Source organism: Pseudoalteromonas atlantica (assembly GCA_007988745.1).
GTDB lineage: Bacteria > Pseudomonadota > Gammaproteobacteria > Enterobacterales > Alteromonadaceae > Pseudoalteromonas > Pseudoalteromonas atlantica.
In genome coordinates this window covers 1-50,007 of the sequence record BJUT01000032.1, presented here as the reverse complement: position 1 = coordinate 50,007, position 50,007 = coordinate 1, and the positions used below count along the sequence as shown (strand labels likewise).

Genomic DNA, 50,007 nt, shown 5'->3' with positions numbered 1-50,007 from the left:
AGCATTACCATACGCTACAAAGAGCTAAATAGTTCTTTTAGCCGTAGGGCGTTTACCTTGTTATATAAAAACAAGGTAAACGCATTATTTGCTATGCTGCGGTTACTAACGGTTTTATTGCTCAGGCTCAAGGCGTTTAATTCCTTGTCCGTCAATGCCTAAGTAAATATAGCCATCACTGCCTTGTGCTAAGCTGCGGACGCGGCCTATTCCTTCTAAAATTTTATATTGCTTTGAAACACCTTTGTTAGATATTTCCAGTGCACTTAAAAACGAAAATTTCATAGACGATAGCAAAAGCTTGCCTTTTAATTGCGGGTACTTATCGCTGCTAACCAATAACATGTCAGAAGGGGCTATGGAGGGGGTCCAATGCAGTACGGGCGATTGCATGCCGTCTTTTTCTTGTATGTCGGTAAACGAAGTACCGCTGTAATTAATCCCATAACTAACCACAGGCCAGCCATAATTAGCGCCCGCTTTAATTATGTTTAGCTCATCGCCGCCACGTGGGCCGTGCTCATGAGACCATAACGTTTGTGTTGTTTTATCAAACCACATGCCTTGCGGGTTACGGTGTCCGTATGACCATATAGCGTGTTTAGCGCTGTTTTGATTTACAAACGGGTTATCTTTAGGAATATGGCCATCAGTGTGTAAGCGATAAATTTTACCGCCATCACGGGTTAAGTCTTGCGGGTTTTTATCGCGCGAGCCGCGATCGCCAATCGAAAAGTAAACATACCCTTGGTTATCAAACACAATACGGCTTCCGTAGTGCTGGCCTTTTGTGCTGTTATGCTCACCTTTGTATAGTAATTGTGTGTTTAAAAGCTCAGTGCGATCGTCACTAAGCTTGGCGCGCATTAGGGCTGTATTACTGCCACTTTTAGCGCCTTGGGTACTTGAGTAAGTTATGTAAAGCCATTGATTATTGTTTGCGTCGCTATGTAGGGCTAAATCTAGTAAACCGCCTTGCCCATTAGCATCAATTTGTGGCAAACCCGAGAGCTTAGTTAAGTTAGCTGAGTTTTTAGGCAGTAAATAAAGTGTGCCGCTTCGCTCGGTTATAAGTAAATCACCGTTACTTAACGGCTCAATAGCCCAGGGGATAGTTACCCCTTTAGCCACACTGACGGCCTTTACATTGAGCGGTAACACATCAAGGGTTTTGTAATCTACAGCTGCCACCGGCGTTGAAACGAGTACAGCTATAAACGCCGTTGATAATGTTTTAGCAATCGTTTTTATAGGTAAAAACACAGTTGTTGTCCTGTCCAATAAATAAGCAAGTAATACCTACATTAGCATGCTGTTGATGATTTTGCTAAATGTAGCGCTTTAATAAAAACCATATATATTTCAATCATAAAGAGTTTACCCGCAGTGCTGTATGGCTGTTTTTAATATTTTAAACAGCTATTTATTACACCTTAATTGAGGCTTTAGTACAGCGCTTTAAATTAGAGGGATGCGTAAAAATTGCGCTAAAAAACTGAATATTTACTCTAATACTATTGAAATTAATTTTTTTGGGCGTACACTTGTGCGCTGAAGTTTGAGCGTACACATGTAAGTTCAAATTCAATATTTAATATCCAAGAGATTAATAGTGATGATTACTAAAGTATTAGACCAATTTTCGAAGTGGTTTTTACACCATCAAAGCTTTGCAGGCTACATTGAGCCCATAATGCAAATGGTTAAGCCTGCGTGGCGTGCTGGTCTTTATAGAGCAAAAATAGAAGAGCTGACGCAGCACAATGGTGATTTTTTAAGTATTACCTTAAAGCCTACTCAGCACTGGCAGGCACACAATGCTGGCCAACATATTAGTTTAACGGTAGAAATAAACGGGCGTTTATTAACTCGTGTGTTTACGGTTGCCTCAAGCCCTGAGCAATTTAAAAAAACGGGCTTGGTGCGTTTATTAATTAAAACTAATGAGCAAGGGCGTTTTACAAGCCTTTTAAGCAGTGCTTTACGAGTCGGTGAGTGGTGCAATGTTTCAGCGCCTAGTGGCGACTTTGTTTATAAAAACACCCAAAACAATGCAACGTTTATAGCTGGCGGCTCGGGTATTACACCTATGCTTGCCATGATTAGTGAGCATTTAAAACATACCACACAAAAAGTATCGCTGATTTATTATGCCAAAGCCGCAGCGCACCAATGTGTAGACGAGCTAAGCGCATTAGCAAACCAGTTTTCGCATTTTTCGTTTTTACTGCTCACACGCGAGCAATCAGATGATATTACTCGCCATGTAAATGTATGGGAAAACCCAGATATATACTGCTGTGGGCCTGCAAACTTTATGAAAACGGTGTGTGACTTTGCTAAAAAACACCATTTAAATTACTACCAAGAGGCATTTGGTTTAACGCTGCCAAGCCAAAATGACGACAGCCTGTTTAACGTACAGATTAATAGCAGCGCTCATATCGTAAATGCTAACAATGCATTGTTAGCACAGTTTGAGGCAAAACAATTACCGGTTAAACGCGGGTGTGGCATTGGTATTTGCCACCAGTGCCAGTGCATTAAAAAGTCAGGCGTGGTGCGTAATCTAAAAACTGGTGAGTTGAGTGATAACGGCGAGCAGTTAATTCAACTGTGTGTAAGTCAACCTGTTAGCGACTTGGAGTTACAGCTATGAAAAACATAAACTTTGATCAGTTAGCCCACGATTTAGATAGCATAAAAATGGATACGCTAGGCAAAGTAGGGCAGCAAGATGCAAACTACATTCGCTCGGTTGTTAAAAAGCAGCGGCTATGTGAGTGGAGTGGCCGTATTTTACTTATGCTGGGCTTTATTCAGCCACTTTTATGGGTTGCGGGTGTACTGTTATTAGCGCTGGCAAAAATTTTAGACAACATGGAAATTGGCCACAATGTTATGCACGGCCAATACGATTGGATGAACGATAAGCAGCTTAACTCGCAGCATTATGAATGGGATATTGCTTGCGATGGGCAAAGTTGGCATCGCGTTCATAACTTTGAGCATCATACGTATACTAATATTATTGGTAAAGACCGCGACTTTGGTTATGGCTTATTGCGTTTAAGCAATGATTTTAAATGGCGCTTAAAAAATGTGTGGCAGTTTATTACATATATAAATTTAAGTGTGCTGTTTCAGTGGGGTGTGTCGTATCACGAGCTGGCAGCGGAACGCGTGTTTATTGGTAAAAAGAAAGAAAACCGCGAAGGGGGTGTATCGCATTCTACCCTAAAGCAGCGCTTTTTTAGTAAAGGTGCGCGCCAATTAATAAAAGATTATGTGATATTTCCTTTATTGGCAGGCCCTTTGTTTTTATGGGTATTAGCAGGCAACTTACTGGCAAATTTAATCCGTAATTTATGGACCTCAACCATTATTTTTTGTGGCCACTTTACCGAGGACACCGAAACCTTTAAACAAGAGGACTGCATAAACGAAACGCAAGGGCAGTGGTACTATCGCCAAGTTTTAGGCTCATCAAATATTAAAGGCCCGCACTGGTTTCATGTTTTAACTGGGCATTTAAGTTGCCAAATTGAGCATCACTTATTTCCTGATATGCCGTCCTCTCGCTATCAAGAAGTGGCCCCGCAAGTGCAAGCCGTTATGCAAAAACACGGTATTGATTATCATACAGGTGGTTTTTATAAACAGTACAGCTCGGTATTAAAACGTATTATTAGGTACTCGTTTAAATAAATTAGGTACTCGTTTAAATAAATAATGTGCCTTTAAAAAGCCGATTAATGAAGGTGCATTAATCGGCTTTTTTGTATGTGCTTAGCAATATGGCCAATTTATAAACAGCAGTTGCAAAAATTTCTTTTTGATAATTAAAAAAGCCTCAGTTTTGCTATGGTTAAATGATGCATGAATGTCATACAATGGAGAAAAATAGACCACACAAGAGAGATTAAAATGGCCGCATTCGGTACCGTGTTTATGCCGCAGATGATTCAAGCTCGTTTTTCTGATAACCAATGGAGCGAAAGCTCAATCGTCCCTTCCGATAAACTTGAACTTCATGCGGGCGCGCACGTCCTTCATTATTCAAGCACGTGTTTTGAAGGCTTAAAAGCTTTTCGCCACGAAGATGGCTCTATTTATATTTTTAGAATAGATGCAAACATTGCGCGTATGCAGCAAAGCTCTGCGCTATTAAGCTTACCAAGCTTTGACGGTCAAATGCTAAAAGACATGATTATCGAGATTGTTAAAGAGTATGCTGATGAAACGCCATTGCCACCGGGCTCTATGTACATTCGCCCAACTCACATAGGAACAGAGGCTGCCATTGGTAAAGCGGCTGCACCTTCAATGAGCTCGTTGTTATATACGCTTTTATCGCCAGTTGGCGATTACTTTACCGGCGGTGCTACTGCGCTGCGGGTATTACTTGAAGAAGATGGCATGCGCTGTGCCCCGCACATGGGCATGGTAAAAAGTGGCGGTAACTACGCCAGTGCACTTGCACCAATTAGCGCAGCACGCGAAAAATACCAAGCCGATCAAATCTTGTTTTGCCCTGGCGGCGACGTACAAGAAACAGGTGCTGCTAACTTTATTCTGATCGATGGTAACGAAATTATTACCAAAGCGCTTGATAGCACGTTTTTACATGGCGTAACCCGTAATAGCATTTTAACCATTGCAAAAGACTTAGGCATGACGGTAAGCGAGCGTAACTTTAGCGTTACCGAGCTTTTAGAGCGTGCTGCAAAGCCAGGCACAGAAGCTGCACTTTCAGGCACTGCTGCGGTGTTAACGCCGGTAGGCACGTTTATTCATAACGATAAAGAATACAAAGTAGGCAGTGGCGAGCCAGGCCCTACAACAGCGCGATTACGCCAAGCATTGAACGATATTCAATGGGGTAAAAGTGAAGACAAACACGGCTGGTTAACTAAAATCTAATTGATTTGAGCAGTTCGCAGTAAAAAGCCACCGACTAGGTGGCTTTTGTGTTTTTGAGTACATTTTGAAATGTTTAGCGCTTAAAACTTCATTTCTATTTTGCCGTACACGTAACGGCCATTAAATCCGTAGGGCGAAAAGCTCGAATAAGCAAACAAGCGAGAAAAAGTAGAGACTTCTTCTACATTTTCGCGGGTAGGATCTGGGTATACATCAAAAATGTTATTGGCACCTAAACTAAGCGTTAGGTTATCGGTAGCGGCATAGGCTACATCTAAATCAGTGATCCACTTAGGTTTTAATACCTCGTTTAGCTCGGGCGTTGATGAAGGGTCTTGGGTTTCACCATAACGCGTAGTTCTAAGTGTGGTACGCAGCGCATCATGGGTCCATGTAGCACTTAAATTGTATTTATTGCGCGGGGTGCTTACTTCAAAGCGGCGCAGCTCTGTACCTGAGAACAAGTTGTCTTGATCAAACCCAGCACCTTGCAGTTCAGCGGGCGGGTCAATAATATCAGTGACTTCATTTTTGCCGTAGTTATACCCTAAGTTAAAGGCAATATCGCCATAGCCATCGGTGATTAAGTTGTACGAGGCAACCACATCAACACCGCGCGTTTTACTATCTATAGCGTTTAAGAAAAAGCGGCCTTGGTTAGCGCCCGTGCCTGCTAGCAACTCTTCTATTGCTGCGCCCGATAAATTGTTAGATAAAACAATACGGTCATCAATTAGTATTTGATAGTAATCAACCGATAAGCTGAAATTAAAGTCGGTAGACCAAGTAAAGCCAACCCCGTAGTTAGTGGCTTCTTCGGCATCAAGGCCCGGTGAGCCAAGCGCTTTGGCTACATCGCTGCTTGGTGCAAAGGTGCCGGTTTCGGTCGGAACGCTATCAACAAATACGGTAGCAACCGAAGTAAAATATTGCTGTTGTAATGAAGGCGCTCTAAACCCTGTTGAGGCTGAGGCGCGTATGGCTAAATCTTCGGTTAACGAATAGCGCGTTGCAATTTTGCCGTTAAGTGTATCGCCAAAATCTGAGTAATCCTCATAACGGGCTGCCACAGCTATGTTCCAATCATCTGTCAGGTAGGTTTCTAAGTCTATGTAAAAGCTTACATTATGGCGGCTGTTGTCACCTTCTGATTCAGGTGTAAAGCCTGGAAATACCTGCGCACCTGCTGCACCAAATGGGCCATCTTCGCCTGTGACTACGCCACCTGGGCCAAATGAGCCTTGTGCGTATGAGGCTTCTTCGCCAGCTTCTATTTGATAGCCTTCTGTGCGGTACTCAGCCCCAATGGCAACACTTACCGCGCTTTCTAAAAAGCTGACATCCACTTCGCGGCTTAAATCAACATTTAAAGTAAGTTGATCGTATGTCAGCGTACCGGCATCAAAGCGTGTTTGGCTAGTGGGGCCGTACGACGTATTTAAACTATTGGTTACACCAAATTCGAACGCATCTTCACCATACACAGCCGATACATCGTAGTTCCAATCACTTATAAAGCCTTTAACACCTAACGCGAGTGAGTAGTCGTTTATATCTGAGGTGATCACAGGTAAAAAACCGTCGGGGTATATTTCTTCTATATTACGGCTATCGCTTGCGCGTCTATAAAAACCAGCGCCTTCACCTTCACGTTTAGAGTAAGAGCCAAATGAATACAAATCTGCATCGTTAGCTAGTTGATACCCTGCATTATAAAAAACCGATAGGTCTTCTACATCCCCATTACCAAAGTTATGGTTATAGCGGTTAACTGTAAACTCGCGAGGGTCGAGTGAGCCATCTTCTAATCGGTTGTAGTTTTCGCGTTGATCGTAATCGGCACGGTTAGTTGAGTGGCGGTCGCGGTATTCAGTCGAAATGTTTAAAAAGCCATTATCACCAAGCTCTAAACCAATATTACCTTGCAAAGTAAGCGTTTGCCCATCGGTTAAAGAGCGATCGCCGCCTTCGGTAAATGCTAGGTTGCCATCGCTACCCTCAGATACCGATTCAAGCTGAGGTACACCATCCATCTCGGTGACATTTGCCCCATAAATAGCCGCAAGGGAGCCGCCGCTGCTTGCGCTTTTAAGTACAATATTAATCACACCCGCTATAGCATCAGAGCCGTATTGCGCCGCAGCGCCATCGCGTAAAACTTCAATGCGTTCAATAGCATTAGCTGGTATTGCATTTAAATCTACAGAAGATGAGCCACGCCCCGTTGAACCATTTAAATTAAGCAGTGCGCTACTATGACGACGCTTCCCATTAACCAGCACTAAGGTATGATCGGGTGCTAAACCACGAAGTTGTGCAGGGCGTACATGATCACTGCCATCGGTAAGCGATGCCTGTGGAAAGTTAAAACTAGGTAACAAATTGCTCAGTAGCGCGTTTGTTTCCGTAAGGCCTGAACTGGTAAGCGCCTCAGCGCCAATAATATCAATAGGTACGGCGCTGTCTTCAACTGTGCGCCCTAAACGGCGTGAGCCAATAACGCTTATTTGCTCTATATCTTCTTGTGCTTGAGGTGTTTGCTGTGCCGCGTGGGCAGTAAACGCACCAAATAGCGAAAGCGATGCGCCCACAGCCACTGCTGTACTCACTTTTAAGTTATTTAACCTAAACGGTAGGCTTTTATTCATGTTGTTAATCCTCATTTGATCACCCATTGATTTAAAATTTTTGTTTTTATAGCTGCTACTTTTTAATGGAGCTGCTTTGAGAACATAAACCGCATTAACAAAATGAGTCAATTGAATAACATTCAATTAAAATTAAAGGGTATATAGTTACAAGGTTTAATTAACAAGACTAAATGAGGTAAAAGCTATAAATAGGCAGGAGTTTGTAAGTAACTGATGGAGCTTAAAATAATTGGCAACCATGAAGTTTACTTTTAGTTAACAGGTAAGAGCAGTGTGTACGCCTTTAATAATGGCTGTTACTCAGTGTTTTTTTAAATTAAGTGTATAACCCACCTTTTATATGTTAAATAAATTAACATATAAAGAGCAGATTATTTAAGCTGAAATTTGTATAGCGTTTAAAAAGGTTGCGAGTGATTTTTATAATAAAATAATATAAAAATTAAAATTTTATTTTACCGGTAAGTATATCCTTAAACATGACCCAATCTCCCCATAAGCTATAAAGAGGGTGTTTAAAAGTGGCGGGGCGGTTTTTTTCAAAAAAGAAATGCCCAACCCAAGCAAATCCATAGCCAATAATCGGTAATAACCACAGCAAGCTATATTGCTGCTTGATTAATGCAATAAAGATGACTGCAAGTACTAGCGTGCTGCCAATAAAGTGAAGTCTTCTGCAGGTTACATTGCGGTGCTCTTTTAAGTAATACGGGTAAAACGCTTTAAAGGAGTTAAAAGTGTGTGGTGTGTTCATAGTCAATGCTCTTATTTTTATAGTTTATTAAATATACAAGGGCCTGCTAGATTTTGCAGGAAAAATTTTTGCAAACAAGGGGCTATTTAATCGCGGCACTAAGTTTGTAACCGAGTGGGCTCGATAACGGCTTTTGCAAACGCCTATTTATTTGCAATAACCCCTTACACAGGCTCTACCTTTACCTAAACGCTTTACAGGATGTGCTCTTCGCTTTTTATTGTACTGGTGAGAATAACCGCTGATAGGTTTTATAAGCGTACTCATCGCTCATGCCGCTTAGGTAGTCGCATATTATGCGCATCCCTTGGTTTTGTTTTTCAGCGTCTATGTAAAGAGCTTGCGTTGTTTCGGGTAATAAACGCAGAGGGTCACTGGCAAAAGCGGTAAATAATTCAATCAGTAAGTTTTGACCTTTAAACTCTATTTGCTGCATTTCTGGGTCGCGTATTAAGCGATTAAATACAAAATGTTTGAGTATTTGTAAAACGCGCTCGTACTGTGGGTCTAGCTTTGCAGCGTACTTTAAAATAGGGCACTCAAAATCACCATGCTGAACATCTAAATGAATATGAATAATAAACATATTTACCAGCTCGCCAATGGCATCTTTACGTTCAAAATCGTTTTTTGAAAACAAGCGTTGGGTAAGCGAGTCTAATTTAGTGTTTAACCAATCGTAATTAAGCGCGTTTAAGTGGGGTAATGCATGTGTTTGCCAATCATCTAGTGTGAGCACTTTAGTGGCTATGGCATCTTCTAGGTCGTGCACTGCATATGCTATGTCATCGGCATGTTCCATTATGGCGCTATCTAACGATTTATAACGGGTTTTTGCACGGTACTGATCTACTGGCGTATGGCTTGTTAATAGGGCTTTGTCGTTGTCGCTTAAAGGGGCAATGATCCATTCAAATATTTGTGCATCGTCTTTGTATAAGCCTTTAGCGGGGCGCCAATCATCTGCTTTTATAAATGAGCGTGTGTTATTTACCTTCGGAATGGTGTGCCATAAATCGTCTATAAATGCGGGGTATTTAATAAAGCCAAGCAACGTGCGGCGCGTTAGGTTCATGCCGTGGCCGTTAGAGTATGGCTCAAGTTTAGCGACTATACGTAATGTTTGTGCGTTGCCTTCAAATCCACCGTGCTCACGCATCATATAATTTAAGGCTATTTCGCCGCCATGGCCAAACGGCGGATGGCCTATATCGTGGGCTAAACATAAGGTTTCTAATAAACCAGTAGAGGGGAAGTGTTCAAAATCGCTGTGCTGTGCTTTTAAATGCCGTAATATGCCGGTACCAATTTGCGATACCTCCAAAGAATGCGTTAAGCGTGTGCGATAAAAGTCGTTTAAGCCTATCCCCATAATTTGGGTTTTTGCTTGTAAGCGCCTAAAAGCTGCGGCATGAATTATACGAGAGCGGTCTACCTGCCAGGGGGAGCGATTATCATTAGGGCGATTTTTATACTGTTCTATTATTCGGCTTTGCCATTGCTTATCCATACTGCTTACTCACAAAACGTTGTTATACACGGTATAAGCTCAGTATACCCATGCCCTAATAAATTGCGAATGAACAAGTACATAACCTTAGCTGGTGGATAATATATTTATCGCAAGCAGCCACTTTAGCATTTTTTAGCAAAGCGTGGCCCTTAAAGGGTTACACACAGGGTGTTATTCGCGTTTATATAGTGGCTTAGGTATAATGGGGTTTCGTATGTGTGTGTATTACCCATGCATAATTGTTGTTTGAAAGAGAGACTACATGCTAAAAACCATTTTAAAGCTGTTACTAAGCGTATTTTTTTTATGGGCGCTTGCATATCCGTTTATGCAAAGTAATGAGCAAGAGGTTGAAGAACAAACCACAGGTGAACAACCTAAAAAAGTAAAGAAAAAAGAAAAACCCCTGCACAATGTTACTTTACCTAAATTTTCTGAATTTGCTGATGTAAAAGAGAAAAAACAGGCATTTTTTGATTTTATTCGCCCACATGTTGAGGCTGAAAATAAAAAAATATTACAGCAACGCGCTAAGTTAGAAATTGCGCGTATGATGCTTGAATACAACGAACCGCTCGAGAAAAAACAACAGCGCGACATCGTTAATATTTTAAAAGCCTATGGCTTACCTGAAACAGTAAACACCCTAATTTTAAGCCAAGCGCTGCGCCGTGTTGATATTATTCCTAAAGAGCTTGCGCTAATGCAAGCGGCGAATGAGTCGGCGTGGGGTACATCACGCTTTGCACGCATAGGGCTCAACTTTTTTGGCCAATGGTGTTATTCAAAAGGGTGCGGTATGGTGCCAAGACGCCGCAATAGCGGAGCGGCGCACGAAGTTGCTGCATTTAAGTCGGTACGCGCAGCAGTAAGCTCGTATTTTAGAAATATAAACACGCATAATGCCTACAAAGATTTACGCCTTATACGCGAAGATTTACGACAACAGCAAAAGCCCATTGCGGCAACGGCACTAACGCATGGTTTAATGTCGTACTCAGAGCGCGGCGAGGCCTACATAGAAGAGCTAAACACCATGATTAACCAAAACAGAGCTTACTTTGATGAATAAAAAACGACTTATAAATATTAACGCCATACTCATTTTATTAAGTTTGGCGGCAAGTACCGTCAATGCCAAAGAGTTTGTTATGTCGTACGATGGCTTTTACGATAGATTAAAAGTGGTTAACAAGGGCGACTTTCAATATGCACGGGTTAACTTTTACATTAGCGATATTGCCACAAACGAGGCATGTGCTATTAAAAGCGGCACAATTTTAACTGAAAATAACGAATACCCGCTCAACTTTACCGATAAAGCACAGTTACTTTTACCGTTTGATAAGCAGCTCGATACGGATAAAGCCGTTATTGTTGTAGAGCCACAAAATCCTGATCACGATTGTCAGTTAAAATTGCAAATTGAGGCCAGCGAATTTGAAGGGCTTAGCTTAACTAAAGATTCGTTGTACACAATTAATAACGAGTTAGATGAACTTTTAACAGATTTATCGGGCTTTTTTGTTAGTAAACTCATGTGGTTTTTATTGCCTGAGCAAAAAGGCGTTGCTGTGACATTTAAAGAGCCTGTGACCTTTAATAACCCACATATACAGTGCGAAAAATCAATCTGCTACTTTGCAGTACAGGATAACTGGGAAGATGACGTAAATCTGCTTGGTGATATAGAAAACGTAGTTAAAGTAACTCCCTGGATAGCAAAATAAGTTGCAGGGTTTAATAAAAACGGCGCTTAATATAGCGCCGTTTTTTTATGCGTTATTTTGGCAGTGCTTGTGTTGAGTCACGTTTTATAAGGGTGGGTTCAAACACGCGGTTTATGTGTAAGTTTTTATACTGATACACATCTTGTAGCACCATTTTTGCAGCCATTTCACCCATTTCTTCTACGGGGTTATCTATGGTGGTAAGTGTAGGGTAAAGATAATTGGCAAATATAACGTTATCAAAGCCAATAACCGACAAATCGTTTGGTAAATTAAAGCCATGTTCACGGGCGTATTTCATAGCACCTGATGCCATTTCATCGTTGGCACACACTAAAGCACTAAACGGAATACGCGTGTTGAGTAGTTTTTCAAGGCCTTTACTGCCGCCAATTTCGTTAAAATCACCTTCGTAAAACAGCGCCTCATTAAAAGGGATGTTTTTTTCGTGCAGTGCTTTTTTATGGCCTTTTAAACGGTTTCTGGCATCGGCTTTAACTTGCGGCCCCGCGATATAAGCTATATTTGTGTGGCCTTGTTCAACAATAGATTTACTGGCTAAGTAGCCGCCGAGTTCGTTATCTAGGCTAATGCAGTTACTTTCAAGTGAATGTACGTATCGGTTAATAAGGTAAATAGGGGTTTTACCTTTACTTAGCTCAATTAGGTAGTCATCACTGACTGACTCTACATGTAAAATTAGCGCATCGCATTTGCGGCTAATTAAAAATTCAATGCCGTCTTTTTCTTTATCGTCTTCACTGTGACCGGTGGTAATAATAACGTGCTTACCCGCAGCGCGTAGGGCTGACTCGATGCCTGCCATCATTTGAGCAAAGAAAGGACCATGAAGCTCTGAGACCAAAATACCCACGCTGTTGGTTCTGTTTGAGGCAAGCGATTGCGCAATAGAATTGGGCTTATAGCCCAGCTGCTGCATTGCATCGAGTACTTTTTTAGTGGTTTTTTCACTTACGCGGGTGTTTTTATTCATTACCCGTGACACTGTAGCTAACGATACGCCAGCAAGCTCCGACACTTCATAAATTGTGGCCATGTTATTGTTAACTCACTTATATCCTTTATTTTGGCGGGCAAATAATACCGTACCCACCAAATGTTAACTAGCACTAGTTTTTAGCGATGCCTGTATAGAGGCTAACTGCGCGTTATTGAGCGTGTATTTACGCATAATAAAAGCAACAAACAAAGAGCCAAACGCCGGTATAATAGTAAACGATAATAAAATACCCTGTTGCGTATCAAGGCTCTGCATTGTTTGCGCTTGGTAATTATAAAAAGACAGCAGCCAGCCTGCAATTGCACCGCCTAACGCCACACCCATTTTTATAAAAAATATAACGCCCGAATATACTAGGCCAGTAATTCTTACCCCAGTTTTGTGGTGCCCGTAGTCTATGGTGTCGGCCATTTTTGCCCATAGTAGCGGGGTGGCCATATCTAAAAAAAACTTCCACAGAATAAAGGCGGCAAATGCCAAGGTAATGTTATCAGGGGAGATAAAATAGCTCGCAATACATATGCCCGCAGCGATTAACTGCAAACTAATATAGGCTTTTATTTTACAAAATCGCTTAGCCAACGGCTGAGCACACGCACACCCAACCATACTGGCAACCACTCCTAGGGTCATAAAGGAGGTAATTAAATCTTCTTGCCCTAAATAGTATTTAACGTAATAAACCCCTAAGGTTAAACGTAATACTTGGCCAGTGAGTAAAAATAGCGCGGCAGCGCACAGGACTCGCCATTGATCGTTTTTAATCAAGGTTTTTAAACTTTTAAACAACGACAGGTTTTGCTCAGGCGGTTGCTCTACGCGCTCTTTGGTACCAAAAAAACACAGTAAAAATAACACTAAGCCAAGCAAGCTCATTGCCGTCATGGTGTATTGGTAGCCTTTGGCGTTATCGCCTTGGCCAAAGTATTCAACCATTGGCATTGTACAGCCCGCAACAATAACGCCGCCTAACATACCAAACACAAAACGATACGATTGCACGCTAACACGCTCTTTTACATCGTTAGTGAGCACGCCACCTAATGCGCAATAAGGAATATTTATGGCGGTATACGCCACCATAAGCAAGGTGTAGGTAGTAAAGGCGTAAATAATTTTATCAGTGCCTTCAAGCTCTGGCGTGGTAAAAGCTAAAATACTAATAAGCGCAAAGGGCAGGGCAAGCCACAACAAATAGGGCCTAAAATGGCCAAAGCGCGACTGGGTTTTATCGGCTAAGTTGCCCATCACTGGGTCGGTGATGGCATCAAACAACCTAACCACTAAAAACATGGTGCCTACCACCGCTGGAGAAAGCCCTACTACATCTGTGTAGTAAAGCATTAAAAACATCATAACTGTTTGAAAAATAATATTACTTGCCGTATCGCCAAGGCCATAGGCTATTTTTTCTTTTACACTTATCATGATGTTAGGTTCTCGCTTTTTGATTTTTATTTATGCGATTAATCGAATAGCTTTTATTGACTATTTACGGCTTTGTATCAAGCTTTTATAAGCTTGGCCACTGGCTTTTATAGTACGTTGCTGAGTTTTATAATCAACGTAAACAATACCAAAGCGTTTTAAGTAGCCCTCAGCCCATTCAAAATTATCCATTAAGCTCCACGCAAAGTAACCAATAATATTAACCCCTTGCGCTGTGGCATCGTGCACGGCATTTAAGTGGCTATGATAATAGTTTAGGCGATCTACATCGTTTACCTCGCCATTTTTAATGGTGTCGGGCATAGCCGCGCCGTTCTCGGTAATATAAATAGGCGGTAAGGTGTAGGTGTTATTAAGCGTTACAAGTAAGTCGGTAAACGACTGCGGGTAAATTTCCCAGCCCATGTCGGTTAAAGGCCCTTGTGGTGCAAGTGGCTCGTATATATCGCTAGGGTGCGCTTTGTATACTTGGCGCGTATAAAAATTAATGCCTAAGTAATCAATAGATTGTGAAATTATGTCCATATCGCCAGGGTGGATTTCAGGCTGCTGATTGCTAGGAAGCTGTTTTATAATTTCGGGGTATTGGCCATCCATTATTGGTTTCATATACCATTGATTTAAGTAATCATCGGCGTAGCGAGCTGCATTTATATCCTCTGCTGACTGCGTTAATGGGTAGCAAGGTGTAAAATTAAGCACAATACCATTTTGAGTATTAGGCGAGGTGTGTTTTAACACATCCATTGCCAAACCATGGGCAAGCAATAAATGGTGCGCTGCTTTTTTACCGTACTCTTTGCCCACTAAACCTGGGGCATGTATGCCTACTTCGTAGCCTAAAAAGGCACTGCAAAATGGCTCATTTAGGGTCGCGTACGAAAATACCCGCTCGCCAAATGCTTGGCTAATAAGCTTTACATACCGAGCAAATTCATAAGCTGTATCGCGATTTAACCAGCCGCCTTTATCTTCTAAATGTTGAGGTAAATCCCAGTGATATAGCGTTACAAACGCTTTAATGTTGCGCTTATTAAGCTCATCAAGAATATTAGTATAAAACTTTACGCCCTCAGGGTTTAGCTCGCCCGATAAGGTAATAACGCGCGGCCAAGAGATAGAAAGTCTATATGCATCTACGCCAAGCGAGTCTATTAATTCAATATCGTTTTGCCACTGATTGTAATGATCGCAGGCAACATGCCCATTTGAGCTGTCGGCTATTTTGTTGGGTGTATCGCAAAAGGTATCCCATATACAGGGCAGGCGATGCTCATACCCGCCTTCAATTTGAAATGATGCCGTAGCCACACCATAAACAAAGTTTTTTGTTAATAGAGGTGAATGAGATGGTAACGATAATTTTGTCATTAGTAACAAACCTTTTTAAACCTTAAATGCATAAATAGCCACTGTATTTACTGCGATGAAGCGTAAGGGCGCGTTTATAAAAAAATAAAACTTGTTGAAATATGTTACATGTTCGTATTTAATTACACGTGAAAGCGCTTACATTTTTAGATTAGTGTTAATTGATACGAAGGTCAACTCTTTAATGTTGCTGGGTTACACGGCAATTTTTAATAACGACTTTTGCATTAATTTATAATAATAAATTGCGGAGAGCCCATGGCCAGTTCAGCACCACTGACGACACACACACAGTCGCAAAACTACCAAGATAAAAACTATGGTTTTGCATTAACTTCTTTAACTACTTTATTTTTTATGTGGGGATTTATTACCTGCTTAAACGATATTTTAATCCCGCATTTAAAAGCGGTGTTTAACCTAACTTATGTTCAGGCAATGCTGGTTCAGTTTTGTTTTTTTGGGGCTTATTTTTTAATGTCACTGCCAAGTGGCTATATAGTTAAAAAATTAGGGTATAAAAAAGGCATTGTAGTGGGGTTACTTATAGCGGCATGTGGTTGTGTGCTTTTTTACCCAGCCGCGGCGCTACATAATTACCCGGTATTTCTGTTTGCTTTATTTGTACTGGCAAGCGGTATTACCTTGTTGCAGGTTTCTGCAAACCCTTATGTAAGTTTATTGGGCGCCCCTAAAACAGCGTCTTCTCGCCTTACCTTAACGCAAGCATTTAATGCGCTAGGCACGACGGTTGCCCCTACATTTGGTGCATTTTTGATTCTTGATTCTGCCTCTGAAGCGTTTTTAACACCGGCACAAAATGCAGAATCGGTACAACTTCCTTATTTACTATTAGCAGGCATGCTTATTTTACTAGCCGGTATTTTTGCATGGCTTAAATTACCAGACATAATGAATGAGCAAAAAGAAGCCGCTGAAAAGTCAGAGACAATTGAAGGTAGTGCATGGCAATACCGCCACCTAACACTCGGTGCTGTGGGTATATTTATGTATGTAGGTGCAGAGGTTGCGATTGGCAGTTTTTTAGTTAGCTTTTTAGCCCAAGAAAATATTGCTGGATTAAAAGAGCATGTTGCCGCTCACTACATCACATATTATTTTGGCGGAGCTATGGTGGGGCGTTTTATTGGTGCAGCGGTAATGCAAAAATTACCCGCTGGTAAAGTACTTGGCTTTAACGCAAGTATGGCTATTATTTTGGTGGTTATTGCTATGAGCACGTCGGGCCAATTAGCGATGTGGTCAATACTACTGGTTGGTTTATTCAATTCTATTATGTTCCCAACTATTTTTAGTTTAGCGTTAAATGGCCTTGGTAAGCATACCGCGCAGGGCTCTGGTATTTTGTGCTTGGCGATTGTAGGGGGTGCAATAGTGCCTCTTTTACAAGGTGCACTTGCTGATAGTGTGGGTGTTCAACTTTCGTATGTTTTACCTATTTTTTGTTACTTATTTATCGCGTTTTATGGTTTAAGCGGAAGCAAACCAGTTCAAGCTCAGGAGACTCTATAATGAAAACCCCTTTTTCACTTAATAAAATAGCACGTGCCTCATTAATTGCATCACTAGGCATTTTAGCGGCTTGTTCAAATGACGCGACAACCACTCCTGAAGCTAATAATGCGTTGTCTAAAACAGAGAAAATTTGGCCAAAACTTAATATTGCCGTAAAACAAAACCCAAAAATTGAAGCTAAAATAGCAGATTATTTAAAAACGATGACACTTGAGCAAAAAGTAGCTCAAATGATTCAACCAGAAATTCGTGATATTACCGTTGAAGACATGCGCAAATATGGCTTTGGCTCATACCTAAATGGGGGCGGCGCCTTTCCTAATGGTGATAAACACGCAACACCAATGGACTGGGTAAAATTGGCTGAAGATTTTTATCAGGCATCGGTAGATGATTCTATCGATGGCAGTAAAATACCCACAATGTGGGGCACTGATGCGGTACATGGTCACAATAATGTAATTGGCGCGACCTTATTTCCGCATAATATTGGTTTAGGTGCGGCAAACAACCCTGCATTGATTGAGCAAATAGCAGCTATCACTGCGGTTGAAGTAATGGCAACGGGTATTGATTGGGTATTTGCACCTACAGTGGCAGTTGTGCGTGACGACCGCTGGGGCAGAACCTATGAAGGTTATTCAGAAGACCCTCGCATTGTACGCGATTATTCTGCTGCCATTGTAAATGGTTTACAGGGCAAGGCCGATGGCGACTTTTTAAGTGATAAACGTGTTATTAGTACCGTTAAGCACTTTTTAGGTGATGGCGGCACAGTCAATGGCGATGACCAAGGTAATAATATCGACAGTGAGCAAGATTTGTTTGATATACATGCCCAAGGTTATGTAGGTGGCTTATCGGCGGGAAGTCAGTCGGTTATGGCATCGTTTAATAGCTGGCATGGGGTTAAAAACCACGGCAATAAATACCTGTTAACCGATGTGCTTAAAACCCGCATGGGCTTTGATGGTTTTGTGGTAGGGGATTGGAACGGCCACGGTCAAATTGAAGGCTGTACAAACGAAAGCTGTGCACAGGCTGTTAACGCGGGACTTGATATTTTTATGGTGCCAACGGGCGCTTGGAAGCCGCTGTACGAAAACACCATAGCGCAAGTCAAAGCTGGCGAAATTAGCATGTCGCGCATTGATGATGCAGTAAGTAGAATTTTACGCGTTAAATTGCGTGCTGGTTTATTTGATAAACCAAGCCCGGCTAAGCGTCAGTTTTCGGGTAAAACTGAGCTAATTGGGGCGCAGCAGCACCGCGAAGTTGCGCGTCAAGCAGTACGTGAATCACTTGTTTTACTTAAAAACAAAAACAATATTTTGCCTCTTGATGCAAACCAAACTGTACTTATTGCCGGCGATGGAGCCGATAACATAGGTAAGCAGTCGGGTGGTTGGAGTATTACTTGGCAAGGGACAAATAACAAAAATGCTGATTTTCCTGGTGCCACGTCTATTTACGCAGGTCTTGAAAAACAAATTACGCAGGCGGGTGGTCGTGCCATTTTAAGCGTGGATGGCTCATATGAGCAGCGCCCAGATGTAGCCGTTGTGGTATTTGGTGAAGAGCCTTATGCAGAAGGCCATGGCGATAGAGATAACCTTGAATTTGAGCGTGGTAATAAAAAATCGCTCGCGTTATTAAAGTCGTTAAAAGAGCAGGGTATTACGGTTGTATCGGTATTTATTTCGGGTCGCCCAATGTGGGTTAACAGTGAATTAAATGCCTCAGATGCATTTGTTGCAGCATGGCTGCCAGGTACAGAGGGCGGCGGTATTGCCGATGTTATTTTAAAAGGTAAAGATGGCAGTATTCAACATGACTTTAGCGGCAAGCTTTCGTTTTCATGGCCTAAAACAGCAGTACAAGCAACGGTTAATAAAGGCGATGACGATTACAGCCCATTATTACCGTACGGCTTTGGTTTAACTTATGGCGATAAAAATGTATTGGCTGATAATTTAGACGAAGACTCTAAATTAGATAACTCAGCACTCACTAGTATGGATATTTTAGTTGGCGCACCGGTTGCTCCGTGGCGTTTATTACTTAAATCTGGCGATGAGCTATTAGATGTATCAAGCAGTACTCATCAACTGGGGGCACTTAAATACCGTACTGAAGATAAAACAGTTCAAGAAGACGCGCGCCAATTTAATTTTAGTGGCGAGCAAAAGGCAAGTGCTGAAATAGTCACAAGCTTTGCAGAAGATACCATTACGTATTTAGAGGCTAATGGCGTTATTAGTTTTGATATTAAACTCAATGAGCCACTAACCGATGACGTAAACCTTGCTATGACTTGTTCAGGTGAGTGTGGTGGTGCGATTGCCTTGAGTAAAATGGTTGATCAATCAATCAAAAATAAATGGCAGTCGGTGTCGGTAGACTTACGTTGTTTTGCTAACCAAGGCGTAGACTTTGCTAGCCTTACAAGCCCGTTTAGTTTACATGCAAGCAGCAAAACCTCAGTGTCGGTAGCAAACATTCAGTTTGTGCCTAATAAGGCAGACTCTGCTGGGCTTAAATGTCAGTAATCATTTTGTTTTAGTGTGTATGTCAAAGCCCTTCAATTGAAGGGCTTTTTTATGTGCAAACCGGTTTGCTATTTATAAAAGGGTTTTGTGCAGATTCATATATAACTTTGTCGCGTCCTGTGGTTTTAGCAATATACAAGCGCTTATCTGCCGCACTAAGTAGCGATTTAAAAGAGCTTGTTTGAGTATCGCTGCATGCCACTCCTGCGCTTATTCTTAAATAAATGGTGTTGCCGTAATAGCTAAAGGGCTTGTTTTTAATGTTTTTTCTGAGGGTGTTTGCCGCGCACTGTGCCTCATTTAAAGTGCAGTGGCTAAGTAAAATTGCAAACTCTTCGCCGCCTACACGTGCGGTAACTGCGCTGTTAGAAAAAAGCGCTGCAATATGCTGCGAAACCCATTTAATTGCCTCATCACCTGCATCGTGTCCGTATTCATCGTTAACGCGCTTAAAAAAGTCTATATCGACCATAATAATGCTAAGGGGATGCTCGGCATTATTTTTATTAAATAACGTATTGGCCACTGCATTTAAACCGCGTTTATTTAATAGCTGGGTTAATGGGTCGCGATTAGCAAGGGAGTTGAGCGTATGCTCTGTATTGGCAAACACTAAAAAAGGCAGCAATAGGGCGGCGCTAGTGGCAAGTATTAAGTGTACAGCCAAAGTAAATTGCAAAACAGAGGCAAAATTAAAGTTGAGCGCAGTAAAAAACGGCAACAGTAATAAAACTCCCTGTATTAGCATAACGAGTGCATGCAGTAATAGGCAAAGCAATAGCATACGTTGCTGTAATTTTGCTATAAAGCGGGTGCTTAAAACAATATACGAGGCATACAAAAATAACCCTGCCACAGTTAAACTAACCAATACTTGCTCTGCTGCGGTGTTGTAAACTACGAGTAAAAAAACCGCAGCCACGATGAGCAAATAGCTAACTTGCCTGCATATGCTTTTATTTAAAGGGCTGAGTGCTTTTAATTCCATAATTAAAAAAAGTGGGCAAGCAATAATAAATAGACTGGCAAAGTAATGGGTAATAAACGGCCATGCAATGATCACGCGTAAGCTTGCGCATAGTATGGCGAATGTAAAGGTGGTACAAGCTAGGCCAAAATATAAAAAACTAGTTTGTTTTTTATATTGATAAATAGAGATAAAATACAGCCCAATTATAAGGTTTAAAATAAAAGAAAGGCTTATAACGGTTGGTAAGTGCAGCATAGAAAGGTTCTTTTATTATAAAACGACTATTTTAATGGAGACTAGATACTAAAGCTTATATTAATTACAGTAACCTAGCTTAAAGTAGTATTTTTATAACCTTTAGTAGGTGTATCTATGCTGAATACACCTACTTTATTAAACTTCTCAGAGCCGAATCTATATCCGTAAAATGAAAACGGTAATTATGCGCTAACGCTTTTTTGGGTATTACATATTGCCCAGTAGTGAGCAAATCAGACATTTCACCCATTAACACTTTTAACACAGGGCTTGGCATGGTTAGGGCCGCAGGGCGAGACAATGCTTTACCTAAACTTTTGCTAAATACTTTATTGCTAACAGGGGTGGGTGCAGTGACGTTAATTGGCCCGCAAAGCGACGTGTGTTTTATAATAAATAAAATCAGTTGAATCATGTCATCAATATGAATCCACGACATACCTTGCTCCCCATCACCAATGGGGCCACCTGCAAAAATTTTAAACGCAGGAAGCATTTTACTTAAAGCGCCGCCGTTTTTGCTAAGTACAATTCCCGTGCGTAATAAACACACCCGTGTTTTATCACTTTGCGCTTTTAGTGCCGCATGCTCCCACTCTTTGCATAGCTGATGGCTAAATTCATCATTTACATCGTCGGTGTCCTCATCTACAGGAGTATCGCCTTGGCGGCCATAATAGCCAATAGCACTGCCAGATATAAATGTAGCAGGGGGCGTGCTGCAATTTAAAATAGCATCGCTGATTTGCGTGGTAAGGTTTATTCTGCTGTTTTTAATTGTTTGTTTTTGTGTCTGCGTCCAGCGTTTGTTAACGATAGGTTCGCCGGCTAAATTAATCACAGTATCTACATGGTTAAAATTAACCTCATCAACGCTGCTTACTACATCAATATTATGACCAAGCAATACATGGGCTTTGGTTTTATTTCGGCTCAGTACGGTTACTTTATGATGATGCAGCAAAAAAGGCGTTAAGTGTTTACCTATTAGGCCTGTAGCGCCTGTAAAAAAAATATGCATAAAAATCTTACCAATTTTAAGTGTACGATTTGTTTAAAATGTATACTATTTAAACTATCTTAATGCAAATTATTACGTTAACTAAAAAACAACGATCACTTTGTAAATATTTCATTTAATTAGTTTTTGCCTTACACTAAAGCGAATTTCATAAGAAAAGGATTGGCGCGTTGGCAAGTTTAACTGGCGTAAATAAAAGCTTAATAATATTTGCAGCCCTGGTGGTTGTATTAGCCGGTATTAAGGCCGCAAGTGTTATTATTATTCCCTTTATTTTGGCGGCGTTTATTGCCATTGTATGCAACCCGCTGATCACATTTTTTGGTCGCTATCGGATCCCTAAAGGGGTTTCTGTTGTTATTGTGGTGCTTATCATTGTGGGCTTAGGTGTAAGCTTAGGCGGCCTTGTAGGACAATCAGTTAACGACTTTTCTCAGCAACTTCCTGAATATAAAGCCCAGTTACAAGAAGAGTTTGTTTGGCTGGTCGATCTTGCATCGCAATACAATATCTTAATCGATAGAGATCAAATTCTCTCTATGTTTGACCCAGGTAAAATGGTTGATGTAGCCACGAATATGCTTACCGGCTTAGGTGGCGTAATGGCAAACATGTTTTTAATAATTTTAACTGTGGTGTTTATGCTTTTTGAAGGGCCTGCATTAAGCAAAAAAATTCATATGGCACTTGCCGACCCAGATAGAAAAATGGAGCAAATTGACCGCTTTTTGGTTTCTATTAATTCGTATTTAGCAATTAAAACATTGGTGAGTTTAGCCACCGGTATTATTGCAGCATTTTATTTATGGATTTTAGAAGTTGACTACTTTGTGTTGTGGGGCGTGTTGGCCTTTATGTTTAATTATATTCCTAATATAGGTTCTATTATTGCCGCAGTACCAGCTGTATTGTTAGCACTGATCACACAAGGACCATTAACAGCCGGGCTTGTAGGTGCAGGGTATTTAATTATTAATACGGTAATGGGTAACATTGTAGAGCCTAAATTTATGGGTAAAGGGCTTGGGCTTTCTACCTTGGTGGTGTTTTTGTCGTTAATATTTTGGGGTTGGTTATTAGGCACTGTAGGCATGTTGCTATCGGTACCTCTTACCATGATTGTTAAAATAGCCCTAGAGGCAAGTGATGAAGGGCGCTGGGTTGCCACGCTACTTGGTACTGGAGAGTCGATAGACGATAAATAATATCAATTGGTTTTCATAGCTTAAAATTGCGTATTTGATTAAATATTTGATACAAAAAAAGCGATTAATTCACAGTATTAATCGCTTTTTTTGTAGGGGTTAATCCCCGTTTAAAGTGGCTTTTTAAGCACTTGAGTAAACTGTTCAATAAGTGCAAGTTCACATAATTTGTAATCAATAGCGGCTTGGCTGGCATTTGGCAGTTTTAATATGTAGCGCCATTGGCAGCTTGCTTCAATATACTTTTGGTGGTTGTCGACGCTGCGCTTAAACAACATCAGTATTTGCGTATTTCCGCTTTGCTCTTCTAATTTAGTGAGTTCATATTTACGTTTTTGAACCCAAGTACCCTGATTGTATTTAGCCTGATTTATTTGGGTGTCTAAACACTGCGTATAGCGTTTAGTTTGGCTTGGCGTTGCGTTTTGCTCAAGCGTACACTGTGCTTGCGCACTGACATTAGCACTTAGTGCTAATAGGCTCGCAAGTGTGATTAAAAGGCTATTTTTTATCATTGTAATTAAACTCTAAAATAAATTGTGCGCCGCCCAAGGTGTCCGACTTATTAATCGTTAAGTGTCCGTTATAAGATTTAACCAAGTCCGAGACTATCGCCATACCAACACCGTGGCCGCTTTCGTAAGTATCAAGGCGGGTACCACGGGTTAATAAAGACTCGCGTTTATCCTCGGGTACACCGGGTCCATCGTCACTAATGCCTATGCACAGTGTTTTACTTTGAATGACTTGTATTTCTACTTGTGAGCGACACGCTTTACAGGCGTTATCAATTAAATTACCCAGTAATTCCATTAAATCTGTTTGGTCACCTAAAAAGTAATCTTTATCGGTCACGGTACAATTAAATATAATGTCTTTATCGCGGTATACCTTGGCCATTGCACTTAAAATAGAATCAACCACAGGTTTAACTGGGGTTTGTTTTTTCCATGTATCTGAGGCGCCAGTAGCTGCACGCTTTAACTGATGCTCGATCATTACATTTATTCTATCAAGTTGCTCTTGGGCATCGGCATCATTAGCAAGCGGGCTTGATTTTAATACCGCAAGGGGCGTTTTTAATGCATGTGCTAGGTCACTTAAAGAGGCTCTGTAGCGCTCTTTTTGACGTTGCTGCGACTCTAGTAATAAGTTTAGGTCTGATTTAATTGTTTGTAGCTCTACAGGGTATAAGCCTTTAATTTCTTGAATATCGCCCGACTCAATGGCTTTTATTTCTTTATCAAGACGTTGTAACGGCCGGCCGCTCCAAATAAATCCAATTGCCATTAAGCCGGCAATCGCAATACCCATTATAAACATCCAATCGACTAGGGTTTGCTTAAAGCCATCCATTAATCTTATCAATGCATCGTTTCGTTTGAGTAATATAAAACGTGCCTGCTCAGATTGGTCAATATTATTTAAAATGACCGTTAGGCTTAATTGCCAGTAAACCGCATTGTTGTAAACCACACGTCTAAAGTCGGCCGCACCTGCTTTAGGCTCTATGTACTCGGGTTTAAAGTTTACGTTTACTGCCGACTCTGAGTGCCACACAGGTACATCATCGCGGTAAATCATGGCGTAGGTATCTGAATTTAAGTTATTAAGCTCAGGCGTTAAAATTGTGCTGGGCATAATAATGCCGCGCTCAGTAAAGTCGACTTCAGAAATAAGGGAGTATAAGTGGGCTTCTAGATTTTTTTCGGTGGTTTCGACTAATGAGGCGTAATACGCTTTACCAATCGAGTAAAACAAAATAGGCAGTGCCACCAATAAAACAAAGACAAGGATAAATCCTTGCCTTATTTTAAGCGATATTTGCGATGCTACCACTGACTTTTAAGCCTGTAACCACGCCCACGTAGTGTTTCTACTGGGTTTAATGTGCCTTCAGGGTCTAATTTTTTACGCAGACGAAGTACAAATACTTCGATAACGTTAGAATCAAGATCGAAATCTTGGTCGTAAATGTGCTCAGTAAGTTCTGATTTAGAAATTACTTTTTGCGGGTTAACCATCAAATACTCAAGTACTTTGTACTCATAAGCCGTAAGGCTAAGTTCTTTGTCGTTAACCCAAACTTGTTGTGAGCGAGTATGAATTTTAATTGGACCCGCTGTCATTTCAGGGTTTGCTTTACCCGCACTGCGGCGAATAAGTGCGTTACAACGCGCAATTAATTCTTCAACATGAAACGGCTTGGTTAAGTAGTCGTCGGCACCAGCATCTAGGCCTTCAACTTTGTCTTGCCAGCGGTCGCGCGCCGTTAAGATTAAAATAGGGATCGTCACGCCTTGTGCACGTGCTTTATTGATTAGCTCAATACCGTCAATTTTTGGTAAGCCTAAATCAACCACTGCCATATCTAGCGGGTATTCTGTAATATGGAATAGGCCAGCTTCGCCATCGTGACATAAATCAACACTGTAACGTTCTTTCTCTAAAGCATTACGTAGGTTGTCTGCTAAGTGTAAATCATCTTCTATAACTAAAATTCGCATTTGCTAATCCTTTTTCACTTCGCCGGTTTTTTTATTTATATGTAAATCAACGACGTGGCCGTCAGATTTGAGTATACGTACAGTATAAAATTTTGCTTGTTCTGTAATTTTTAAGGTTTTACCGTCAGTTTCTTCTTTTGCAAGTATTACGGCTTTCTTTTTGCTGATCTCAGTTTTTTTAACTGCTTTGGTAACAGTCGTACTTGCGTGTACGGCGCCACTGACGCTAATACAGGCAATTAAACCAAGGGTTAATAATACACGCATGACGGGAACTCCTAGATCAAACCCAGCTATTCTAATTAACTAAGCTACTAAAACTCAAGTAAAAACGTCCAATATGCGCTTTTACGTTCGCCAGCTTAATTAATTAGCAGTGAACCAACCCTGAATTAAATAACGTTTTAAATTCAGGGTGTTCGTTACGCTGGTAATACTTTTTTATATGGTTTTACAACGGTGTTTGCGTAAACGCCGGCTGCAACGTATGGATCAGAGGCTGCCCATTCACGTGCTTTTTCAAGTGAATCAAATTCGGCAATGACTAATGAGCCTGTAAATCCAGCATCTTGCGGGTCTTCACTGTCGATTGCAGGCAGTGGGCCGGCAACAAATAAACGGTTTTGAGAGTCAAGTTCGCTTAAACGTGCTAAGTGGGCGGGACGGACTTCTTTTCTAAGCGGTAAGCTGTTTTCAACGTCGGTTGAATAAATCATGTACAACATAGTAATTCTCAAAAAAATGTTAAGTTTAATAACGCAAATACTAGCACAACGTTGATAGTTGGTGAACAAATTACCGTTAAAGCTAGGTTTACAGTTATTAATTATTTTTAGTGTGTAATTGCTTGAAAAGCGCGGCACAACACTGGTAGAGTCGCTTGAATAACTTAAAAATAACAAGGTTAATACATGAGCAATAATAGAGAGCATTTTAGCTCCCGTCTTGGCTTTATACTGGCTGCAGCAGGTTCGGCAGTGGGTATTGGCAACTTAGTAGGTTTTCCTGTGTCGGCAACTAAAAATGGTGGTGGTGCATTTTTACTTGTATACGCTTTGTTTGTTGCTTTTATTTGTTTACCGGTAATGATGGCTGAAATGGCCATGGGTCGTAACGCGCAAAAAGATCCACTTGGTTCGTACAAAGCGCTGGCAAATAACGACAAAAAATGGAAGTTTGCAGGCTTTTTGGCTGTATTAACGCCGTTTATGATTGCCGTATTTTACATGGTTATTACCGTGTGGATTTTTGGTTACTTAAGCCAAACCGCCATGGGTAATTTAGATGTATTGGCAGATCCGAGCCATTTTGGCAGCTTTATAAATAGCTACACTGTTTTTGGCTACATGGCTGTGGTGGTTATTATTGTTAACCTTATTTTATTGGGTGGGGTTAAACAAGGCATAGAAAAAGCCGCTAAGTTTTTAATGCCGGCTTTATTTGTTATGTTGCTTGCCCTTGTAGCGTATGTATTAACGCTTGATAACGCCATGGCTGGTGTTAAATATTATGTTATTCCTGATTTTTCTAAAATGAGCGCCAGCGTGCTTAATGGTGCACTAAGCCAAGCGTTTTTCTCATTATCGCTAGGTATGGGTATTTTAATGACGTACGCTTCTTACATATCTAAAAAAGATGACATTGTTGGCAGTGCTAAAATGGTAGCTATTACCGACTCATTAGTGGCATTTGTTGCCGGTTTAATGGTGTTACCGGCAATATTTAGTTTTGATCCTAATACCGACCCAGCCGCACTTTCTGATTCGTCTGTATCGATGATATTTGTATACTTACCTAAAATTTTATTAGCACTACAAAATGACATTGGTTACTTTGGCGCGTCTGCAGTGGCGTTTTCGTTCTTTTTATTAGTGTTTTTTGCAGCGATTACTTCGCTTGTATCAATTGTAGAAGTACCTACAGCGACCCTTAGCGACCGCAAAGGGATCAGCCGTAAAAAAGCCTTAGGTATTTTAACGCTAGCCACCGGTGTGTTAACTATATTATGTACTATGTCGTTTGGTATGGTTGATAGCCTAACGTCGTTTACTAGTTACGGCAGCGGTAATAAAAGCTTTTTTGATATTGTTTATGATGTATTTTACGACACTATATTGCCACTGAATGGTTTAATGGTGTGTTTATTTGTTATGTACCGCTGGAAAAAAGCGCGCCTAACAGATGAGCTAAGCCAAGGCTCACCTAATTACGCCGGTAGCTTTATGGAGAAATACGTTAACTTTTCGCTTTCTACGTTTATTCCGGTTATTTTATTAGCCATATTTATAAACACAGTAGCGACTAAGTTTTTTGCCTTTAAGTTATTTGGTTTTTAGGCTAAAAAAGTTTTCAAAAGCCGCGTATTAACGCGGCTTTTTTGTGTTTAAAATAGCGGCTTAGCTTGTTAGCTTATAGCTCCTGAGTCTAATGAAGTGCCAATCCCCAGTGTAAACATCCATAATCCCCATAAGCTATGCTCAATTACACACACTATGGTTGAGCGGCTTTGCGCGTAAGTAAACGAAAATAATAGCCCGCCTAAAAATGCTAAGCCTACAGCCACCCAATTGGCATACACAATATGGGCAAGGGCAAACACCGTTGCGCTTACCACTATACGCACTCTTTTTTTGGGCATAATGCGTTTATAGCGATGAAAAAAGTAGGTCCTGAAAATTAGCTCTTGTGGTAATACCGACAGCAGCGGGTATAGAAGCAGTAAAAGTAACCAGTTATAAAATGAGTGCAGCGGCATACTAAACCAATTTTCTTGGTGAATAATCCCGTAAAACACGCCTGAAAAAAGCGCTCCTAAAAAAAAGAAACTAAATAAACGGCGCTTTACCGCAGAAAACTGCCCCAGGCTTGTGAGTCTAAATCGCTTAAAGTGAGGGTCGTTCAGTAATAACATGCAGCACACACTCATTAAAACAATCAGTGCGGGTATGAGCCAGTTAGCTAGGTAACTGCGAAGGGTAAAGCCTATTAAAGGCAATAAAACAAATATTAGGGTAAATTCAAACCAGCGGTATTGATTGGCGTTCAAGGTCGTCTCTGATTGATTTTTTTTACACGCTATCAAGCAAAGACGACATTTTTATGACGAAGGTGTTTTACTTTGCGGGTTCTTCTTCATCAGGGAAGTACTTATACAAAGCAAATATAGTGATCAAAATACTCACAAAAGTAATGGCCATTAAGCCAAACACTTTAAAGTTAACCCAAAAATCGAGTGAGAAATTATACGCAATGTAAATATTCAGCACTGCAATACCTGCGGTAATGGCAACCCACATTAAGTTAAGCTTATTCCACACCGGCTCAGGTACCTCAATCGCCTGTTTAGAGTCGTTGGCGTTTTCGAGGATTGAGCTAAGGGCTTTTTTAACAAGATTTTTATTCAGTACGTAACGGCTAATTAATAAGGTAAGGCTTAAGCCGGCATAAATTAACGTGGCTTTCCATTTTATATACTGCTCATCGTGGAGTACTAAGGTTAATGTGCCAAACACCGCTGCAATAGCAAAAAATAGCCATTGGCGGGCAGGTACATGGCCGTGCTTAAAGTAGCTATACGCAACTTGAATAAGCGTAGTGACCATTAAAAGGCCTGTTGCCCAGTAAATATCAACTAATTTAAATACCGCAAAAAATAATATTAGCGGGATGTATTCAATCAATGCGTGCATATACTACCTAAATTATACAAAAAGAAGTCAGGGAAGTTTTTACCACATAACACTAGGCAACTACAAGGTTGACTTGTTGCCCTGTAAGCCTTAGCCTGCGTGGCTTTAATTATCCATCATCATATTCCCACGCTTAACCAACACTGATTAAGTGTGCATTTAGGAGCCTACAATGAACAAAGCACAACTTGTTGCCCAAATAGCCAAACGCAGTGAACTAACAAAAAAAGACACACAAGCAGCCCTTACTAGCTTACAAAAGGTAATTACTAAATCGTTATCTGAAGGCGACCAAGTGCAAATTAATGGATTTGGTACATTCGCTTTAAGCTACTACCCAGCGCGCACTGGCCGTAACCCACAAACAGGCGAAAGCATTGAAATAGAAGGCGCTACCAAACCCGTATTTAAACCAGCCAAAGCATTAAAAGATCTCCTTTAAATAGCAACTTGCATTGAGCGGTACCGGTGATCAGTACCAGCGACTAGTTCCTGCAACCAATACTTGCTAATAGCCCGGTTACCTTTTTAGGTTTAGTTAGCGCTATTAATCACAAAATTACAGTTCGGCGCACCCCGCTAATAGGGTGCGTCTACAAAATAAATACCCAGCTTTTAGTTAATGCCTTACTACTTCATCTTGTAAGCAAAGCTTGTGTGCTGGTTTTTAATACGCACTTTAAATTAAGCTATGTAGATTGTTCAAACCCTCTAAATGATTTACATAGCTTTGACAGCTTTAATTTATATTATCCATTATTTTCAATAGGTTAAAATTGGCATCGGTTATGCTTTTAATAGGGTGATTGAAACAATTTATTAAACGCAATAAGGAGATCTATATGTCTACATTACAAACAAGCACTCGTTTACAAGGCAAAAAAATTGCTATTTTAGCCACCGATGGCTTTGAGCAAAGTGAGCTATTATCTCCACGTGATGCTTTACTTAATGCTGGCGCCGATATCGATATTGTGTCGGTAAAAGAGGGTGAAATCACCGGCTGGGATGAAGATAAATGGGGCGACAAAGTAAGCGTAGATAAACTTGTTACAAATGCCAGTGCCAGCGATTACGATGCGCTTATGCTGCCAGGTGGCTTATTTAACCCAGATACGTTACGCCAAGATAAGCACGCAAAAGCGTTTATAGACGGCTTTTTTGGCGCTGAGAAAAACAAACCCGTCGCAGCTATTTGCCATGCCCCTTGGTTACTTGCCGAAATTAATAAATTACGCGACCGCACCGTTACATCATTCCCGAGCATTAAAAGTGACTTAATCAATGCTGGTGCAAACTGGGTTGATGAAGAGGTGAGTGTAGACCAAGGGTTAGTAACAAGCCGCAGCCCTGCAGATTTAGAAGCATTTAATGCAAAATTTATTGAAGAAATTTTAGAAGGTAAGCATCAAGCTCACTAAGTTTAGAGCTTAATAAAAAAGGGCATTTAAAATGCCCTTTTTTAATGTGTAAATTTTAAGCTTTTACAACACGGTGGCCGCTTTCATATCAGCTACAAACGCTTTTAACTTCGTTGTCATCGCGTCTAAATCATTTAGGTTGGCCTCAATAATTTTAACAACGGCTGAGCCTGAAATAGCACCAGCTGCGCCGGCATTTAGGGCGGCTTTTACATCATCGGGCGTAGAAATACCAAAGCCTAATAAAGCAGGGGCTGCATGGTATTCTTTTAGCTTAGTTACTATGTTACCCGCTGGCATTTGCGCTTTAGTATCGGTGCCGGTAACACCCGCACGCGATAATAAATACGTGTAGCCACGGCCGTAAGATGCACATTGGCGCAGAGTATCGTCATCGGCATTGGGTGTGGCAATAAATATTGGGTCTACACCGTTTGCTACGGCTGCTTTTCTAAACATTTTAGACTCATGCAGTGGTACATCAGCAACTAAAATAGAGTCTACGCCCGCCGCTTTAGCATCTTTATAAAATGTTTCTAAACCGCGTTTAAACACAAGGTTTGAATACAATAATAAGCCAATTGGAATATCTGCATTGTAATCGCGTATTTCTTTAATAATATCAAAGCAATCTTGCGTGTTAATGTTTACATCGAGAGCACGAATATTCGCCGCTTGAATAACGGGGCCATCGGCGATTGGGTCTGAAAACGGAATACCTAGCTCCAGTGCATCCGCACCGCCATCAATTAAGCTTTTAATAATGGCAATACTTTGCTCTTTACCTGGGTCGCCAATGGTAACAAATGGTACAAATGCACCTTGTTTTTGCTCATTAAGTGCAGCAAAGGTTTTACCGTAACGATCTGTATTTAACTGACTCATAGTTGACCTCCTTGTGATAAAACGCTGTGTACGTGGGTTAAATCTTTATCGCCACGGCCACTTAAGTTAACCACTAAAATGCTTTCTTCTGTTTGCTCTTCGGCGTATTTAAGCGCATAAGCAAGGGCATGGCTTGATTCAAGAGCTGGAATAATACCTTCGTTTTTAGCCAGTGCTTGGAACGCGTCAAGGGCTTCTGTATCGGTAATACCCACATATTGAGCACGGCCTGTTTCGTGTAAAAACGCGTGCTGTGGTCCAACTGCGGGGTAATCAAGACCGGCAGATACTGAGTATGACTCTTCTATTTGGCCATCGTCATTTTGCATAATGTACGTATAGGTACCGTGCAATATACCTTTTGTACCTTTACAAATTGTAGCGCCGTGCTCCTGGGTATCTAGGCCTTTACCTGCAGGCTCTACACCAATAAGTTTTACACTTGGCTCGTCAATAAAGTCAGTAAACATACCAATGGCATTAGAGCCACCGCCAACACAGGCTAGTACGGCATCCGGTAAGCGTCCTTCTGCTTTTAACACTTGTTGTTTAGCTTCTTCACCAATGATTTTTTGATACTCTCGTACAATTGTTGGGAATGGATGAGGACCCGCAGCGGTACCAAGTAAGTAGTGAGCGTCTTGGTAGTTTGCAGACCAGTCGCGTAGCGCTTCGTTTACCGCATCTTTTAATGTGCCAGAGCCGGCGGTTACCGGAATAACTTCTGCGCCCATTAATTTCATTCTAAATACATTAGGCTGTTGGCGCTCAACGTCTTTAGCACCCATATAAATTCGGCATTTTAAGCCAAGTAATGCACAGGCTAGGGCTGTTGCCACGCCGTGTTGGCCCGCTCCAGTTTCGGCAATAACTTCTTTTTTACCCATACGTTTAGTTAGCAACGCTTGGCCAAGTACTTGGTTGGTTTTGTGTGCGCCACCGTGCAGTAAATCTTCACGTTTTAGGTAAAGTTTTACTTTAGGGTTTTTAATTAAATTACGCGTTAATGTAAGCGGCGTAGGGCGACCGGCATACTCGTTTAATAATTTTGTAAACTCAGCCTGAAACTCAGGGTCTTTTTGTGCTTTGTTAAATTCGTTCTCTAACTGCTTAAGCGCAGGGACAAGTAGCTCAGGTACAAACATACCGCCAAACTCGCCAAAATAAGCTGGATTTTGCATTATAACCTCAATAATTTCTGATGCTTGTAAAAGCATTTTGTAATTTGATAGGGCACTTTTTACCCGCAGATTCTTCAACGCCTGAATTTAAATCAAGGCCTAGGGCACCTTGAGAAAGCGCGTCTTTTATATTGTCTGGATTTAAGCCACCCGCTAGCATAAAGGGGGTTGTTGCGTCGCGCAGTACTGCCCAATCAAATGCTTTACCTGTACCACCGGCTTGTGTATCGCTGTGGGTATCATAAAGATGGCGGTCTACGCCCGTAGCTGGGGTTGGCAATGTATCTTTAATTGCCTGTGCTTTCCAAATTTCACAACCTTCAGGTAACTGTGTACGTAATGCGGCAATGTAATCGTCACTTTCTTGACCGTGTAATTGTACTGCGGCAAGTTTTAGTTCGTGCGCGTATTGTACTACTTGCTGCGGGCTTGCATTAACAAAAACACCGACAAATTTAAGTGGCGCACTTTGGCTCAGCTCAATCGCACAATCTAAATCAACATAACGAGGCGATTTAGGGTGAAAAATGAGTCCACCGTACACTGCGCCGTTGTTGTAAGCGGCCTGTACGTCTTGTGCTCGGGTTAAACCGCACACTTTGTTATCACCTAAAATCACTTTTTTGCAGGCTTGTTCTAAATCGCGCTCAGCCATTAAAGAACTGCCAATTAAAAAGCCATCACATAATGGCGCTAGGCGTTTAACATCTTGATGAGTGTAAATACCTGACTCTGAGATAACCACTTTATCTTGTGGGATGAGTTTACGTAGTTTTTCGGTGGTTGCTAAATCAGTGCTTAAATCGCGAAGGTTACGGTTATTAATACCAATAATTTGCGCATCGAGTGCAAGGGCACGGTGCACTTCTTCTTCGTTACTTACTTCGGTTAATACCGACATGTTAAGCGAGTCGGCAACTGCATGTAGCGCTTTATATTGTTCATCATCAAGTACTGAAAGCATTAGTAATATAGCATCGCCGCCATAAATACGTGCCATGTAAACTTGGTACTCATCAATAAAAAAGTCTTTACAAATAAGTGGTTGCTCTACTTGGCTACGTACAAACTCTAAATAATCAAAGCTACCTTGAAAGTATTTAGTATCTGTAAGTACGCTCATGCAGCTAGCATATTTTTTATAAACAGAGGTGATCTCGGTTAAATCAAACGGCTCTCTTATTAGCCCTTTTGAAGGAGATGCTTTTTTACATTCTAAAATAAACTGCGTACCCGGCTTTGCTAACGCTTTATAAAAGCTGCGGCTAGTTGGCACTGCTAGGTGTTTAAAGCTCTCTAGTGGGCGCGCGGCTTTACGCTCTATTAGCTCTTGTTTTTTATCAGCAACAATTTTGTCTAATACATTAGCCATGACTTACCTCAATAATTGCATTTAATGTGTTCATGGCTTTGCCTGAACTTAGTAATGTTTGTACCTGTTGTGCGCCTTCTTTTAATGACTGTACTTTACCGCTTAGGTATAAAAGTGCAGCCACATTGACTACGATTGCAGCATTGTGCGCATCACTGCCTTTACCTTGTAAAATAGCAAGGCTTGCATTTGCGTTATATTGTGGGCCTTCACCGGCTAGTTGTTCAAGTGAATAGTTTGCAAGGTCAAAGTCGCTTGGGTTTAATGTGTACTGCGTTATTTCGCCATTGTTTAGCTCAACTACGTTAGTTGGGCCGTGCAGGGCTATTTCGTCAGTGCCAGAACCATGCACTATCATCGCGCGCTTAGTGCCTAATGTTTTAAGTGTTTGCGCCATTGGCATACATAAAGACTCATCGTAAACACCCAGTAATTGCACGTGTGGTGCAGCAGGGTTAGCAAGCGGGCCTAAAATATTAAAAATGGTACGTGTTTTAAGCGCAGTACGTACGCCCATCGCGTGGCGTACACCACTGTGGTAATGCGGTGCAAACAAAAAGGTAAAATGGGTTTTCTCAAGGCACTGTGCAGCTTGTGCTGGGCTCATATCAATATTAATGCCCAGTGCTTTTAATAAATCAGCAGAGCCCGAATTACTCGATACACTGCGATTACCATGTTTTACCATATTAATACCCGCGGCAGCTGCAACAATAGCCGCGGTAGTACTAATATTAATCGTGTTTGAGCCATCGCCCCCGGTGCCGCAGCTATCGGCAAGTTGCGTGCTAGCGGTTGGAAAGGCAACGGCGTTTTCTCGCATTGACGCTGCAGCGCCGGCAATTTCATCGCTTACTTCGCCTTTTATTTTAAGGCTGATTAGCAATGCAGTGAGCTCTATTTCGCTCATGTTACCTTGCATTATTTGGTTAAATAATGCGTTTGATTGGGCATAGTTTAACGACTTGCCTTGAATAAGTTGCTCAATAGCGTATTGAACATTTATGGTCTCTTTTGCTTGGGTACTCATAATGTCCTCTATTAGTTGGTGCGCGTTAAGTACGCAACACTTTGTTGAAGTAGCATTGCACCATTTGGCGTAAGTATTGACTCAGGATGAAATTGATAACCTAGCGCTTTATCGTCGTGGTGATATATGGCCATAGGAATATCGTCAAATTGTGCAATTACCTCAATATTTTCAGGTACCTTGGTTGCCATTAATGAATGGTAACGGGCTACGGGCATGGTGTTGCCCATTCCTTCAAACACCGGGTGCGGGTTTAAATTAATGATTGAAGACTTACCATGTACGGTTTCGCCAGCGTGGCCGATTACTCCGCCATAACTTTGTGTAAGTGCTTGTTGCCCCAGGCAAATGCCCAGCATAGGGAAGTGGCCTTTAGCCAGTTCGATTAATTCCATTAAGCAACCTGCATCACTGGGGGCACCAGGTCCTGGCGAAAGCACTAATAATACTTGCCCAGGCTCTTGGCACATTTTATTAAAAATAACCTCTGCGCTTATGTTATTTCTGTATACCACAAGCTCACAGCCCAGCATGGTTAGTTCATCAACAAGGTTGTAGCTAAACGAATCAAAGTTATCTAAAAAGTATATTTTCATTGGGTTTGCTGTGCTCATTTTATACCGCCTCATAAGTCGATTTTATGGCGGTGATCACCGCTTGGGCTTTAGCGCGGGTTTCGTTAGCTTCGGCTTGCGGATCAGAATCGTAAACGACACCTGCACCTGCTTGCACATACGCGGTATTATTTTTAACAAACGCTGAGCGAATAACAATGCAGCTATCCATTGCACCATCGCCTGTTAAATAGCCTACTGCGCCACCGTAGCTGCCACGGCGTTTGCCTTCGGTTTGACGTACAAGTTCGGCTGCGCGTACTTTAGGAGCGCCTACTAGCGTGCCCATGTTCATACACGCTTGGTAAGCGTGCAGTGCATCAAGCTCAGGCTTTAATGTGCCCACCACGCGAGAAACCAAGTGCATTACTTGCGAGTAGCGGTCTACTTTTAAAAGCTCTTTTGCATGGCGCGTGCCGGCTACACTGATGCGTGCCACATCGTTACGAGCTAAATCAACGAGCATTAAATGCTCAGCACGCTCTTTTTGATCGTTTCTTAGTTCAAGCTCTATACGGCTGTCTAAATCTGGGTTGATTGTGCCATTGGCAAATTTTCCACGTGGGCGAGTACCGGCAATAGGGTAAACTTCAACTTGTTTGCTTTGTACTTCGTATTTAAGTGCAGACTCAGGTGAGGCGCCAAATAAAGCAAATTCTTCATCGCGCATATAAAACATATAAGGGCTTGGGTTTTGCTTTTTAAGCTGGCTATATGCGTGCAACGAATCAGGGCAGGGCAGTGAAAACGTACGCGAAGGCACAACCTGAAAAATATCACCATCAACGATGTTCTTTTTAAGCTTAACCACTTGCTCGCAGTAAGTTTCATCGCTTATATCAACACTTACATCGCAGGTGCCAGTTTGCATAGGCGCACTAAACTCTTCTGCTTTGTCGCATAGGGCATTTAATCGTTCTAGCTCTTTACCTACCTCAAAACAATTAGCGTGTACGTCTGGGCCATTAAACACATTACCAATAAGCTCGGTAGTTTGTTTTTGATGGTCGATAACCACTAAGGTTTCGGCTAAGTAAAATACGTAGTCTGGGCAGGTGTTTTCGCCATCGGGTACGTCGCTTAGCTGCTCAAAATTAGCCACCATGTCATAGGCAAATACACCGCCTAAAAATACCGAGAACGGGTTTTCGGTGGTGCTTTTGATACTGTTTATGCAGGTACGTAGTGCGCTAAATGCATTATCGGCAACCAGCTTGCTTGCCTCGTCAATGTCATTAGAGCCGCCTTTATAAACAAGGGTTAGGCTTGTGTCGGTTAAGGTTGCATCGCAGCTTTGAACATTGGCTCTTAAATACGGCAGTAACTGTTTACCGTTATTAGATTGTGCGCTTACCGTGACGGTTTTACCTTGGCAAACAATGCGCAGCGCGCAGTCAACTAAAATTAAGCTTTTAACACTGTCTTTAGAATCAATCTCGGCTGATTCAAGCAGTAGCGAATTAGGCTTATCAAGTGCTGCATAAAGTGCAAGTGGGCTACTAATGTAGTCGCGCACTTGCGTTATGCTAGTAACTTCGCCTGGTGTGGTAGTTATATGACTAAAAATCAAACCTCATTCCCTCAAAAAATAAAACCCCGCAATGCTTTTGCAATGCGGGGTTTGAATAACGATATCTAAATTACAAACAGATCATTACCGTCCCGCTATATCAGGCGCCACCACCAACGATGTGTAAGAGTAAGACCGTTATTCATGTTTTTTTGCCTCAAAATAAAAAATTAAATACGTAAAATTTAGTTATAAAAAAACCCGCATAGTTGCGGGTTTTGAATATTTGCTAGACACGACAATTCATCACCCAAAAATTATGAGTGCCACCACCAAATAGTGTGTTGAATTGAATTGATCATTTTTATTAATTCTTAATGTGTCTTAAAGTGGCTACAGTAAAACGTATTTAGCGCTTTTGTGTCAAGTGTTTATTTAAAACAATTTAGTCAAAAAAGTTGTTATACTTATATAAACATCTATTACCCTTAAATTTAAGCAGTTTTCTTTTGATAAAATACGATTTACACAGCCATACAACGCATTCAGACGGACATTTAACAGTTGAGCAATTATTAAACCGTGCCGTAGAAAAAAACATTGATGTGTTTGCGATAACCGATCACGACACTGTGGCTGCTATTACGCCGGCAAAAGCGTTTATCGAAACAGAAAACCTACCGCTTAAGCTTATATCTGGCGTAGAAATTTCTACCAAGTGGGAAAGCTTTGAAATACATATTGTTGGGCTAAATATTGATATAAATAACAATGCCCTTACATCATTGTTATCGGCGCAGCAGCAAAAGCGTGACGAACGCGCCATTGAAATTGGCAAAAGGCTGGCAAAAAACGGTTTTGATGGCATTTACGAACAAGCCAAGGCGCTGGCAGAAAACGCCCAAATAACACGCGCTCATTTTGCGCGTGCATTGATTGAAAGAGGCGTAGCTAAAAATTTTCCTGGGGTATTTAAAAAATACTTAGGGCGCAGCAAAACAGGTTATGTTCCAAGCAATTGGTGTGATATGCAAACAGCCATTAGCGCCATTCATGCTGCGGGCGGGGTTGCAGTACTTGCACACCCAGGGCGTTATCAAATGTCTAATAAATGGTTACGTAAGTTACTTGTGCAATACAAAATTGACGGGGGCGATGCCATGGAAGTTGCGCAGCCGCAGCAAGCGCCTACTGAACGCCAATTTTTAGGGCAATTGAGCCAAGAGTACGGTTTACTGTGCTCGCAAGGTTCTGACTTTCATTTTCCAACTAGTTATTTAGAGCTAGGTAAAAACTTATACTTACCCAAAGACTGCTAAGGGGTTTGGCAAGTGTGGGAAGGGCAAGAAGGAGCATTATCATGAGTCAATTAATTCATATTCACCCAGCAAACCCACAGCCACGACTTATTAGCCAAGCGGTTGATATTATTAAACAGGGCGGGGTTGTTGTATACCCAACAGATTCGGGCTACGCGATAGGGTGTAACCTCGGTAATAAGCAAGCAAAAGAGCGCATTGAGCGTATTCGTGGAATAGAAAAACACCATAACTTTACGCTGGTATGCCGTGATTTATCTGAGCTGGCAACTTATGCCCGTGTAGATAACCAAATGTTTAGGCTTATTAAAAATAATACGCCAGGGCCATACACCTTTATTTTTAAAGGCACAAAAGAGGTGCCAAAGCGTTTATTAAACGATAAGAAAAAAACCATTGGTATGCGCGTTATAGAGCATCCAATTGCATGTGCATTACTTGCAGAGCTTGGGGAGCCGTTAATGTCGTGTTCGTTAATTTTACCTGGAGAAGAGTTCACAGAATCAGACCCAGATGAAATTTTAACGCGTTTAGATAAACACGTAGATTTAATTATTGACGGCGGACACCTTGCAGAGCAAGCAACCACGGTTATTGACCTATCAGAAGACGACATTCACATTTTGCGTGTAGGGTGTGGCGATACCAGCCCGTTTGAGTAACCTTGGTGAGTGATTCAACACAGGGCGAAAAAAATACTCAGAGTGAGCCAGTGAAGCAAAAGCTGCCACTGGCTTTTTTGCATGGCAAAGCCGTTGTAGATAAACCTGAAGATTTATACATTCCGCCCGATGCACTTGAAATTATTTTGGAAACCTTTGAAGGACCGCTTGATTTACTGCTGTATTTAATAAAAAAGCACAAGTTAGATGTGCTCGAACTCTCTATTTTTAGCATTACTGAGCAATATGTCAGTTATGTAGAAATGATGAGTGAGTTTCAGTTAGAACTTGCCGGTGAGTACTTAGTAATGGCAGCGTTATTGGCACAAATAAAATCGCGTCTGTTATTGCCTGTGCACGAGGAGCTCGAAGAAGAGGAAGACCCCCGCGCCGAACTGATCAAGCGTTTACAAGAATACGAGCAGTTTAAAAAAGCAGCCGAAAATATAGATGCCATCCCCCGTGTAGGCCGTGATATTTTTGTCGCACATGCAACTATTCCGGTTATTGAAAATACCGCTCAAAACCTGCCAGAGCTTGAGTTAAAAGATTTAATGTTAGCTCTGAGCGACGTGATGGCGCGCGCCAAAACATTTGAGCATCACCAAGTAACAGCAGAAATCCTCTCTACCCGTGAGCGGATGAGCCAAATTTTAGCCCAGCTGAGTAACGCAAAAAAAGCGCTGCCGTTTAACGATTTATTCACCCTTAGTGAAGGGCGAAGCGGTGTAGTGGTTAGCTTTATTGCTATGCTTGAGCTTATAAAAGAAGGCTTAATTAGCTGTTTGCAAGTCTCACCTGATAGCCTAATTTACATAAACCTTACTGACACACCAAATAGCTAATTAGTAAAACTGTAGCTCAAGTTGTATGTGCGTATATGCACAGATGCTGTTTGTATACGCTATTTTAGTTTTTCTTCACCCTCTATATTCTTAAATTATTGAATTTAGAGGAACCCACATGTTTAAAAATACGCCCACATCTTATGGCCTTATTGCCATTACTTTACACTGGTTGATGGCTTTTATCGTGTTTGGTTTATTTGGCTTGGGCTTATACATGGTTGAGCTAACCTATTACGACAGCTGGTATAAAGGCTCACTGGATTTACATAAAAGTATCGGTATAACGCTCGCCGCAGTGCTTATTTTTAGAATTTTGTGGCGCGTATCCAGCCCGAAACCTCGCCCCCTTAGTCAAAATAAAACAGTAAACCACATTGCACATACCGCGCATATTGTTATGTACCTAATTTTAGCAGTCATTGTGGTGGCGGGTTATTTGATTTCTACCGCTGATAGCAGAGCAATCGCCGTTTTTTCGATATTTAATGTACCTGCTTTGGATTATAACTTTGATGGACAAGCCGATATTGCCGGAAAAATTCATTACTACGGTGCGTGTACATTAATTGGCTTGGCTGTTTTGCATGCACTGGGGGCATTAAAGCACCACTTTATTGATAAAGATAAAACCTTAACAAGAATGATCAAACCAAAGGAATACTAACATGAAAAAACGACTAGTAACTGCAGCTCTATCGGGTGTAATGATGTTATCGGCCACTGCAAATGCAGCAGATTATGTAATTGATACGCAAGGGGCGCATGCATTTGTTACCTTTAAAATTAAGCATTTAGGCTACAGCTGGCTGCACGGGCGATTTAACCGTTTTGATGGCAGCTTCAGTTACGACGCTAAAGCGCAAACAGGATCTAATATTTTAGTAAATATAGATACAGCAAGTTTAGACTCTAACCATGCTGAGCGTGATAAACACTTACGCGGTAAAGACTTTTTAAATGTAGATAAATACCCAACAGCAACATTTAAAAGCACCAATGTGAAATTTACCGATGATGATACAGCCACTGTAACGGGCGACTTTACTTTACATGGCGTAACTAAACGCATTACGTTTGAAATGGATAAAGTAGGTGAAGGGCAAGACCCTTGGGGTGGCTACCGTGCTGGTTTTGAGGGCGAAACCAGTTTAAAACTCACCGATTACGGTATTGATTATAATTTAGGCCCGGCGTCTACCCATGTTGATATTGGGCTGTCTATTGAAGGTGTGCGTAAATAATAAAGCGTAGATTAAATTAAAACGCCACTTTAGTTAGTGGCGTTTTTGTTTTTTGTAGCGTGAATTCTTGATTCTAATAAGGGTTTTAAATGTGGGGGCAACCAGCGTAACATTACTTGGTGGTATTGCTCGGTTTGCTTAATTTTTTTTAATTGCTCATCTAATAGTTGAATATTTTTAGCACCTTGTTCATTTTTAGTGCAGCCAATATAGCCATAACTTAACGGTGGCGCTTCAACAATCGCTCGCTGAGTTAGGTTTTCTTCAAAGTACATAGATTTAGCTAAGTAATGGTGCTCACTTGGGTAACCTAATAAAATATCTAAGCGCTTTAAATTAAGCATATAGGTAAGGCTGGCTAAACTATTTCGCGTTGGGCGAATAACAATATCAACATCGGGGGTGTTATTTATTACGCTGTCGAGTTGCTCGCCGTATGAGCGGTTCATAGATACACCTAATGTGAGCTTTTTTTCTGCTAGTAAATCCTGCAACGACACCGGCTCTGAGTTAGGCACTTCTAGTGAATGCGCCAAACCTTTATGCATAGCAATGGAAGGTGAAAGGCCCGTGGTTGAGCTTTGCTCGCTAAAGTGAATAAACTTTTCTCTAAATGCATTTTTATAAAGTGATAGGGCACAATGTGTGGCTGATTTATTGGCTAGTTCTTGCGTTACTTTGCCAGAGGGGATAACAAGGCGATTAAACGTGATGTGCTCAAGTTGTTGCTCGAGTAAGGTTATAACGCTTTCATCACGCCCCTGGTGTTGGTATTTTCCATTTAAAATGTAATAGGGCGCAAAGTCGTGCGTTAGCCAGTTAATCGTGTGGGCGTAACTGACTGAAGAAATGCTTAAATATAAGGTGATACACAAAAATGCACGGAGCATTACTACAACTACCTAAAACAATGAAAGTATCGCTATTGTAGTCAATTAAGTGCAACAAAGTAAAATGCCAGCTACAAAGCTGGCACATTTTATTAACATTAACTGCTTAAGCAGTTAATTGCTCGCAATGATTAGTTGGCTTTTAACCATTTTACAAATTCGCGCGCTTCGCTTGCTTTTTGAAACATTGCGTTTTTCAAACCTTGTGTATCACTAAAAATAACACGTTGTTTGTTTACAGAAATTGATTGCACCGGATGGGCAATTTGGATCATAGATCCATTGTATTTATAAGACATAATAAAACTCACTTTATTCTTGTTATTTACTCTGCGCTATTTTTTATAGCCAAATGCAGTTAATAAATTAACGATGTTGTGTTTAGCTTCATTACAGTGTTGACGATCTTTATGACACTTTTGCGATGATATTAAAAAAATCATCAAGGTATTAATAGGGGTTCTCGCCGTACAATAACTTAGCTTTAAAATATACGTTTTGCGGGGCTTACTGGATCAGGGTAAAAAGGTTAACCGCGGTGGTTTTTTAAGACCAGAGAAGAAAGGTAACCTAAATAAAAAATGTGTGCAAGCTATTTATTTAAAAATTATTTATACTTAATTTTATCAACTGCTTAAACGCATGGATTTTAACCCTAAAAAGGTAAGTATGAATTACATAATAGTCAGCGATATTTATGGTTTAACAGCACCTTTAATGAGGTTGTTAGATATTATGCAAGCCAATACAGAGGTTATAGACCCCTACAAAGGAGAACTGCAACCCATTGATAGTGAAAAGTATTATTATAATAAATTTATAAATGACTGTGGCCATGACAATTACGTAGTTAAGCTCTTAAATGTATTTAATAACCTTACAGAGCCAACAGCCTGTATAGGGTTTAGTGCAGGCGCAAGTGCCGCGTGGCGCGCACAGTTATTAACAGGCAATCCACACCTAAAAAAGCTGATTGGCTTTTACCCTTCACAAATTAGAAATCATTTAGATATTGCGGCAAAAGTACCTTGTACGTTTATTTTTCCACATACCGAAGTGCATTTTAATGTAGATGAAGTGATAAGTACTTTAGATAGTAAAAGCCAAGTTACGTGTAACAAAACACCGTTTTTACATGGTTTTATGAATACTTACTCTACTAATTACAATGTAAAAGCATATGATGAGTATTGCGCACTTATTAAAAGCACTTAAAGTGTATTTAACTGCGTTTTAGTAATAACAGGAAAGTCGGTACGCGTATTATATTGCGCGTACAAGGTAGTAAAAATACTACTGCGTGAGAGCTTATCTAGCTCTTTTATGAGCGTTTTAGCACTTGTGCGCGCAGCTCTGCAGCATAGTTGGTATTGTTTTATTATAGCGGCAACGCTTTTACCTTGTTTTTGAAGGGCTAAATCGGCTTCTACAAAAAATGCTGCCCCTGTCCAATAAACCCGCTGTTGTGCACGTTGCTTCCACATATCACTTGAAAGTTTATTAAGTGGCTGTTGCTTTGTTTTAGTTTGTAAGCGTGCTCGCTCAAACCCTGCGTTTAGGCGCTGAACAAATTGCGCTTGGCTAATGACACCGCTGTTGCGCATTATTACGTTTTGCATGTAACTGGCAAACCCCTCGCTTAACCAAAAGCCAGAGTAAGGCAGTAGTGGCAAATATAAATGAGAAAGCTCATGGTAAAGCGTCCAATCTTTTGTAAATGCATTTAAACTTGCGTAGCGGTCAATATGCAGCTCTAACCCATCGGGGTTATTTCGTTTTACGCTAGCCCATGGCACGGGTTCAAAAGCAAAATATTGTGGCTTTAAATAAATTGGGAGGGTGCTTTGTTGTAATGGGCCTAAGGTATTTTGTGTTTTTTTAAGGCTTTGATTTACCCAAGTAGCTACCGTTTTTTGACCCTTAGTAGTCAGTGCGTCTAAATTATGAATAACTACATCAACAGCTAAGGCTTTTAAGGAGCACATTAATAGCAATAACAGCCAAAATAACTTCATTTATACCTCCTAAATACGCGCTTAATACTTGACCCACTATTTACGTAATTAAGCACATGTTATTCGTTATTTTTTTAACTAATATCAATTATAAAAAGCAAATTGCATACATGCTCAATCAAGCATGATTTAATCAGGTAACACTATTTTTAGTATAGGTATTAACCATGGCTTATCAGCATATTAAAATCCCTGAGCTCGGACAAAATATTACTATTGATGCTAAAGGCCAATGGCATGTGCCTGTAAACCCTATTATTGCTTATATTAATGGTGACGGGGTTGGGCAAGAGGTCACACCGGCCATGCAGCATGTGGTGAATAATGCCATTACACACTGTTATGCAAAGGAGCGAAAAATTCACTGGATGCAAGTATATAACGGCGAGCAAGCAGCAAAGTTATATGATGGCGATTGGTTCCCAGAGGAGACGATTAACGCAGTACGTGCGTGCAAAATAGCAATTAAAGGGCCGCTAACTACACCTCTTGGCGGCGGTTTTCGCTCATTAAATGTGGCGCTAAGGCACGAAATGGATTTATTTGTAAATATGCGCACTGTTAAAGGGTTAAGTGCGTTGCCATCGCCGTTAAAAAATCCATTTTTAACTAATATAACAGTGCTGCGTGATAGCAGCGAAGATGTATATTCAGGAATAGAGTGGCAAGCTGGCAGCGTAGAGAGCGAGAAAATGCTCGACTTTTTATGTGAAGAAATGGGAGTAACGCGCCTAAGGTTTTCTCAAGAGTGTGGCATAGGTATAAAAAATATATCTAAAGAAGGCTCCGAGCGCCTAGTACGCTATGCAATTAATTACGCCCTTAAAAATAACAGCGAATCGTTAACGCTTGTGCATAAAGGAAATGTACTTAAATTTACCGATGGTGCCTTTAAACGTTGGGGGTTTGCCTTAGCCCAAAATGAGTTTAACGCTACCCCACACGAAAACGGGCGCTGGCTTGAAATAGCACGCGCTAATAAATCGCCTTTAATTATTAAAGAAGTGATAGCCGATAACATGCTGCAACAATGTTTAATGAACCCAGAGCAATTTGATGTGGTAGCAACCACAAACCAAAATGGCGATTTTTTAGCAGATATGCTCAGCGCACAAGTTGGCGGAGTGGGCATTATGCCGGCTGCTAATTTAAATAACGATGTGGCATTTTTTGAACCAACTCATGGTACGTTTGAGAGAATAGCAGGGCAAAACAAAGCAAATCCAAGTAGCAGTATTTTAAGTGCCGTTTTAATGCTTAAGTTTATGGGCTGGGATGAGGCAGCAACGCTGATTGAACAAGCGCTCGAACAAGCACTCAAAAGCAGTAATGTAACCTTTGATTTAGCGCAAAATATTAATAACTCGACAACCCTAAGCTGCAGTGATTTTGCACAAAAGGTTATCGAGTATTTTTAAGCAACTCCATTATTAGGCCGCTGTGGCTGTTTTTGCCTTGTGTACACATGGGCGATTAGTAAGCTGTGCAGCGCGGTGGTAAATATCGTGTGCATTAGGTTCATCGCACTGAGTACCGCTAAGCGTATCCATTAATGCAACTACAATAATAGCCGGTACTTGGCAGCAGTATTCATCAAGTACTGCCTCGGTTGTTTGTGCATCTACATGGCAAAGCGGGTGGTTTTTACGCTGATACGCATGCAGTAGTGTATCTACTTCTAAAATGTCATCTGGTTGGTGCTTTGTTTTACGGCACTTACAACCAAACTCATCAACCAAGGTAGCAAGTGCTTGGTATGTCTCAGCGGCATTGGTTTTAGTGCATAACTGCTGGGTAATAAACTGATGTAAATTAGCGTCAATAAATAACCCGTCTTGTTGTGTGAAGCTTGATGTTGTCATAATCATTACTCTTAGTTTGTTGGCTTAACTTCACTTTAGCGCTAAGTGTATTATTAATGAAATTGTTGTTTTCAATAACTGATATTGATTTTATCAATAGTAAATAGCAACTAACCAAAAACCACCTAGCATGCTTATTTAAAGTGGTGCAAAAACCTATAAAAATGCACAAAACTGGGACACACTAAATAATAATTAAAAGCATAACTTAGTTAGGTGATTGATTTTAAATCTGTTTTATTTTTGTGGTGGGTTGGCATCAAGGTTGCTAAATATAAAGGGTAGGGTTCACTCCTATTTCTACGATTTCAAAAGCGCCGTGGTATTTTCCCAAAGTTGAATACCATGGCGCTTTTTTATTTTTAAAAGAGCAATGCGCATATAATAGTTGTGATAAAAACGACAAAATAAAGTTTATGATGCCAGTTTTTCTTATAATTTTTACGATACTGTTTGATCATAATATCAACATCTTCTTTAGAAAAAACATGTTCACACCGATAGCACACGTGCATTCCCTTTTTAATAAATGCGCCACATTTTATACATCTATAAATATAGCTAAGGCGGCTTTCGCATAGGTAAGGATATTCTTTTTTATTTTTCATAATTGTTATTTTTGAGCGCTTTTTTTTGTTTTACTATCGTTTCTATACCGTGCGCGACGGTTATACACCCTAAGCCTATTGCACCAAAAATAAAAAAATAGAATTTTTTAGGGCTCGATTCGATAGAAGCAATTACCCGTTCCCCTCCTTTATTATGTATAACGCCATCATTATAAGTAAAGTAGCTCCATAGAATGAAAAACAAGCCTAGTAAAATAGTTACGTATGCTTTGGCTTCTTTCTTTGAGTTTTGCTCTGTTATTTCTAATTGCTTTATAACCTTAGGATCCACTCTCTTTGGGTTGTTTAGCTCTTCTATTAGACGTTTGTATCTTTGCGGGTATTTGTTTGCATCAATAGTTTCAAGTGCTTCATGTAATTCTTTAAGTGAATAATTAGAGTAATCAATGTTGATAGTGATTTTCCTTAAATCTTTTTTAATACATTTTGAGCTGTAATCAGAATTTTAAATTAAAGAAAATTACTAATTACCTATCAGCAATTGTTTTAGCAAACTCAAGCAACTCACGGCGTAACCACTGGTGTGCGGGAGCATGCTGAAGCAGCGGGCTCCATATCATTTTTACCTCAATAGGAACTATTTGAAACGGTACTGGGCTAATGACTAAATCGGTATGTGTGGTTAATAATTTAGCCTGCCTGCGCGGTAAAGTAGCAATAAGTTGCTCTGATTGGCATAGCAAACTTGCAATCATGTAGTGGCGTGTAAACACCCGTATTTTACGCGTTTGTTCTAGCTGCCAAAGTGCTTCATCTACCCAACCTAGTTTTTGCTTGCCTGACTTATTGGTAACGGCGGCTTCTGGCCCCCAGCCTGCACGGTTTACCCAAACATGTTCTTTTTGCAGGTAATCATCAAGGCTTGAATGCTGTAAAAAGGTATTTTTAGGGTGGGTTAAACAGCAGTAATTATCGCGCCAAACACTGGCTTGATGAAACGAGCGAGGCAAGCCATTAAAACGGTTTATGGCTAAATCAATAGTGCCTTTTTCCATATCTTGCAGGTTTACATCGCTTGGACTCAGTACATCAAAATTAACCCCCGGGTTTTTAGTTAACTGCTCAGTAATAAAGGGGGCAATTAAGGTCGACTCTATGTAGTCGTTTGCCATTATTCTAAAAGTCACCTCTGCCGTTGCTGGGTTAAATTGCTCACTGGGCTGAGTAATCGCCTCTGCCATTTTTAAAAGAGACTCTATTTCAGGCTTTAAGCTAAGTGCTTTGCTGGTGGGGGTCATAGAGCCTGCGGCACGCACAAGTAGTGGGTCGTCAAATAAGTCACGTAATCGTTTAAGTGCGTTACTCATGGCAGGTTGTGTTAGTGCGAGTTTATTAGCCGCTTTTGAAACACTTTTTTCATCAATGAGCACATTTAAGTACACTAATAAGTTGAGATCGACGTTACGTATATTCATATGATCAATTTTATTTATATGCTTTATTAATTACCTAAATTAAAGCCTGCTTGCTAAGGTGTAAACAATTAATAAAAAATAACCGCTATAAGTGGTAAAAATAAAAGTGTTGTAACCATGTCAAAATCGTTAACTAATCAAACCAATAATGCGCTACAGCAAGTTATTGCTACTAAGTTGGCCCGCGCTGTTTTTGCAGGCTTTGAAGCAATGTTTGCGCAGTTTTTAAATATTACCCTAGGTGCGCAAAGCCGGTTTGAACAACAAAAATATCACGATGTGCAAACTGCCATGCGCGAACGCTTACAAGTGTACGAACGGGAAGTAAAAAATGTCAGTGAGGCTGTGAGAGTAATTGCTTACGCTGAACTGAGTTGCCCGCAAACATGGCAGCTAGCTAAAAATATATACGGCGATATGGTGCAAAATCATGAAAACAAACCCATAGCACATACCTTTTTTAATTCTACCTTTGGTGCAATTTGGGACGATAAAAAAATTCGTACCGTACATTTGTTTGTATTAAAAGCAAAATACAGAAGCGAGCCGCGTTCGTATGAAAATTTAGTAAGGCGAATATCGTTTAAAGATGGGTTTAACCACGCTGTAAAAACGCTCATTACCCGCCAAGCATTTAGAGTGCCTTTTAGTCAATTAAATGCCGATTTACAGGCATTGCAAGCAACGTTAATGGCCGGTGCAAAGCAGCAATGCAAACAAGTGTATGAGCTTATAAATTTAAACGACGGGTTTATAGAATACGCAAATTCATTATTTTTTAGAAACAAAGCCTGTTACTTAATAGGGCGCTGTATCGCTAAAAATGGCGATAATATGCCTTTTGCTATCGCCATATTAAATACTAATAAAGGGTTAAAGCTTGATGCCGTAATGATGGGCGCCGATCAGTTAAGTTTGCTGTTTGGTTTTGCTCGTACCTATTTTATGGTTGATACCGATCAACCCGCGCGCTATGTAGATTACTTAAGCGTGCTGATGCCACATAAAAAACGCTTTGAGTTATTTAACGCCATTGGCTTTATTAAGCACGCTAAAACAGAGTTTTATCGTTACAAAGTTGATACCACTAAAAATAGCCCTAATAATTTTAAATACGTGACAGCCCCAGGTACTCCCGGCATGGTTATGCTGGTATTTACCATTGAAGGGCTAGACTACGTTTATAAAGTAATAAAAGATAAATTTAGTGCACCAAAAACAGCCACCAAAGCGCAAGTAAAAGCCAAATACAACTTTGTAAAGCAAGCCGACCGCGTAGGGCGCTTAGTAGATACACACGAATTTAGGTATTTAGCGTTCGACCTCAGCCGCTTTAGCGACGAGTTACTTAAGCAAATGAAGGCACAAATTGGCAGCAGCATGGTTATATCGGGTAAGGCGCTTATTTTAAAGCATGTGTATGTTGAGCGAAAAATGACGCCGCTTAATTTATACATTAATCACTGCTCTAACAAAGCATTACAACAGGTTATGACCGATTACGGTAAAGCGATTAAAGACTTAGCCGGCGCAAATATATTCCCAGGCGATATGCTAATGAAAAACTTTGGCGTAACCCGTTGGGGGCGCGTTGTTTTTTACGACTTTGATGAAATTTGCCCATTGACTGATTGCCACTTTAGAGATGTACCTAGCGCACAAAACGACCTAGAGGAGCTAAGCGCCAACAGTTATTTTGATATAGCAGAAAACGATATTTTCCCCAGTCAGTTTAAGGTGTTTTTTAGCGCAAACGAAACGGCATTTAACTATTTTAACTGCGAACATAACGATCTGTTTTTAGCTGATTTTTGGCAAGCTTGCCAACAACAAATTAAATCAGGCTTTTTACCTGACGTATACCCGTATAAACAAAGCTGGCGGTTTAAATAAAAATAACTAACCCCATGTCTAGCTAGGGCCTGTTTATCTTTTGAGGTTAAATTTGCAGCCGTCTGTTTGGTAA

At 40.8% G+C, this 50,007-nt stretch carries 47 protein-coding genes; 19 read left to right on the top strand and 28 right to left on the bottom strand.

The features are described 5' to 3' along the window. Nucleotides 1-114: 114 nt before the first annotated feature. A complete protein-coding gene (locus PAT01_RS13315; protein ID WP_249318331.1) occupies nucleotides 115-1,215 on the bottom strand; it encodes a PQQ-dependent sugar dehydrogenase in 1,101 nt (366 codons plus the stop codon). Nucleotides 1,216-1,615: 400 nt separating this feature from the next. Here PAT01_RS13315 and PAT01_RS13310 point away from each other — a divergent pair, with 400 nt between their 5' ends. The 3 genes from PAT01_RS13310 (at nucleotide 1,616) to PAT01_RS13300 (ending at nucleotide 4,923) form a co-directional block, all read left to right on the top strand. Beyond that, on the top strand, nucleotides 1,616-2,659 hold the full coding sequence (locus tag PAT01_RS13310; RefSeq protein WP_138576842.1) for a flavin reductase family protein: 1,044 nt from the start codon (nucleotides 1,616-1,618) through the stop codon (nucleotides 2,657-2,659). After that, nucleotides 2,656-3,708 (top strand): fatty acid desaturase family protein, encoded by a 1,053-nt coding sequence (locus PAT01_RS13305; RefSeq protein ID WP_138576840.1) that lies wholly within the window; start codon nucleotides 2,656-2,658, stop codon nucleotides 3,706-3,708. The genes PAT01_RS13310 and PAT01_RS13305 overlap by 4 nt, the downstream gene beginning before the upstream one ends. Before the next feature lie 171 nt (nucleotides 3,709-3,879). After that, nucleotides 3,880-4,923 carry a branched-chain amino acid aminotransferase gene (locus PAT01_RS13300; protein WP_083901793.1) on the top strand — a complete coding sequence of 348 codons (1,044 nt, stop codon included), beginning with the start codon at nucleotides 3,880-3,882 and terminating at the stop codon, nucleotides 4,921-4,923. 80 nt (nucleotides 4,924-5,003) lie between these two features. Here the strand turns inward: PAT01_RS13300 and PAT01_RS13295 are convergent, their stop codons facing one another. The 3 genes from PAT01_RS13295 to PAT01_RS13285 form a co-directional block, all read right to left on the bottom strand. Beyond that, nucleotides 5,004-7,571, bottom strand: coding sequence for a TonB-dependent receptor plug domain-containing protein (locus PAT01_RS13295; protein WP_121637609.1), 2,568 nt, complete (start codon nucleotides 7,569-7,571; stop codon nucleotides 5,004-5,006). A gap of 445 nt (nucleotides 7,572-8,016) precedes the next feature. Continuing rightward, nucleotides 8,017-8,328 (bottom strand): Mpo1-like protein, encoded by a 312-nt coding sequence (locus tag PAT01_RS13290; RefSeq protein ID WP_121637608.1) that lies wholly within the window; start codon nucleotides 8,326-8,328, stop codon nucleotides 8,017-8,019. Nucleotides 8,329-8,545: 217 nt separating this feature from the next. After that, a complete protein-coding gene (locus PAT01_RS13285) occupies nucleotides 8,546-9,838 on the bottom strand; it encodes an anti-phage deoxyguanosine triphosphatase (RefSeq protein ID WP_154945610.1) in 1,293 nt (430 codons plus the stop codon). 265 nt (nucleotides 9,839-10,103) lie between these two features. Here PAT01_RS13285 and PAT01_RS13280 point away from each other — a divergent pair, with 265 nt between their 5' ends. Further along, nucleotides 10,104-10,913, top strand: a complete 810-nt coding sequence (locus PAT01_RS13280) for a glucosaminidase domain-containing protein (protein WP_029772709.1) — start codon at nucleotides 10,104-10,106, stop codon at nucleotides 10,911-10,913. Beyond that, on the top strand, nucleotides 10,906-11,571 hold the full coding sequence (locus PAT01_RS13275; protein WP_031289865.1) for a DUF2987 domain-containing protein: 666 nt from the start codon (nucleotides 10,906-10,908) through the stop codon (nucleotides 11,569-11,571). Before PAT01_RS13280 ends, PAT01_RS13275 begins: the two co-directional genes overlap by 8 nt. Nucleotides 11,572-11,623: 52 nt before the next feature. On the opposite strand, the gene PAT01_RS13270 is transcribed toward PAT01_RS13275, so the two are convergent. From PAT01_RS13270 to PAT01_RS13260, 3 genes are all read right to left on the bottom strand, one after another. After that, on the bottom strand, nucleotides 11,624-12,628 hold the full coding sequence (locus PAT01_RS13270) for a LacI family DNA-binding transcriptional regulator (RefSeq protein ID WP_096739481.1): 1,005 nt from the start codon (nucleotides 12,626-12,628) through the stop codon (nucleotides 11,624-11,626). Between the two features lie 63 nt (nucleotides 12,629-12,691). Then, on the bottom strand, nucleotides 12,692-14,020 hold the full coding sequence (locus PAT01_RS13265; RefSeq protein ID WP_054982646.1) for a glycoside-pentoside-hexuronide (GPH):cation symporter: 1,329 nt from the start codon (nucleotides 14,018-14,020) through the stop codon (nucleotides 12,692-12,694). Nucleotides 14,021-14,080: 60 nt separating this feature from the next. Further along, nucleotides 14,081-15,412, bottom strand: a complete 1,332-nt coding sequence (locus PAT01_RS13260) for a GH1 family beta-glucosidase (protein WP_096041555.1) — start codon at nucleotides 15,410-15,412, stop codon at nucleotides 14,081-14,083. Between the two features lie 258 nt (nucleotides 15,413-15,670). On the opposite strand from PAT01_RS13260, the gene PAT01_RS13255 reads away from it, so the two are divergent. Together PAT01_RS13255 and PAT01_RS13250 are read left to right on the top strand one after the other, a co-directional pair. Then, nucleotides 15,671-16,945 carry a sugar MFS transporter gene (locus PAT01_RS13255; RefSeq protein ID WP_024033438.1) on the top strand — a complete coding sequence of 425 codons (1,275 nt, stop codon included), beginning with the start codon at nucleotides 15,671-15,673 and terminating at the stop codon, nucleotides 16,943-16,945. Then, nucleotides 16,945-19,497 carry a glycoside hydrolase family 3 protein gene (locus PAT01_RS13250; protein ID WP_138576838.1) on the top strand — a complete coding sequence of 851 codons (2,553 nt, stop codon included), beginning with the start codon at nucleotides 16,945-16,947 and terminating at the stop codon, nucleotides 19,495-19,497. Before PAT01_RS13255 ends, PAT01_RS13250 begins: the two co-directional genes overlap by 1 nt. Nucleotides 19,498-19,546: 49 nt before the next feature. Here PAT01_RS13250 and PAT01_RS13245 read toward each other — a convergent pair whose 3' ends face one another. Together PAT01_RS13245 and PAT01_RS13240 are read right to left on the bottom strand one after the other, a co-directional pair. Continuing rightward, nucleotides 19,547-20,722, bottom strand: coding sequence for a GGDEF domain-containing protein (locus PAT01_RS13245; protein WP_154945609.1), 1,176 nt, complete (start codon nucleotides 20,720-20,722; stop codon nucleotides 19,547-19,549). A gap of 130 nt (nucleotides 20,723-20,852) precedes the next feature. Then, on the bottom strand, nucleotides 20,853-21,746 hold the full coding sequence (locus tag PAT01_RS13240) for a TIGR01777 family oxidoreductase (RefSeq protein ID WP_138576834.1): 894 nt from the start codon (nucleotides 21,744-21,746) through the stop codon (nucleotides 20,853-20,855). A gap of 170 nt (nucleotides 21,747-21,916) precedes the next feature. On the opposite strand from PAT01_RS13240, the gene PAT01_RS13235 reads away from it, so the two are divergent. Then, entirely contained in the window at nucleotides 21,917-22,951 is a 1,035-nt protein-coding gene (locus tag PAT01_RS13235; RefSeq protein ID WP_138576832.1) for an AI-2E family transporter, read from the top strand. Nucleotides 22,952-23,061: 110 nt separating this feature from the next. Here PAT01_RS13235 and PAT01_RS13230 read toward each other — a convergent pair whose 3' ends face one another. The 5 genes from PAT01_RS13230 to PAT01_RS13210 all read right to left on the bottom strand — a co-directional run bounded on the left by PAT01_RS13230 (nucleotide 23,062) and on the right by PAT01_RS13210 (nucleotide 26,183). Further along, entirely contained in the window at nucleotides 23,062-23,466 is a 405-nt protein-coding gene (locus PAT01_RS13230) for a hypothetical protein (protein WP_029772701.1), read from the bottom strand. Continuing rightward, nucleotides 23,453-24,790, bottom strand: coding sequence for an ATP-binding protein (locus PAT01_RS13225; protein ID WP_138576830.1), 1,338 nt, complete (start codon nucleotides 24,788-24,790; stop codon nucleotides 23,453-23,455). The genes PAT01_RS13230 and PAT01_RS13225 overlap by 14 nt, the downstream gene beginning before the upstream one ends. Beyond that, nucleotides 24,784-25,458, bottom strand: coding sequence for a response regulator transcription factor (locus PAT01_RS13220; protein ID WP_004586804.1), 675 nt, complete (start codon nucleotides 25,456-25,458; stop codon nucleotides 24,784-24,786). The genes PAT01_RS13225 and PAT01_RS13220 overlap by 7 nt, the downstream gene beginning before the upstream one ends. Nucleotides 25,459-25,461: 3 nt before the next feature. Then, nucleotides 25,462-25,725, bottom strand: a complete 264-nt coding sequence (locus tag PAT01_RS13215) for a PepSY domain-containing protein (RefSeq protein ID WP_121637587.1) — start codon at nucleotides 25,723-25,725, stop codon at nucleotides 25,462-25,464. Between the two features lie 155 nt (nucleotides 25,726-25,880). Then, nucleotides 25,881-26,183, bottom strand: a complete 303-nt coding sequence (locus PAT01_RS13210; RefSeq protein ID WP_054982640.1) for a YciI family protein — start codon at nucleotides 26,181-26,183, stop codon at nucleotides 25,881-25,883. A 186-nt stretch (nucleotides 26,184-26,369) separates the two neighbouring features. Between PAT01_RS13210 and PAT01_RS13205 the strand changes: the two genes are divergently transcribed. Next, nucleotides 26,370-27,794 carry a sodium-dependent transporter gene (locus PAT01_RS13205; protein WP_138576828.1) on the top strand — a complete coding sequence of 475 codons (1,425 nt, stop codon included), beginning with the start codon at nucleotides 26,370-26,372 and terminating at the stop codon, nucleotides 27,792-27,794. 68 nt (nucleotides 27,795-27,862) lie between these two features. On the opposite strand, the gene PAT01_RS13200 is transcribed toward PAT01_RS13205, so the two are convergent. Continuing rightward, nucleotides 27,863-28,504: a CPBP family intramembrane glutamic endopeptidase gene (locus tag PAT01_RS13200; RefSeq protein WP_096041561.1), complete on the bottom strand. Its 642-nt coding sequence runs from the start codon at nucleotides 28,502-28,504 to the stop codon at nucleotides 27,863-27,865. 67 nt (nucleotides 28,505-28,571) lie between these two features. Further along, on the bottom strand, nucleotides 28,572-29,147 hold the full coding sequence (locus PAT01_RS13195) for an inner membrane-spanning protein YciB (RefSeq protein WP_004586799.1): 576 nt from the start codon (nucleotides 29,145-29,147) through the stop codon (nucleotides 28,572-28,574). Between the two features lie 172 nt (nucleotides 29,148-29,319). Here PAT01_RS13195 and PAT01_RS13190 point away from each other — a divergent pair, with 172 nt between their 5' ends. Both PAT01_RS13190 and PAT01_RS13185 read left to right on the top strand, forming a co-directional pair. Beyond that, the gene (locus tag PAT01_RS13190; RefSeq protein WP_138576826.1) at nucleotides 29,320-29,589 is read left to right on the top strand and encodes an HU family DNA-binding protein; all 270 of its coding nucleotides are present in this window, start codon (nucleotides 29,320-29,322) and stop codon (nucleotides 29,587-29,589) included. A 400-nt stretch (nucleotides 29,590-29,989) separates the two neighbouring features. Further along, nucleotides 29,990-30,568 (top strand): type 1 glutamine amidotransferase domain-containing protein, encoded by a 579-nt coding sequence (locus tag PAT01_RS13185; protein WP_004586797.1) that lies wholly within the window; start codon nucleotides 29,990-29,992, stop codon nucleotides 30,566-30,568. Between the two features lie 63 nt (nucleotides 30,569-30,631). On the opposite strand, the gene trpA is transcribed toward PAT01_RS13185, so the two are convergent. From trpA to PAT01_RS13155, 6 genes are read right to left on the bottom strand one after another with little or no spacing between them, the layout of a single operon-like run. Next, nucleotides 30,632-31,453 carry a tryptophan synthase subunit alpha gene (trpA, locus tag PAT01_RS13180; RefSeq protein WP_138576824.1) on the bottom strand — a complete coding sequence of 274 codons (822 nt, stop codon included), beginning with the start codon at nucleotides 31,451-31,453 and terminating at the stop codon, nucleotides 30,632-30,634. Continuing rightward, nucleotides 31,450-32,634 carry a tryptophan synthase subunit beta gene (gene trpB / locus PAT01_RS13175; protein ID WP_138576822.1) on the bottom strand — a complete coding sequence of 395 codons (1,185 nt, stop codon included), beginning with the start codon at nucleotides 32,632-32,634 and terminating at the stop codon, nucleotides 31,450-31,452. Before trpB ends, trpA begins: the two co-directional genes overlap by 4 nt. 7 nt (nucleotides 32,635-32,641) lie before the next feature. Beyond that, nucleotides 32,642-34,006, bottom strand: coding sequence for a bifunctional indole-3-glycerol-phosphate synthase TrpC/phosphoribosylanthranilate isomerase TrpF (trpCF, locus tag PAT01_RS13170; RefSeq protein ID WP_096739489.1), 1,365 nt, complete (start codon nucleotides 34,004-34,006; stop codon nucleotides 32,642-32,644). Next, a complete protein-coding gene (gene trpD, locus PAT01_RS13165; protein WP_154945608.1) occupies nucleotides 33,999-35,036 on the bottom strand; it encodes an anthranilate phosphoribosyltransferase in 1,038 nt (345 codons plus the stop codon). The genes trpCF and trpD overlap by 8 nt, the downstream gene beginning before the upstream one ends. 11 nt (nucleotides 35,037-35,047) lie before the next feature. Continuing rightward, nucleotides 35,048-35,650 carry an aminodeoxychorismate/anthranilate synthase component II gene (locus PAT01_RS13160; protein WP_154945607.1) on the bottom strand — a complete coding sequence of 201 codons (603 nt, stop codon included), beginning with the start codon at nucleotides 35,648-35,650 and terminating at the stop codon, nucleotides 35,048-35,050. A gap of 1 nt (nucleotide 35,651) precedes the next feature. Continuing rightward, entirely contained in the window at nucleotides 35,652-37,220 is a 1,569-nt protein-coding gene (locus tag PAT01_RS13155; RefSeq protein WP_055255700.1) for an anthranilate synthase component 1, read from the bottom strand. Between the two features lie 449 nt (nucleotides 37,221-37,669). Here PAT01_RS13155 and rnm point away from each other — a divergent pair, with 449 nt between their 5' ends. From rnm to PAT01_RS13130, 5 genes are all read left to right on the top strand, one after another. After that, complete coding sequence (rnm, locus tag PAT01_RS13150) at nucleotides 37,670-38,479, top strand: RNase RNM (RefSeq protein ID WP_154945606.1); 810 nt, start codon at nucleotides 37,670-37,672, stop codon at nucleotides 38,477-38,479. Between the two features lie 41 nt (nucleotides 38,480-38,520). After that, the gene (locus tag PAT01_RS13145) at nucleotides 38,521-39,141 is read left to right on the top strand and encodes an L-threonylcarbamoyladenylate synthase (protein ID WP_004586789.1); all 621 of its coding nucleotides are present in this window, start codon (nucleotides 38,521-38,523) and stop codon (nucleotides 39,139-39,141) included. 5 nt (nucleotides 39,142-39,146) lie between these two features. After that, the gene (locus PAT01_RS13140; RefSeq protein ID WP_154945605.1) at nucleotides 39,147-39,986 is read left to right on the top strand and encodes a segregation and condensation protein A; all 840 of its coding nucleotides are present in this window, start codon (nucleotides 39,147-39,149) and stop codon (nucleotides 39,984-39,986) included. A gap of 118 nt (nucleotides 39,987-40,104) precedes the next feature. Next, a complete protein-coding gene (locus PAT01_RS13135) occupies nucleotides 40,105-40,653 on the top strand; it encodes a cytochrome b (protein ID WP_154945604.1) in 549 nt (182 codons plus the stop codon). A gap of 1 nt (nucleotide 40,654) precedes the next feature. Then, a complete protein-coding gene (locus PAT01_RS13130; RefSeq protein WP_154945603.1) occupies nucleotides 40,655-41,230 on the top strand; it encodes a YceI family protein in 576 nt (191 codons plus the stop codon). A gap of 29 nt (nucleotides 41,231-41,259) precedes the next feature. On the opposite strand, the gene PAT01_RS13125 is transcribed toward PAT01_RS13130, so the two are convergent. Continuing rightward, complete coding sequence (locus PAT01_RS13125; protein ID WP_029772692.1) at nucleotides 41,260-42,120, bottom strand: transporter substrate-binding domain-containing protein; 861 nt, start codon at nucleotides 42,118-42,120, stop codon at nucleotides 41,260-41,262. Nucleotides 42,121-42,251: 131 nt separating this feature from the next. Then, nucleotides 42,252-42,419 (bottom strand): hypothetical protein, encoded by a 168-nt coding sequence (locus tag PAT01_RS20095; protein WP_024033460.1) that lies wholly within the window; start codon nucleotides 42,417-42,419, stop codon nucleotides 42,252-42,254. 370 nt (nucleotides 42,420-42,789) lie between these two features. On the opposite strand from PAT01_RS20095, the gene PAT01_RS13120 reads away from it, so the two are divergent. Beyond that, a complete protein-coding gene (locus PAT01_RS13120; protein ID WP_154945602.1) occupies nucleotides 42,790-43,335 on the top strand; it encodes a dienelactone hydrolase family protein in 546 nt (181 codons plus the stop codon). Here PAT01_RS13120 and PAT01_RS13115 read toward each other — a convergent pair. Further along, nucleotides 43,332-44,135: a M61 family metallopeptidase gene (locus tag PAT01_RS13115; RefSeq protein WP_138576808.1), complete on the bottom strand. Its 804-nt coding sequence runs from the start codon at nucleotides 44,133-44,135 to the stop codon at nucleotides 43,332-43,334. The genes PAT01_RS13120 and PAT01_RS13115 overlap by 4 nt on opposite strands. Before the next feature lie 167 nt (nucleotides 44,136-44,302). On the opposite strand from PAT01_RS13115, the gene icd reads away from it, so the two are divergent. Continuing rightward, nucleotides 44,303-45,553 carry an NADP-dependent isocitrate dehydrogenase gene (icd, locus tag PAT01_RS13110; protein ID WP_138576806.1) on the top strand — a complete coding sequence of 417 codons (1,251 nt, stop codon included), beginning with the start codon at nucleotides 44,303-44,305 and terminating at the stop codon, nucleotides 45,551-45,553. Nucleotides 45,554-45,565: 12 nt separating this feature from the next. Here the strand turns inward: icd and PAT01_RS13105 are convergent, their stop codons facing one another. From PAT01_RS13105 to PAT01_RS13090, 3 genes are all read right to left on the bottom strand, one after another. Next, complete coding sequence (locus tag PAT01_RS13105) at nucleotides 45,566-45,997, bottom strand: hypothetical protein (RefSeq protein ID WP_004586781.1); 432 nt, start codon at nucleotides 45,995-45,997, stop codon at nucleotides 45,566-45,568. A gap of 597 nt (nucleotides 45,998-46,594) precedes the next feature. Then, nucleotides 46,595-46,897: a hypothetical protein gene (locus tag PAT01_RS13095; protein ID WP_055255712.1), complete on the bottom strand. Its 303-nt coding sequence runs from the start codon at nucleotides 46,895-46,897 to the stop codon at nucleotides 46,595-46,597. A 196-nt stretch (nucleotides 46,898-47,093) separates the two neighbouring features. Then, the gene (locus tag PAT01_RS13090; protein WP_138576804.1) at nucleotides 47,094-48,041 is read right to left on the bottom strand and encodes a LysR family transcriptional regulator; all 948 of its coding nucleotides are present in this window, start codon (nucleotides 48,039-48,041) and stop codon (nucleotides 47,094-47,096) included. A 117-nt stretch (nucleotides 48,042-48,158) separates the two neighbouring features. On the opposite strand from PAT01_RS13090, the gene aceK reads away from it, so the two are divergent. Then, nucleotides 48,159-49,934, top strand: a complete 1,776-nt coding sequence (gene aceK / locus PAT01_RS13085) for a bifunctional isocitrate dehydrogenase kinase/phosphatase (RefSeq protein ID WP_138576802.1) — start codon at nucleotides 48,159-48,161, stop codon at nucleotides 49,932-49,934. Nucleotides 49,935-50,007: the final 73 nt, after the last annotated feature.

What these genes read in the sequence shown, in the direction of transcription:
- trpD (WP_154945608.1), bottom strand. Translation starts at nt 35,036, where the DNA reads ATGAGTACCCAAGCAAAAGAGACCATAAATGTTCAATACGCTATTGAG.
- PAT01_RS13250 (WP_138576838.1), top strand. Translation starts at nt 16,945, where the DNA reads ATGAAAACCCCTTTTTCACTTAATAAAATAGCACGTGCCTCATTAATT.
- PAT01_RS13145 (WP_004586789.1), top strand. Translation starts at nt 38,521, where the DNA reads ATGAGTCAATTAATTCATATTCACCCAGCAAACCCACAGCCACGACTT.
- PAT01_RS13205 (WP_138576828.1), top strand. Translation starts at nt 26,370, where the DNA reads ATGAGCAATAATAGAGAGCATTTTAGCTCCCGTCTTGGCTTTATACTG.
- trpB (WP_138576822.1), bottom strand. Translation starts at nt 32,634, where the DNA reads ATGCAAAATCCAGCTTATTTTGGCGAGTTTGGCGGTATGTTTGTACCT.
- PAT01_RS13130 (WP_154945603.1), top strand. Translation starts at nt 40,655, where the DNA reads ATGAAAAAACGACTAGTAACTGCAGCTCTATCGGGTGTAATGATGTTA.
- trpCF (WP_096739489.1), bottom strand. Translation starts at nt 34,006, where the DNA reads ATGGCTAATGTATTAGACAAAATTGTTGCTGATAAAAAACAAGAGCTA.
- PAT01_RS13285 (WP_154945610.1), bottom strand. Translation starts at nt 9,838, where the DNA reads ATGGATAAGCAATGGCAAAGCCGAATAATAGAACAGTATAAAAATCGC.
- trpA (WP_138576824.1), bottom strand. Translation starts at nt 31,453, where the DNA reads ATGAGTCAGTTAAATACAGATCGTTACGGTAAAACCTTTGCTGCACTT.
- PAT01_RS13260 (WP_096041555.1), bottom strand. Translation starts at nt 15,412, where the DNA reads ATGACAAAATTATCGTTACCATCTCATTCACCTCTATTAACAAAAAAC.
- PAT01_RS13220 (WP_004586804.1), bottom strand. Translation starts at nt 25,458, where the DNA reads ATGCGAATTTTAGTTATAGAAGATGATTTACACTTAGCAGACAACCTA.
- PAT01_RS13240 (WP_138576834.1), bottom strand. Translation starts at nt 21,746, where the DNA reads ATGCATATTTTTTTTACAGGCGCTACAGGCCTAATAGGTAAACACTTA.
- PAT01_RS13305 (WP_138576840.1), top strand. Translation starts at nt 2,656, where the DNA reads ATGAAAAACATAAACTTTGATCAGTTAGCCCACGATTTAGATAGCATA.
- PAT01_RS13270 (WP_096739481.1), bottom strand. Translation starts at nt 12,628, where the DNA reads ATGGCCACAATTTATGAAGTGTCGGAGCTTGCTGGCGTATCGTTAGCT.
- PAT01_RS13185 (WP_004586797.1), top strand. Translation starts at nt 29,990, where the DNA reads ATGTCTACATTACAAACAAGCACTCGTTTACAAGGCAAAAAAATTGCT.
- PAT01_RS13295 (WP_121637609.1), bottom strand. Translation starts at nt 7,571, where the DNA reads ATGAATAAAAGCCTACCGTTTAGGTTAAATAACTTAAAAGTGAGTACA.
- PAT01_RS13245 (WP_154945609.1), bottom strand. Translation starts at nt 20,722, where the DNA reads ATGCTGCACTTACCAACCGTTATAAGCCTTTCTTTTATTTTAAACCTT.
- PAT01_RS13105 (WP_004586781.1), bottom strand. Translation starts at nt 45,997, where the DNA reads ATGACAACATCAAGCTTCACACAACAAGACGGGTTATTTATTGACGCT.
- PAT01_RS13120 (WP_154945602.1), top strand. Translation starts at nt 42,790, where the DNA reads ATGAATTACATAATAGTCAGCGATATTTATGGTTTAACAGCACCTTTA.
- PAT01_RS13310 (WP_138576842.1), top strand. Translation starts at nt 1,616, where the DNA reads ATGATTACTAAAGTATTAGACCAATTTTCGAAGTGGTTTTTACACCAT.
- PAT01_RS13265 (WP_054982646.1), bottom strand. Translation starts at nt 14,020, where the DNA reads ATGATAAGTGTAAAAGAAAAAATAGCCTATGGCCTTGGCGATACGGCA.
- PAT01_RS13195 (WP_004586799.1), bottom strand. Translation starts at nt 29,147, where the DNA reads ATGCACGCATTGATTGAATACATCCCGCTAATATTATTTTTTGCGGTA.
- PAT01_RS20095 (WP_024033460.1), bottom strand. Translation starts at nt 42,419, where the DNA reads ATGTCTTATAAATACAATGGATCTATGATCCAAATTGCCCATCCGGTG.
- icd (WP_138576806.1), top strand. Translation starts at nt 44,303, where the DNA reads ATGGCTTATCAGCATATTAAAATCCCTGAGCTCGGACAAAATATTACT.
- PAT01_RS13215 (WP_121637587.1), bottom strand. Translation starts at nt 25,725, where the DNA reads ATGCGTGTATTATTAACCCTTGGTTTAATTGCCTGTATTAGCGTCAGT.
- PAT01_RS13290 (WP_121637608.1), bottom strand. Translation starts at nt 8,328, where the DNA reads ATGAACACACCACACACTTTTAACTCCTTTAAAGCGTTTTACCCGTAT.
- PAT01_RS13190 (WP_138576826.1), top strand. Translation starts at nt 29,320, where the DNA reads ATGAACAAAGCACAACTTGTTGCCCAAATAGCCAAACGCAGTGAACTA.
- PAT01_RS13160 (WP_154945607.1), bottom strand. Translation starts at nt 35,650, where the DNA reads ATGAGCACAGCAAACCCAATGAAAATATACTTTTTAGATAACTTTGAT.
- PAT01_RS13280 (WP_029772709.1), top strand. Translation starts at nt 10,104, where the DNA reads ATGCTAAAAACCATTTTAAAGCTGTTACTAAGCGTATTTTTTTTATGG.
- PAT01_RS13090 (WP_138576804.1), bottom strand. Translation starts at nt 48,041, where the DNA reads ATGAATATACGTAACGTCGATCTCAACTTATTAGTGTACTTAAATGTG.
- PAT01_RS13115 (WP_138576808.1), bottom strand. Translation starts at nt 44,135, where the DNA reads ATGAAGTTATTTTGGCTGTTATTGCTATTAATGTGCTCCTTAAAAGCC.
- PAT01_RS13275 (WP_031289865.1), top strand. Translation starts at nt 10,906, where the DNA reads ATGAATAAAAAACGACTTATAAATATTAACGCCATACTCATTTTATTA.
- PAT01_RS13125 (WP_029772692.1), bottom strand. Translation starts at nt 42,120, where the DNA reads ATGCTCCGTGCATTTTTGTGTATCACCTTATATTTAAGCATTTCTTCA.
- PAT01_RS13230 (WP_029772701.1), bottom strand. Translation starts at nt 23,466, where the DNA reads ATGATAAAAAATAGCCTTTTAATCACACTTGCGAGCCTATTAGCACTA.
- PAT01_RS13135 (WP_154945604.1), top strand. Translation starts at nt 40,105, where the DNA reads ATGTTTAAAAATACGCCCACATCTTATGGCCTTATTGCCATTACTTTA.
- PAT01_RS13255 (WP_024033438.1), top strand. Translation starts at nt 15,671, where the DNA reads ATGGCCAGTTCAGCACCACTGACGACACACACACAGTCGCAAAACTAC.
- aceK (WP_138576802.1), top strand. Translation starts at nt 48,159, where the DNA reads ATGTCAAAATCGTTAACTAATCAAACCAATAATGCGCTACAGCAAGTT.
- PAT01_RS13210 (WP_054982640.1), bottom strand. Translation starts at nt 26,183, where the DNA reads ATGTTGTACATGATTTATTCAACCGACGTTGAAAACAGCTTACCGCTT.
- PAT01_RS13300 (WP_083901793.1), top strand. Translation starts at nt 3,880, where the DNA reads ATGAATGTCATACAATGGAGAAAAATAGACCACACAAGAGAGATTAAA.